Below are 53859 nucleotides of genomic sequence, written 5' to 3' on the forward strand. Positions count from 1 at the left end.
CCACGACGTCACCGCCGAGGCGATGCGGGGCGCCATCGATGAAGGCCGGCCGATCCCTGTCCGTGCGGTGTGCGGGCTGCGCCGCCGGTGGTGGCTGCCGGGCCTCTTCTCCCGCCTCGGCCGCCGCCGCTGCGTCCCCTGCTGCCGAGCCCTCGTCTTCGAGCCCGGCTACGGCACCCCCGCCAACGAAGCATCACTGAAGGAGAACACCGATGGACGCTGAGAAGCGCGTCGTCACGATCGACCGGCACGAGTGGACGCTCAAGAGCCCGGCCCACCACACCGAGGTGGAGAAGGCCGTCCGCGTTGCGGAGCACGAGCGATCGGCCCTCGCCTCCAAGGGGACACGCACCGGTGACGTCGAGATCTCCGGCGGCGACGACACCGTGATCGTCTCGTTCGAGGCCGAGCGCCCGAAGAACCCCAAGCGGGGCGGCGTCGCATTCCCGAACTCGGAGCCCGCCGATGCCTGAGAACCGTCTTACGGCCGACACCGTCCAAGGCCACTGCCCTGCCTGCGGGTGGGCGTCGCTCTTCGTCGGCGAGGGCGGCTACCTCACGTGCTCGCGGCTGGAGTGCCCGCAGCCCGACGCCGCGCACAGGATCCTCGACGACCGCGAGACCGAGCACATCGTGCAGTTCGACGCTGGCGGCTTCACCGTCCGCCACCCGCTGCGCGAACGGCTCGACGACGCGCTGATGCAGTGCGACCTTCACCGGCACTGCGCCCGCCTGCCCGGCCCACCGTCGGTGCTCGGCCGGTACAGGGCCGTCGCAGACGGCATCTGGCAGTTCGAGCGACTCGACGAGCAGGAGGACTCTGATGTCTGAGCGCCCCGCCGACGAACGCCACACCCCCCGGCCCCCGGGCCGCGTCGAGTGCGGGATGTCCAGCGGGATGGACTGGTGGTGGGTGCTCCAGCCCGGCCACTCCGGGCAGTGCGTGCCCCGTCGCGGCATTGCCCCCGATGCCGCTCGGGCGATCAGCGGGGGTGCCGATGCAGACGCTTGACGAGCTGGTGGCCGACCTGGTCGACCGCTACACCGGGGATAGGGACCACCCGGGCGACGGCGGCCCGGGCCTTATCCACCGGCTCGACACCCTCGGCCTGCGCACCCGGCAGCCGGCCGACGGCGGGCATGCTCCGCCCGGCTCCAGGCCGCCGACGTCGCTGGAGGCCGTGAACTGGTCGCAGCGCATCAAGGTCGACGCGATCGGCCTGGACATGCAGCTGCGGCAGTCGGCGCGCACGCAGTCCTGGCATCGGGCGCTCAAGGCGATCCCGCCCGGCGCCGAAGCCGCGGACCGCGTCCCCGAGGTGGCGCGGATCGTCGGGCGGTGGCACGGCACCGTCCTCACGGTCCTCGGCCTGCGCGGACCGTCGGTGCACTTCCGGATGTGCCTGTGCCTGGCGTGCGGGGAGCGCACCGTGTACGGCCGCGCCGACGATGACCGGCCGCGTGCCTGGTGCATCAACGACGCGTGCGAGGACGGCGACTCGGGCGCCCCGGCCCGCTACGAGGGGACGCGCTTGTACCTGCTGACGACGTACCGGGCCAGTGATCGGGAGCCGGTGCCGGAGTGATCACCAACGGGTGATGAAGGGCCGAGAGTTGTCAAAGAAAGTACGACTAGAGGGTTGTGGCAACTAGTACTTTCTCGTACTCTGTTTAACAGAGGTCGGGGCACAAGGCCCCGGGTGACACCCGTGGGGAGGCGGCCATGGACATCACGCTCTTCCGCTCCATCGACCTGATCGAGCCGGGCGACCTGGTCGTCTACCACGGGTCCCTCACCGCCCTGCACGGCCTGTGGCTCGCCGTCCCGTGCGGCTGCGCGATCTGCGCCCGGCTCGACCGCTTCGGCATCGCCGACGTCCGGTTCGCGCTGGCCGACCCGTGGGGCGAGGTGCCCGGCCCGTTCCACGTGCGCCGCGCGTCCATCACCCGTTCCGCCGCCTGCGCCTGACACCTGATCAACCCTGAAGGGGGAACCATCGTGACTCTCTCCGACGTCAACACCCAGTTCGCCAACGAGAAGACCGCCCAGCTCGACGCCGCGCGCGCCGTCGAGGCCCGCTTCCAGGCCCGCATCGACCGGGGCGAGATCCGCATGATCAGCGGCGACCGATACGAGGTCCTCACCGGCTGGGACCGGGGCGAGGTCTTCACTGTCTCCCGCAACACCCAGGGGCAGATCGAGCAGATCATCGCCAACCACGGCCTCGACGAGCGGGCGGACGGCACGATCGCCCTGTACGCGTCGTCCCCCGCCTGGCACGGCCTCGGCCAGATCATCCCCGGCGGCACCACGGACATCGACGAGGTCCTCGGCCTGTCTGGCCTCAACTTCGAGGTCGACACCGTGCCCGCCCTGTACCGGTGGGGTGGCGAGCTGCGCGAGCACGCCGACCAGCGGCACACCGTCCGCACGGACACCGGGGCCGCGCTCGGCGCCGTCGGCAAGAAGTACACGCCGATCCAGAACCGGCAGGGCTTCGAGTTCCTCCAGGAACTCGTGGGCCGCTACGACGTGGTGTGGGAGTCGGCCGGGCTGATCCGGGGCGGGAAGCGCGTGTTCATCTCGATCCGCCTGCCGGAGACCGTCACGGTCGACGCTGACGGTATCGGCGACATCGTGGTGCCGTACGTGGCTGTGATGAACGACCACTCCGGCAACGGACAGTTCCAGTGCGTCGTCACCCCCTGGCGGCCCGTCTGCGCCAACACCGAGCGGTTCGCCGTCCGCGACGCCGTGACCCGCTGGGCCGTCCGCCACACCGTCGGGGCCATCGACGAGATCAAGGAAGCTCGTCGCACCCTCGGCCTGTCCGTGAAGTACTTCGAGCAGTTCGCCGACGAAGAGACTGCCCTCGCCCGCACGGACATCGCCGTCGCCGACTTCCACAAGGTCGTCGCGGACCTGTGGCCGCTGGACGACGACGCGAGCGACCAGAAGCGCACCAATTTCGCCGCGCGCCTCGGCGACCTCGATGAGGTGTTCCGCTCTGAGAGCGAGCGCGTCGGCCGGACCGCGTACGCCGCCGAGCGTGCCATCACCGGCTACCTGGACCACGTCGCCCCCCGGCGCCCCGGCAAGTCCATGACCGAGGAGATCGCCCGCGCCACGGCCGCCCTCGAAGGCGCTGACGACGACATGAAGTCCAAGGCCCACCAGCGACTGCTGCTCCTGCGCAAGCGCTGACCCAGACCGGCGGCCGGGTTCCGTTCCCCCGGCCCGGCCGCCACCCCAGGGCCGCGCCCCGCTCCCTTCCCCCGCCCGGTGGGGCGCGGCCCGCACAACTCAACATCGAAGCGCCGTAGCTCAGTTGGTAGAGCACTGGTCTTATAAGCCACGAGGTCGCGGGTTCGAGTCCCGTCGGCGCCACTCCATCACCGTCCGGCGGCCGGACACGCGACCCTCCCGACTCGCTTCCGCCCGCCGGGCCCAGCCCATGGAGCGAGCCATGCCCTCACCCACGCGCCACCTCTCCGGCGCCGCCGAACTCCTCCAGGAGTTCAACCACGACTCCCAGTTCACCAAGGCGGACTGGGAGTACCCCGCCGCCTCGTACCGCGCCCTCGGCGCCCTCTCCAGCCTCGTCACCAAGCTGGAGCAGGCCATCGATCAGTCCGTCCGCCCGGTCATGCACACCTACGCGCACGGTCGCGTCCGCATCGACGGCGGTGGCGACGCCGACCAGGCCGTGGCCCACATGCGCGCCGCCATCGACAACGCGAAGAAGGCGGCCGGCCTGCTCAGCGCGACCGTCGACCACCTGCACGCAATCACGTCGCCCATGGGCCTGGACACCCGCGGCCTCCCCGGATTCGAGGACTGACCGCCATGAGTGCCACACCCAACCTGCCGTCCGTCGCCGTGGCTTGCCCGGCCTGCGGTTCGCCCGCTGGCCCGCCGTGCACGAGCCACGGCGGGAAGCGCGTGCGTAACCACAATGTGCACCTGGCCCGCAAGACCGCGTATGACGAGCAGCGCATCACCGCCAACCCGGCTGCGAAGCTCATCTTCGACGCGGCCAAGCTGCAGCGGGGCATGCACGGCAAGCACGCCGCCGAACTGCTCGACGCGCACGGCTACACGGCCGAGGCCGAGCAGGTCCGCGACCGCGTCGCTCTGATGCACGGGCACCTGTCCGCCAACCTGGCCGCCATGTGGCTCATCGAGGTAGGTGAGCAGCAGTGACAGAGCCGCTGAGCCCCGAGCGCGAACAGGAGATCCGCGAATCCATCCCGACCGTGTACGGGCTGCCCTGGACCGTGCACCCCGACATGGAGGACGGCACCTGGCGGGTGATGTACGCGACCGATCACCCGCTGGCCGGGCTCGTCGCGGTCGTCCCGGACTACGGGGAGTGGCTCGCCGAGTTCATCGCCACCGCACGGGCTGCCGTCCCCGAGCTGCTCGACGAGATCGACCGGCTCCGCGACGAGCTCGCCGAAGAGAAGGCCGACCGCAACCCGCTGCTGCGCTGCCTGCTCGTCAAGGCCGCCAAGGACCGAGACCAGTACGTCGGCTGGTCCAACGTGGTGGAGGCGCCCACCGGCGTCTGGTCCCGGGAGACGGCGTTGGAGTACGGCTTCCCGCGCTCGCGCCTGGACCGCGCCGACAAGAACGGCAGCAGCGACCTGTGTTGCGGCGACGGCCACTGGGACGACAAGGGATTCATCGCCGAACAGCGCGGCTGGCTGCCCCGGGCGAGGCTCGGGGACTACGCCATCGAGTACCTGCTCGGCGACAGGCAGGCCGCGTTCAACCTGCTGGAGCCCTTCGAGGGTGAGACGGAGGTGCGTCGTGAGCACTCCTGACGAGCTGACGCCGGAGCAGCAGAACAAACTCGCCCAGCAACTCGGCGACGTGCAGCCCGCGCGCAACTCCCTGCTTCTGTCCTTCGGCAAGTCGATCCAGGACCGCCGCGAGCACGACCACGCCTCACAGCGCGAGGACTGGTACTGCCTCAACCTCGCCGCCTACATGGGGGAGAAGGCTGCCCCCGTCCTGCGCCGCCTGCTCGACGCAGAGTTGGAACTCGCCCGCCTGCGCACCCTGCTGCACGCCCCACGTTCGGCCATGCTCCGCGAGATCGCTGGGCAGCAACTGCGCATCGCAGACGGCGACTCCAGCAACGGCCGCACCGTCATCGCGACCGTCCGCCGGGTCATCGCGAAGGAGCTGACCAGCACGGCCGACAAGCCGGAGCAGCCGGCACCGCCCACAAGCCAGTCCGACTCGGGCCGCTCCCTGTCCGTGCAGCACGCCGATGCCCTCTGGGACGCCGTCGCCATCCCCGGCCCGACCACCCCGACCTTCCCGGAGCAGCACGCACGAGTGTGCGCTGCGGTCGCCGAGATCGTCTTCGAGGTCACGGCCGGGCACCCGCTGCACGAGGCCCGGGCAGGCGGATTCCAGCCCGGCCGGGGCTACGTCCTCGGCGAAGTCCTCTTCTGCTGCGACGCGATCCTCCCGCACCCCATGGACGACACCGAGCACGCCGTGGGCTGGTCACGACGGCGAGACGAGCGGGATTGGAAGCCGGACGGCTTCGCTCTGTCCAGTTACGAGCGAGACGGCTGGGAGGACATCACCGTCGACCCCCGTGACCCCAACCCGGACTGGCGCACCAAGGAAGGAAACCCCCAGTGAGCGCCCGTAACACACTCATCGGCATTCTGCGCCAGTGGGCCGAGCAGCACGACGCGGCGCCCCAGACGCCGGAATCCCTCGTGGACGCCACCGATGCCGAGCTGCTCCGCGACCGAGCCGCGAAGATCCGAGAGATCGGCGCTGCGAAGGGCTGGTCGACGTGGGCCGCCGCCTACCTGGACCCCGACGTCGAGTTCATCGACACCGGCATGCCGCCGACCGAGACCATCTTCGCGGAGCTCCGCCGCCTGGACCGGGAGGCCGTTCTCCGCGAGGCCGCGGCCGCGATCCAAGCTGTCATCGAGGCTGACAAGGCTCAGTTCCCGCGACGCAGCAACGACCGAGCCGCCCTCGGGGGAGCCAGAGAGATCGTCCTCGGCCTGATCGACGACCCCGCCGTACCAACTGCGGGCGGTGAGTGATGGCGATCGGCTACGCGCACACACTGTTCTGCGACCGGCGCGGCTGTCGCGCCAAGGTCACCGTCGCCGACACCCGGAACGCGGCGCACGCCCGCCGAGCTGCGCGCCAGGGCCACGGCTGGCGTTGCGACGAGGCTGGCGACTACTGCCCCAACGACCGTACGGCGCGCGCCACGGCGCAGCCTGCCCAGCGCCAGGGGGCGAGCCAGTGAACATGCCTGCGCCACTCACGATCGCCGCGCGCCGCGCCATGGTTGAGGAACTGATGCGCCAGGAGCCGGGCATCAGCCAGCGCTCCATCGCAGGTCGGCTCGGCGTAGGCAAGGACACGATCCGCCGCGACGTCGACGCCATCGAGGCGGCGCAGCGCCAGGCGGCGCCGGATCCGGAGCCCGCCGAGCCTGAGCCCGCGCCGGATCCGCCTCCCGGCGCGGAGGACGATGCGCCGGATGCGTCACCGGCGGAGCCGGGCGGGGCGCCGGATGCGCCGCCCGCCGAGGACCTCCTCACCGTGGCGTACGACGACCAGCTGCGCGCCGGGCTCGCCACCCTCGCCCGCGCCGGGCACCCGCCGGACTCCGCGGTCCGCTTCGCCGTCGCCTTCCTCGCGCACGGGCTGGAGCGACTGTGGGCATCCGGCGCCTACCCGCCGGGCGCGGTCCCCGACCGCCTCGCCGTCATCGCCCCCAACAGCGCGCGCCAGCAGCAACCCCAGGGAGGAACCCGACCGTGATCGCACCGACGACCGTAGAAGCGATCAAGAGCGCGCTCGCCGCAGAGCTACGCTCGCGCACCGAATGGGACGAGCAGCCCGACCTGTTCACTATCCACGAGCAGGACACGACGGGTGTGCGCCTGGTGTCTGTGCCGATCCCGAGAGAGGTGTGGACCACCATCGGTCACCCGCCCACAGCGGTCGTTGCGGTGGCCGGGCTGGCGCTTCGGTTGCCCCGGCACTCTGACGGGACACACATGCTCGTCATGCCGGGCGTTGGGCCGCTCATTGGCGCCGCCTTCCGGTACGAGGCGTACGCGCTCACCTCCGACTCGCCGCACCCCGCCGTCCAGGAAGCCGCCCGACGCCGAGACGCCGGCGGATCCGTGCCGGCCTTCAAGGACATCCCCGGCCGCATCGAGGAACGATGCATCACCGCGGTCGATCTCGATGGCGGCCGCTACATGGCCACCGCCGTGCGTCTCGATGAGTCGCAGCCCGACGCTACCGAGCCGAAGGCCGCCTACGTCGCCTTCGCCGATCCGAAGGGCGACCAGCTGACCGGCAAGGTCGTCGACGCCACCCTCCGCTTCCTCAACGCGATCAAGCCGGTTCCGACGAAAGGCCCTGCCCGGTGAGCCCACGACCCGAAGCTGTCGCCGCCGCTGCCTGGTGGGCCGACAAGCTGGCCACCCTCGCCCGGCACGACGTCGGCCGCGGTGCCGAGGAATCGACTGCCCTGGCCAACTCGGTGTCCGCCCTCGTGCAACGGCAGCGCAGCCAGGCCCAGATCGAGGCCTTCCGCGAGGCCTTGGCCGAGGAGATCGAACGGCACGTCGCGCAGTACAGCTGGCGGCCGGAAGAGCCGGACTTCGGCTCGTACATGCGTGCCGTCATGGTCGACTACGGCCCGGACGACGTGCTCGCCGACGCCGCCGAGCGCGCCGGGTTCGAGTTGAAGATGCTCGACCTGCCCATGAAAACCGTCATGTGGATCAACCCCGGCATCGTGAAGGTCGCCGAGGGGCACTCTGCGCAGCCGGTCGTCATCTGGAGGGCTGAGGCGTGAACTACCGTCCGTACCCCGACGTCGATCGCGCCCTGCACCAGGTGGAACGTGGACGGCTCCCGGAGCCCGGCTCTTCACTGCTCGCGTGGATCGATGAGGCCGTGGCACCGCTCCGGCTGGCCGACTGGCAGAGGGCATGGATCAGCGCATGGGCAGGGCTGACCCACCCGAAGCTCACAGGCCGCAGCACCATCACCGCGGCGCTCGTCGACCAGGTGGTGAAGGCCGGCGGGCACGTCCACGTCGCAGGGCGGGACGGCGTGCGCTGCGCCGGGGGAGACGAAGCTTGCTCGCTGCCGAGCAAGGAGCCGAACTGGTGTCCCGGCTGTGGCCACGCCCAGCACGCGCCCGGTGTCGAGTGCGAGGCCGGCGTCGACCACGGCCCGAATCGCTTCCACGGCTGCCTGTGCCTGGCCACCCCCGGTGCGTCGACGGCCTGCCCGCCGCAGATGGACTGCCAGGGCGGCACCCTCAGCTACGCGGACATCTGGCACCTCCGCCAGGGCCGCAGCCTGCGCGGCAAGGACGGCGAGACCATCACCCCCGATGTCCTCGCCGAGCCACCGGCGCCGTTGTCCAAGGACGTCTGCCCTGGCTTCCCCGACCGGTGTCCCAACTTGCGCAGCGTCGAGCCAGACCCGCCCCGGCACTTCGGCGGTGTGCGGTGTGGCTGTGCCGATCGCGTCGAGACGGCTGGCGAGTGAGCAAGCCGATACCCCGGCCGCAGCGCCAGATGACCGACGCGGAGTGGAACGTCGTACGCCGCACGAAGCTGCTCAACCTGCACGCCGCGCTCATCATGGGCATCGTCGACCCGGTGCCGAACCCTTCCCCGATGACCGAGGACGAGGGCGCCTGGGTACGCGAGCACGTCTGGACCGAGTGGCACCACGAGATCGAGCGGAAGTATCCGTTCGGCTTCTGGCGCTGGTCGATGTGCGAGCGCGGAACCTGCTGGAACTGCCTCAATGGCCGGTGCGACATCTGCATCCACCGGCAGCGTGGCGGCCCCCACATCGACGACAACCGCGAGTCTGTGCACAGTCACCGCGGCCGCCACACCGCCACGCTCATCGAGCGGCCCGGAGGCGAACTGTGCGTGTGGTTGTGCCGCTGCCCCTGCGCCAAGACCGGCGACGCCCCGGCCAGGCCCGAACGCGTACGGGCCGAGCCGGAACCCGCCCCGGCCGCGCAGCCGCCGCCCCGGCCCGCGCCCCCTCTCAGAAGCCAGATAGCCCTGTTCGAACCGGAGTTGATATCCGAGTGAGCGCGCCCCTCCAGGTCCGGCCCGCTACCTTTCCGCCCGTCGGCTTCAGCACGGCGCCGCCCGGCCGCGCATGGAGCGCCGCCTGCCGGCCCTGCGGCAGCAACGGCGTGCCCATGCTCATCGCCCGCTCGTCGACCCTGGACGCCGCGGGCTGGCAGGCCTGCATGACCGCAGCCCACGCCCACATCGCCAAGCACAAGGAAGGCGGACGCTTGTGACCCACCGACCCGCGCGCAGCGCCAGCAGCAAGGGCGGGCCCTCGCCGGTCGACGTACGGCTGATGGGTGATGACGCGGCCGTACGCCAGCTGGTCGCCGCACTCCGACAGGCTGCGAACTGCGGCCCGGCCTCCTACCGGCCGATGCGCGACAGCGACGGCACCCGCGCCTACCTGACGGTCGTCGTCCCGCCGGATCCTGCGGGAGGATGAGTCCATGAGCGCGTCTATGTACTGGCGCCCGGCGCCCAAGGAAGAGCCGCCAGCCAGCGACCTCCCGTACGCACTGAAGCGAGCCGTCGCGCAGCGGTTCTGGGGGCACGACGGCACGCTGCACGGCGCGGAGTACGAGCTGAGCGGGGACGACGTTCCGTACCTTGAAGGGCTCGCAGACGCAGGCGTCGACGGCGCTACGGAGCTGATCGCAGCGATCCGGCAGCACGGCCGCGTGCTCGTCTGGATCGGCGGCTGACGGCGTACGCTGACGGGGAGCCCTTGAGAGGGGCAGGCGTCCCAGGTGGCCGTACACCGCCTGCGTCATGGGTGGGCCGCGCGACCCCGTGCGCCCGGGAGGGGTAGAACCCCGGCCCACCCAACAAGCGCTGGGCAAACTCCCGAGCAAAGATGAGTTGTTGCCCGTATCGTCCTCCCATGGCGAGCACGATCTGCGGCTGGTGCGGTGACCGCGCCCACATGACCATGGTGTTGGACCCGTACGAACTACCCTCCGTCCTTTCGAGGCGGTACGCACACGGGCATGCACCCCTGTACATGGCGGCGTTTCGGTGCCCGAACGAGAACTGCCGACGGCTCTCGATCGGGTGGACGGATCTCAGGAACGTGAGAGCTTCCGAAGTGAAAGGGGCACTGGCCACTTCGGAACTCGAATGGGAGCCCACACGCATCCGACGACCGGATTTCCCGGATGTACCGGCCGAGATTGCAGCGACGGCTACCGAGGCGCACGCCTGCCTGAGCATCGGCGCTGCCCGAGGGGCGGTCGCTTTGGCTCGCTCAGTGGTGGAGGCAACCGCGAAGGCGAAGGGGATCACAGTAAACGGCATCGTCGCTAAGATCGACGAACTGCGGGACAGTGGGTTCATCAGTACGCTCACGGCAGAGGCGAGCCACCAGATTCGCCGCGATGGCAACAGCATCGCGCACGGGGACATCGGCGATGAACCGATCTCGCAGGATGACGGCGAGGCAATCCTGGAGTTCATGGATGCACTGATGGACGAGGTCTTCCAGCGCCCCGCCAAGCTCCAGCGCCTCAAGGACCGGCACGACGAACGGAAGCAGGGCAACGGGGGGTAACGGCGCACCTGCTACGGAGGCCAGGCAGGACCACCGAGAAGAGCCCCCTCGCCGTCCAGCGACGGGGCAACCTTCTCAGGCAGGCTTGTGCCGGCGCCACCGCCGGGCGGTCCACCAGGCCTTCCGGTAGATCTGCCACCGCTTGGGCAGGTACCAGAGGTCATCGCGGCACACGTCTGTGAACTCCCGCTGAGCATTGAAGACTTGGTTGGCCGCCGCGATCACCTTCGTGTGCTTGGTGGCAAGGTGCAGGTTCTGCACCTCTTCGAGCCGTTCGATGATGGCGTCGGCCGCCCGGAGCGGCTCAGGGTTCGCCACAAGCCGCAGATCAAGGTACGACTGGATCAGTTCGCTCTCTGCGTGGCGCAGCGAGGCGGTGGCCTCGCTGGCTGCCGCGTATGCAGCTGAAGGCCTGAAGGAAATGGACACATGCTTCCCTAGCCACACAGTGTGCAGGTGGTGCTCCACCCGCACGGCCACGTGAACAGTGACCGCTTCCGTCACAGCCCCCTGGAAGCGCTCATACACCTGCCGCCGCTCGTCCCGGCTTCCGAGACGGAGACCGGCCTTGGACTGGAGCCGCTTCGTCAAGACGGAGGTCAGAGCCTTCGCCGCCGACGGGCCGGCCACGCTGATCGGATCAACCACCGCGCCAGTCTGCCCGCGAGCAACCGTCTCCGTCAGCCGCACCGCGTCACAACACCGTCACGAGCCTGCACAGTTGACGCACATCACGTCACAATGCCTCCATCGTCACAACCGTTGGGGGACGCAGTGTCCGAGTACAGGGACGTACAGACGGCCGTAAGAGTCGAGAAGCTCCGCATCTGGTTCGCGTGGATCTGCGGCAACTTCATCCTGCTGATGATCGCCGTGGCCACCCAGGACATCCGCATCGTCAGCGTCATCACGCAGGTGATGCTGGCCGCCGGCTTCCTCGCCCTCACCGTCGCCCTCTTCCGCATGACCGGCGCCCTCAACCGGAAGGCCGCAGCCGCCCGCCGCGAGGTCCTCGGAGACATGTGAGGCCACTCACTGCTACGAGGGGACGTCGTGAGAACTCTGAGGTGGATTCGCCAAGAGTTCACGTTCGTGGGGCTGCTGCTCATCCCCGCGACGCTGGTGGCCGTGGCTGCGTTCGCAGGGCTCGTCATGCTGTTCACATCAGATGACGGAGAACAACGACCGGCAGACTCCGTGACCCCGACTGGGTCTACCACTCCATGGGAGTGCGCCAGGGATCCTGAGACCGGGGACGTCGCTGACTGCTGGGTGCTGCACGAGCCGTAACCCCACCGCGGCGCGGGCACACTGGGAGCGTGAGCACCACGCGCACCGGCCGTGACGGCCGGCCCCTCGTCACCACCACGCAGGCCGCCTACTCCCTCGGCCTCACGCCCAAGCAGTACCGGGACTGGGCGCGCCGCCGTCACATCACCCCGGCCGACTCCATACCCAACCCCTCACGAGGCCAGCGCCTCGCCCTGTGGGACCTCGCCGACGTAGCCGACGCCGTAACCCAGCAGGAGGCCAAGCGCCCCACCTGTCAAGGGGTCTGACCTGCGACTGCTTGACAGAGATCGGGACGCCGTTCATTCTTTGAGACGGTGGCACCGATGTCGGCAAGGTCTCAACACCCCGCCAGCCACCCACCGAGCAGCATCCCGAGCCCGGCCGCAGAGCCGGGCTCCCGCACGTCGGGGGTGCGCATGGTCCAGCCCCTCGCCTTCAACCCCCGCCAGTCCAGGGCCGAACTGCGCCGCATGCGCGTCGACGCCCAAGTCCTGACCGAAGAGACCCACTGCGCGTAGTGCGGCAACGAGGTCGATACCCGTGGAGCGCCGTGGTCGACCAGGTCCAACCCCAACCCCTCTGGCTCGGCGGTAACCCGTACGACCGCTCGAACAGCCACCTCGCACACCGAGCCCGCCGGACCACCCGGACCGCCCGGTCCGGGCAGACGGGTAGCCCATCCCCGGCCCCGGCAGGGCATGCCGGCGCCCCACCCGTGCATACCCGCCATGCATAGCCCTGCATAGTGGATCACCCATGGATAGACCAACGCATACTCATGCATTGCATATCCCTGCATCGCCATGCACTCACCGACTCCGATCAACGCGGGAATCTGGCGAAACGGACATAGTGGTGCATGGGTCAGCAGGGGAGGGGGGTCAACCCCTCGCGAGACAGCCCACGCCTCCGGCGACCCCGCTCCGCTGGCTGCCGCTCTCGCGTACGGGTCTGGCTGATCCGGCGAAGTGAACGCTAGCGGATCAGTCGCATACCTATGCAGTGCATATCCATGCATCGCTATTCACTGCGAACGTGGCTCGACGATTTTTTCCCGGGCGGTGATCATGCAGCCGCCGAAGATCTGCCCTGGCTGCCGACTGCCCGTCCGAGGCCAGTGCCCCCGCTGCGACCAGGGCGGACGCCGCCGCGTCGTCGCCGGGCCCCGGTCGCGCCAGGGGTACACGCGGCGGGAGCGGATCCGCCGCGCGGACGCTGTACGGGCCCACGTGGAACAGCACGGCTGGGTGTGCCCCGGCTGGCAGCGCGACCCCCACCCGGCGGAGAACCTGACTGCCGACCACATCGTCCCGACCGGCCTCGGCGGAGAGCAGTCCGGCGAACTGCGCGTGCTGTGCCGGTCGTGCAACTCGGCCCGCGGCTCATCAATGGCGGACAAGCGGGCGCCCGGCCTGGAAGTCGTCCTCGTCGCCGGGCCGCCGTGCGCGGGCAAGAACCGGTACATCAGCGAGCACGCCGACCATGACGATCTGGTCCTGGACCTGGACGCCCTGTCGGAGGCCATGAGCCTGGCCGGGACGTACGAGTTCATCGAGGCGCACCTGCCGATCGTCACGGAGGCCCGGGACGCCGCGCTGGAGCGGCTGCTGCTCGGTAACCACAAGGTGCGCCGCTGCTGGGTCATCTCGACGGCGCCGGAGCGCAAGCGGCGGGCGTACTACCGGCAGCGGTACGGGGCCCGGTCGGTGGTGCTGTGGTGGCCGGAGGAGACGTGCTTGCTGCGGGCCATGAATGAGCGGCCTCCGCAGTGGCAGGAGTACGTGCGCCGCTGGTTCGACCGATACGAGCCGGACCCGGCCGACGAGGTGCTGCGTAGCTGGCAGGCTGCGGAAGAGGAGCGCACGAGATGAGCGACGAGTTCGGCGTGAAGCGCATGTCCGTTCATGTGCCGGTCTCGGTGCAACAGCTGCTCGACGCCGGCGTGCCGCTGCCTCCGGGCGTGGAGCCTCCGCTGGCGACTCCACGCCCGTCGCTGTACCGGCGTTGGCGATGGGCCTACCTGGGCGCCGTGCGGCGTCTGCGCGAGCGTGTCGGGTTCTGGATCGCTGGCTACGAGCCCGACGAGGCCGACTGGTGAGCGAGCAGGTGGACGTGCGGATCGTCGAGGCGGAGCTGAGCGTCATCCGGCCTGGCGACAAGGTGCTGGTCAGGTTGCCGGGCGACATCAGGCCAATGCAGGCGCAGTACATCGCGGAGCGGCTGCGTGAGCGGATGCCGGACGTTGAGTGGCTGGTCGTCTTGGGTGTCGACGGGATCGACGTGTACCGGCCGGGTGAGGCGGGAGGTCCTGATGGCGGGGAGAGGACCAGCCCGCAAGGACCCGGAGAAGCGGCAGCGCCGTAACGCCGCGAAGGACATGGCGGTCGTCGCGGAGGCCGCTATGGATGTTCCGGAGCCGCCGTCACCTCCTGCCGGGCTGCTGAAAGCGACGCGGGACCGGTGGGCGGACTACTGGTCGTCACCGGTGGCCAAACTGGCCGACCCCGTATCCGATCTGACCGCGCTGGAGCGGCTGTTCCGCCTGTACGACGACTTGGAGCGCACCAACCGTACGGTTCGCGAGCAGGGCCACATGGTGCGCGGCTCCAAGGGGCAGATGGTGCTGCACCCGCTGCTGCGGCACACGCAGGTCACGCAGGCGGAAATCCGGCAGTTGGAAGACCGGTTCGGGCTGTCGCCGCGTGCCCGGCTGTCGCTGAATGTCACCCTCGGTGAGGCGGCCAAGAGCCTCGCCGACCTGAACAGCGAGTTCACGGGCGGGGGCGATGATGATGACGACCCCCGCTTCGACGTCATCGACGGCGAGGTCCTCGACGACAGCGAGACCGCTTAGCGCCCCTCGCTCGCTGGGCTGGCCGACGCACGGACCGATCGTCTGCCGCTGGATCGAAAAGCACTGCGTGTACGGCGAGGGCGACTACTTCGGGCAGCCCGTACGGCTGCTCCGCTTCCAGAAGCAGTTCCTGTACTGGCTGTACGAGTACAGTCCGGTCACCGGGGAGCGCCGCTTCCGTGAGGCGATGCTCGAAGTGCCCAAGGGCAACGGTAAGACGCCGTTGTCCGGGTGGGTGATGCTGTTCGAGCTGCTGGGGCCGCCGCTGTTCGGGCCGAAGGGCTCGCCGATCATCCCCGTCGGCGCTGCCTCGTTCGAGCAGGCCGACCTGCTGTTCGGCGACATGAAGCACTGCTGCCGCGAGTCGCCGACCCTGAAGCACCATGTTGACGTGTACGAGGCGGAGATTCTCGTCAGGAACGGCCCCGGCCGCGCCTACAAGATCGCCGCGGTGGCGGGCACCAACGACGGCCCCCGCCCGTCGATGTTCGCGGCCGACGAGATCCATGAGTGGACCGGCGGTAAGGAGCGCGTCCACCTGGTCATCGCGAATGGTCTGGTCAAGCGCGCCAACTCCCTCGTGCTGAACACCACCACGCCGGGCGCCGACCTCGACTCGCTGGCCGGCCGCAAGCACCTCTACGGCTACCAGGTCAACGCCGGGAAGATCGCCGACGACCGGTTCCTGTTCGTCCACTACGGCGTCAAGGACGGCCAGTTTGACCTTCTGGACCCTGACCAGCTGCGGGACGCGGTCATGGCCGCGAATCCGGCGGCCGGCGCCTTCGTGCGGGTCGACGACACGGTGCGTCGGTACTACCAGGTCCCCGAGTTCGAGTACCGCCGCTACAACCTCGGCCAGTGGACCCGGGCGGAGGAGTCCTGGCTGCCGCCCGGCGCGTGGGAGGCCTGCGCCGGCGAGGTGGAGTTCGACACCGAGGCGCCCGCGTACGCGGCCGTCGACATGGCGTACAAGCACGACTCGGTGGCCGTCGTTGTCGCCCAACTCGGCGAGGACGGCAAGGTCCGTGTGCAGGCGAGGGTGTGGACGCCGAAGAAGGGCGTCACGACGATCGACGTCGCGGCGGTGGAGAACCACCTGCGCAAGAGGCACCGGGAGTTGAACCTCGTCACGGTCGCCTACGACCCGGCGTACTTCCAGCGCAGCGCCGAAGTCCTGCTGGACGAAGGCCTGCCGATGGCGGAGTTTCCGCAGTCCGCCAGCCACATGGTGCCCGCCTGCCAGGACGCCTACCGGACCATCACCGACCGCGCCTTGGTGCACGCCGACGACCCGGTCCTCACTGACCACGTACTCGCTGCTGCGACCCGCGACACCGATCGCGGCTGGCGGCTGTCCAAGGGCAAGTCCAAGCGCCACATCGACGCCTGCATCGCCATGGTCATGGCGGTCTTCCTCGCCCTGCCGCGTATTGACAACGAGGAGGAGATCGAGCCGTGGGTCGCCTACGCCTGAAGCGTCCGCAGCTACCTAAGCGACGGACGCTCCGCCTGCCGAAGGTCAGCCGCCTCGCGCGCAGCCGGATCGGCATCTGGACCGGCGGCGGGCTGGTGTCCGCCGGGGTGGGGCTGCGGTGGGGGCTGCCGCTCGCCTTCATCGTTGCCGGGACCCTGCTCGCCGCCTACTGCCTGCTCGTCGCGGATGTCGCCGAGCCCGACACGGGTGACGGGAGGCCGTAGACGTGGTGACCCTGTGGCGGGCGGCCCGCCGCTCGATCTCGACGATCGACGACTACATCCAGGCCGTCCAGTACGCGGGTAACACCTACACCGTCCCGCAGCTGGCCGTGCAGCAGACGATGCCTGGCCAGGCCCGCGAGAAGGCGCCCGCTGACTTCACCGGCTACGCGATCCAGGCCGCCACCAATGGGGTCCTGTTCGCCTGCCTCGCCGTGCGCCAGGACGTGTTCTCCGCAGCCCGCTTCCAGTGGCAGCGCCTCAACAACGGTCGGCCCTCGGAGATGTTCGGGAACACGGACCTGCTGCCGCTGGAAGAACCGTGGGTTGGTGGCACGACGCAGGACCTGCTCGTACGGATGATCCAGGACGCTGATCTGGTCGGCAACAGCTACTGGACCGGGGTGGACGGCGACCTCGTACGGCTGCGCCCGGACTGGGTGGACATCGTCCTCGAACCCCGCCAGTTCCGGGGCGGCGTGCTCGGCTGGAGGCGGCTCGGCTACCTCTACAGCGAGCCCGGTGCTGACCCGGTGCCGCTGCTCACCGACGAGGTGTGCCACTTCGCGCCGCGCGCCGACCCCCTCGCCACCTTCCGCGGCATGTCGTGGATGACGCCGCTCATGCGCGAGATCCGCAACGACAACCTCATGTCGGCGCACAAGGAAGCCCACTTCGAGAACCGGGCCACCCCCAACGTGATCGTTGCGTTCGACCGCGAGGTCAGGCCCGACGCGCTGGCCAAGTTCCAGACCCGCCTGGACGCCGAGCACAAGGGGCCCCGCAACGCCGGCAAGACGATGTACATCGGCGGCGGCGCCGACGTCACCGTCGTCGGCTCCAGCATGAAGGAGCTCGACTTCGCGACGGTGCAGGGAGCCGGGGAGACGAGGATCGCCGCGGCGGCTGGCGTGCCTCCGGTCATCGTGGGCCTGTCCGAGGGCCTGGCGGCGGCCACCTACTCGAACTACTCGCAGGCCCGCAGGCGTTTCGCTGACGGAACGATTCACCCCTTGTGGCAGAACGCGGCGGGCTCGTTGGCCCGGTTGGTGCGTGCCCAGTCCACCTCCGGGGCGGTGCGGCTCTGGTACGACGCCCGCGACGTCCCCTTCTTGCGGGAGGACCGCAAGGACGCCGCAGAGATCAGCTTCCGGCAGGCGCAGACCATCCGCACCCTCGTCGACGCCGGGTTCACCCCCGAGTCCGTGCAGCGCGCCGTGGACGCCGAGGACTGGTCGCTGCTGTCCCACACGGGTCTCTTCAGCGTCCAGCTCCAGCCGCCCGGCACCACCCAGCCCGACGCAGGAGCGCTTCGCGCCCTGGCCATGGCCCTTGCCCCCCACCTGCACCCCCGCCAGGGCATCGACCTGCCCGCTTCCACCCCCGCCGTAGAGAGCTAGGAGACGACCCCATGGACCCGATGGACGCCATGCGGCGGCAGGCCCTGGAACGCTCCGTCCCGTTCAGTTTCCGCGCGGAGCAGGACGGCGACCAGGGCGACGGGCTGACGCTGGAGGGCTACGCGGCGGTCTGGGACCAGCCCACCCAGATCGACTCGTGGGAAGGCGAGTTCACCGAGCAGATCCGCAAGGGCGCCTTCAGGAAGTCGATCCGTGAGAAGACTCCGGTCCTCCAGTTCGACCACGGCTACCACCGGCTCATCGGCTCGATCCCCATCGGCGCAATCGAGGAACTCAGCGAGGACGACCAGGGCCTCTACGTGCGCGCCCGGCTCTCGGACAACTGGCTCATCGAGCCGGTCCGGGACGCAATCCGCGAGCGGTCCATCACGGGGATGAGCTTCCGGTTCAACGTCCTGCGAGACGAGTGGCGCGACAAGGACGGCAAGGTCCTCAGCCCCGTCGAGGTCTCCAAGTTGCTGTGGAAGCCAGGCGACCGTGGCCCCCTCCAGCGGACCCTCGTCGAGGTCCGTGTCCACGAACTCGGCCCCGTCGTCTTCCCCGCCTACGCAGGCACGTCGGTCGACGTGCGGGCCGCAGGCCTCGCCCACGAGATCGCAGCCGACCGGGAGATGACCCGCGAGCTGCGCCACAGCCTCGCCCAGAACCTGACCGTTCAGCAGGGCCTCGAAGACCCTGCCATGCGCCGCGAGGTCGCGCGCGCCCTGCTGTTCGGCGAACCAGACCACGGGGAGGAGCAGCCGCCCGCTGGCGTCCCGTCCCGTCCTAAGCCGAGCACGCCGCCCCCTGGGCACCTGCCCGCACGTACCACCGCAACACCCAGCGCGCCGGCCGAAGAAGGCCACCCGCTGATCACCTCCGACGCGCCGCTCGCCCCAGAGCACCCGTCACCGTCTGCGCGCACCACTCGCCTGAAGGACCAGATCCGCGAGATCACCGGCCTGATGGACGAGCGGCTCGCGCACATCACCACCAAGGACGAGTGATGCAGCTCAGCCACTCGCAGGCAGTCATCCGCCTGCGCGACATCAAGGAAGAACTGGAGCGCCTCGGCCAGAAGGACGAGCTCACGGCGGAGGACGAGCAGTCCTTCGACGAACTCACCAGGGAGTTCGCCGAGGTCGACCAGCACCGCCGCCAGCTGGAGCGCAAGGCCTCGCTGGAGCGGGTGCGTTCCGCGACATCGACCATCGACCGCGGCCCGGCCGCAGTGAAGGTGGAGGGCGGCACACCGCTCAACTCCCGCGACTCCTACGACCTGGACCCGATCCTCCACCCCGACAGCGTGGAGAACCACCGGTTCCGCAACCCCTGGGACCTCTCCGAGATCCGCACCTTCGGCCGGTCCAAGGAGGACATCGGCACCGAGCTCCGCTCGCGCGCCCTCTCCGCAATCGAGAAGATGCGGGGCTGCAACGACCGCATCCGCTCCACCGCAACCGACATCCTGGAGCGCTGGGACGACGAAGAGGCCACGATCGCCAAGCTGTGCCTGGCGACGTCCTCGCCGGAGTACCTGCGCGCCTGGTCGAAGATGGCCCGCGGCCACTCCCACCTGATCACGGGGGACGAGCAGCGCGCCCTGGAGCGGGCCATGTCCCTCACGGACACCCAGGGTGGCTACCTGGTCCCGTTCCAGCTGGACCCGACGATCATCCTCACGAGCGACGGGTCCAAGTCGGACATCCGCATGGCCGCCCGCAAGGTCGTCGCGACCGGCGACGTCTGGAACGGCGTCAGCGCCGGTGCCGTGTCGTGGCGGTGGGCGGCGGAAGGCTCGGAGGCCGGAGACAACGCGCCGACGTTCGACCAGCCGTCGGTGCCTGTCCACAAGGCGGACGGGTTCGTGCCGATCAGCATCGAGGCCTTGATGGACGAGGCCAACGTCACCACCGAAGTCGGCCGACTCCTGGCGGAGGGCAAGGACATCCTGGAGGCCGAGGCCTTCGCCGTCGGCACCGGTTCCGGCCAGCCGACCGGCCTCGTCACCGCCCTCGCCGGCACGTCCAGCGAGGTGGCTCCGACCACGGCCGAGACCTTCGCCGCGGCGGACATCTACAAGATGGAGGAGAGCCTGCCGGCTCGGTACCGGCGCAACGGCTCGTGGATGGCGAACAAGGCCATCTACAACCTCGTGCGCCAGTTCGACACCTCCGGCGGCGCCGACCTGTGGGAGCGCATCGGTAACGGGCAGCCCAACGAGCTGCTCGGCTACCCGGCGCGCGAGTCCGAGGACATGGACGGCGCGTTCAGCGCGGCCGCGACCGCGGACAACTACATCCTCGCCTTCGGTGACCTCACGAACTACGTGATCGCCGACAGGCTGGGGATGACGATCGAGTTCATCCCGCACCTCGTCGGCTCGAACCGGCGGCCGACCGGTCAGCGCGGCTGGTACGCGTACTACCGCGTCGGCGCCGACAGCGTGAACAACGCTGGCATGCGGCTGCTGAACGTCGAGACCGCCGCCTGATTCAACGATGTGACACGGGCCCCGGCCGTTGCTGGGGCCCGTGCTCCGGAAGGGAGCCAGCAATGGCGATCAAGCGGTGCAAGGCGTCGTTCGCGGCGTCGGTGGGCGGTCTGCCTCGCGTCATGCGGACCGGCACCCTCGTCAGCGAAGACGACCCCATCATCAAGGGCCGGGAGCACCTCTTCGAGGACGCCGAGACGCACGTACAGGAACGCGCCCGCGTTGAGGACACCTCGGCCGCGCCCGGCCGCCGGCGTTCGCTGTCGCGGCCTGCACGCAAGACGACAGCCGCCAAGCCGAAGCCTGCCAAGCGGACGACCGCCGAGCAGGCGCCCAAGGCGGACACCAAGCAGGAGACCGAGCAGGCCGGTTCGCAGGACGCGGACAAGCAGGAGGGGAACGCGTCATGAGGCAGAGCCTGTACAACACCGCTGTGGCGAAGCCGTCGATCGCCCCGGCCGTGTACGACGCGACCGTCACGGGCGCGGCGGTGGACCGGCTGGTGGATGGCGACGCCGCCCGGACGGCCATGATCGTCGTGCACGTCGGCACGGTTACTGACGGCACGCACACCATCGAGGTGCAGGACTCACCGAACAACTCGGACTGGACGGCGGTCGCCACGGAGTTCCTGCAAGGGGCGGAGCCCGCCATCACGACGGCCAACGATGAACGGGTCCACGAGATCGGCTACACCGGCCATCAGCGGTACCTGCGGGTCGTGTCCACGGTGTCGGGATCCCCGGTGACCGGCGGGGTGTACGGCGCGGTGGTCCTGCTGGGCTGGCCGCGGCACATGCCGCCCGTACGCGCCTGAGACGGGGCTGAGCCGTGATCGATCTCGGTGGCGCCGTACGCCTCGCCGCCAACTGCACCGACGCGGGTGGCACGCTCACAAACGCCGACTCGGTCACGCTCACCATCAGCCTGCCGGACGGCACTACCGCCAGTCCCGCCGTGACCAACCCCCCGGCCACGGTGGGCAAGTACACCGTCGACTACGTCACCGTGCAGGCCGGACGGCACGTGGTGCGCTGGCAGTTCACCGACCCGGCGTCGTCCTACACCGACATCTTCGATGTGCGGCCGGCCGACCCGGGGTTCATGTTCTCGCTGGCGGACGCGAAGGCACAGCTGAACATCCGGGACTCCGCGACGGACGACGCCGAGATCCGCGACTGGATGGCGGCCACCACGATGGTCGTTGAGCACTTCGTCGGACCAGTCGCGCCGCGCACAGTGACGGAGCGCCACACGTTCGGCGTTGCGACGGTGCGCGTGCTTAGGCAGACGCCCGCGCTCGCGCTTACCTCCCTGGTGCCCATCCTAACGAGCGGCACCTCCTACGACCCGGATGACCTCGACCTTGACGAGGACACCGGCGTCGTCCAGCGCAAGGACGGCGGAATGCTGACCGGACCCTTGCGCATCACCTACACCGTCGGCCGGACCGTGATCCGCGCGAACATCGCACAGGCGGGCCGGATCATCCTCCAGCACCTGTGGCGCACGCAGCGTCCGAGCCGCGGCGGCCTCGCCGGAGGCGGCGACGACTACTCAGTAACCGAGCCCATCCCCGGTCTCGGTTACGCCGTACCCAACCGGGCCCTGGAACTCCTGGAGCCCGACAGGCTGCCCCCAGGGAGTGCGTAAATGGGTTCGAGAGTCCCCGAGTTGATCGATGCGCTGGTGGCAGCGGCGAAGACGGACAGCGAACTGGAAGGTGTTCGGATCGCCGACGGGCCGGAAGTCACCGACGACGCCGCATCGGACTGGTTGATCGTCGGCTTTGACGGCGATCCCGAAGGGGACTTCGAGGCGGCACGTACCGTCGGCGGCTGGTCGGATCTGGGCACCGGCCGTGAGGAAACGTTCGAGGTCACGGTCGCCGCGATCAGCAACCGGGGCGCCACCGACGTGAAGGCCGCACGCGACCGCGTCTACGAGATCGCCGCGCGCCTGGAGGCGCTGTTGCGCGCGGACCCGAGTGTCGGCCTGCGGTCGCTGGAGGCCGCGATCGAAGGCACCCGGCTGCAACCGGATCAGACGGACCAGGGCGCGGTGGCCCGGCTGCTGCTGACAGTGGCCGGCCGCGCCTTCACCTAAGGAGAGACATGGCTGCACTGAGTACCACCGTGGTGCCGCTGACCGGCGCCGCCGTGACCTACACCGCGGCGGCGGGCGGCGGGGACACCTGCCAGGTCGGGGCCGGTGTGCTGCTGCTGGTCAAGAACGACGACGCCTCCAGCCACACCGTGACGCTCGCGACGCCGGGCACCGTCAACGGGCTGGCGATCGCCGACCGGGCAATCGCCGTCGCCGCTGGCACCGAGATGGCGATCCCCATCACGAACGACTACCGCGACCCGGCCACCGGGCGGGCAGCGATCTCCTACGACGATGTCACCTCCGTGACGGTGGCGGTCGTCCGGGTGCCCGTGTCATGAGCCGCGTGACGATGCGCCACCCCGACCTGCCGGACCAGCCGATCGTGGTGAACGAGGCATCGGTGCCGCACTACCAGGCATCGGGCTGGCAGCTGGACGACAGCCCGCAGACGAAGACCGAAACCGCGCCGACGCCCAAGCGGCGCCGACGGGCCCCGGAAGGGAACGAGAGCTGATGTCCACTCCGATCAATGCGTCGATCCGCTACTACCGGCGCGGCACCACGAAGGTGCTGTGGGTGCCGACGATCGCGAACAAGGCGGCGCCCTCTCGCGCCGAGCTGAACGCGGGCACGGCGCTGGAGGCCGAGACCGGCGCCATGTCGGGCTGGCAGACCACGTCCGGCACGGTGGCCACTCCTGCGCTCGGCTCGCGGTTCACGCCCGTGGTCGGGGGCGAGATCACCGCCGCTGACTCGTCGCTGACGTTCTGGGCATCCAAGGACGGCGACGACGTGCGCACGCTCCTGAACCGCGAAGACACCGGCTTCATCGTGTGGATGGACGAGGGCGACGTCGAGGCCCAGACCATGGACGTCTATCCGGTCACCGTGACCTCGCAGGCCAAGATCCGCGAACTGGACACCGCGGCTCAGATCATGGCGCAGTTCGCCATCACGTCCGAGCCGGCCGAGAACGTCACGATCCCGGCTGCCTGATGCCCCGCTCAGTCGAGATCCTCGGCACCGCGCAGCTGGGGCAGCTCAGCCGCCGACTGCGCTCCGCAGGGGGGCCACGGTTGCAGCGCAACCTGGCGCGACGAGTGCGAAGAGCAGCTGAACCTTTGCACCGGGATCTTCAGAAGGCGATCGTTTCCGTGCGGCTATCCAGCACCGGCCGCAAGTCGCGCGGCGGCCCCTCGCCGACCACGAGGCCGCTACGGAAGAACATCGCCGGCGCTGTACGGATCAGTGTCCGGCAGGCGGGCAGGGCGAGCGCCCGCGTGTGGCTGGACCGCTCCCGTCTACCGGCGGACATCACGATGGGCGTGGTCGCCCGCATCGACGAAGGCCGGCTCAGGCATCCGGTGTTCGGTAACCGGAAGCGGTGGGTGACGCAGACCGCCCGGCCCGCCGGTTGGTGGTCCCACACGGTGCAGACCGGCACCCCGCGCATGCAGGCCGAGGTGGAGCGGGTCCTGCGCGATGTCCGCCGGGACCTTGAGTAAGGAGAGCAACACGTGATCATCACCCACCTTCAGGACGACGGCACCGAGAAGTGGCTGTCCACCGACGACCTGTCGGCTCTTGAGGCGGCCGCGATCGAGGAGGCCATGGGGGACGTCCCCTGGCGGGTTATCGAGGCGCGGCTGCAGGCCCAGGACCCCACCGCGATGCGCGCGGTCGTGTGGGCGTTCCGCCGGCGCGACGACTCCGCCCTGAAGTTCGCCGAGTTCGACGTGCCTGGCTGGCGCCGTCGCCTCAAGGCGCGCATCACCCGCGCCGAGATCGACGAGGCCCTGACCCACCTCATGCGCGAGGCCCTCGCCAAGAGCGAGGACAGCATGATCGATGCCGTCACTCCGCATTTGCGGAAGCTGGCCCAGAACCCGGATGACGTCGACGCTGCTCTCGACGCCCTGGGAAAAGACCACTTGATGCGCCAGCCGAAGGCCTCCGAGGACTGATCACCGAGTACCGGTGGCTGCTCGCGCACTACCTGCACATCCGGCCCTGGGAGATCGGCCAGCTCACCCGCGAGGAACTGGAATCGGCCGTGACCTGGGTACGGCACCACGTCGCAACACGGTGAGGAGGTGACCGATGGCGGAGCGCCTCACCTTCACCCTCGCCGGACGGGACGAACTGACCCGGGTCATGAACGGCACCGCCGACTCGGCGGACCGGCTGCGGCTGCGCCTGGCCGGCATCACGGCCGACGCCGACGGCAACCTGCGCAACCTGCAAGGACAGTTCCTGTCCCTGGCCGACGCACAGCGCATCGTCGACGACCGGGCGTCCATCGTCCGGCGCAGCATGACCAATCTGTCCGACTCGGCCGACAAGCTCGGCGAGTCCCTCAAGGCCAACCTGATCAGCCTGCTGCCCGCCGCGATCCCGGCAGCCGCGGGCCTGGCGTCCTCGGCGGCCGCGGTCGCCGGACAGCTCGGCGCCGCCGGGGTCGCGGCCGGCGCCTACGCTCTCGCGCTCGGACCGCAGGTCGCCGCGCTCGGCGAGGCCGTCGACGCGCAGCAGAAGTACGACGAGGCCGTCGAGAAGTCCGGCGCCCACTCGCAGGAGGCCGTCAAGGCGCAGATCGAGTACGAGCGGCAGCTGGCCAAGCTGCCACCGGCGACGCGTGAAGCGGCGGTAGCGGTCGGCCTCCTCAAGGACAACTACAAGGACTTCTCGGACGCGCTGGCCGAAGACACCATGGCCCCGTTCACCAAGGGCGTCGCGGTCGCCAACGCACTGCTGCCCAAGACCACGGGCCTGGTCAAGGGCGCCAGCACGCAGTTCGACCGGCTGATCACCTTGGTTGGCGGTGCGATCAGCACGCCGGGGTTCGACGCGCTCACCGGGAAGTTCACCGACTTCACGAACAACACCCTCGACCGCGGCATCGACCGGCTGACCGTGTACCTGGCCAAGCTGCAATCCGGTGACTTCGACGGCGGCCAGTTGCAGCAGTGGTGGGACTACGCCCAGAGTGCGGGCCCGATCGTGTTCGACACGCTGGAGAACGTCGCCGAGGCGCTGCTCAACGTCCTCGAAGCCGGATCCGGTGTCGGCATCGGCATGCTCGAAGTCATCAACGTCCTGTCCGGCATCGTCTCCGCGGTGCCGCCGGAGGCCATCGCCACGGTCTTGCAGCTGGCGATTGCCATCAAGGCGGTGAACCTCGCCGCGGCCGGCGGTACTGTGGCGAGCGCCGCTGTGGCTGCGCTCGGTGTGCAGATCGGCGCCATGCGGGCCGCCGCGCAGGGCGCACCCGGCGTTCTCGCCGGAACGTCGGCGGCAATCGGAGCCCTGTCGAAGACCGCGAAGCTCGCCATCGCCGGGACCGGCATCGGGCTGCTGCTCATCGGCCTCGACGCGCTGTCGTCGGGCAGCCGGAAGCCGAAGCCGGACGTCGACAAACTGGCGGTGTCGCTGAAGGAGCTGGGGGACTCCGGCAAGGTCAGCGGTGAAGCCGCCCGCGTGTTCGGCAAAGACCTTGGCGGGCTGGCTGACAGCCTGCAGAAGGTCACCGACCCGCAGGGCGTCGACGCGGTGCAGCAGTGGATCGTGACCCTGGGAGGTCTGGGCGACTGGGACAGCACCCCGGTCAAGAACGCCAAGGAGGACATCGACGGGCTCGATCAGGCCCTGGCCTCGATGGTGTCTGGTGGCAATGCGGAGCTGGCGGCTGCCGCCCTGAACGAGACCATCAAGCAGCTTGAGGCGCAGGGCAAGGACACCAGCAAGCTCCGTGACCAGCTCAACGACTACAACGACGCGCTGGCCGGGCAGGCCCTGGAGAACAGGCTCGCCGCAGAGTCGATGGGCCTGTTCGGCGCGCAGGCGCAGAGGGTGCAGGAGGAACTCGACGCGCAGAAGGCGAGCGCCGACGGGCTGCGGCAGGCGATCCAGGCGCTCAACGACGTGAACCGGCAAGGGCTGTCGGGCATGATCGGGTTCGAGGCTGCCCTCGACGCAGCGACCAAGGCGGCCGTCGAGAACGCGGGCGTGCTCGACATGCAGGGCGGCAAGCTCGTCCTCAACACGGAGAAGCAGCGCGCGGCGGCGACTTCCCTCAACGATCTCGCCGCGAAGACCGACGAGGCGGCCGGCGCGGCCCGCGAGTCGGGCGCGTCGTGGGAGACGGTCTCCGGCATCTACGAGCGTGGCCGTCAGCAGCTGATCAAGAACGCCATGCAGATGGGTCTGACCCGTCAGGAGGCCAAGGCGCTGGCTGACCAGATCCTCAAGACGCCCGACAAGACGGCCAGACTGAAGGGCAACCTTGATGATCTCAAGGCCAAGCTGGCCGAAGCCAAGGAACGGCTGCGGCGAGCGCCGAGCGAGAAGAGGGCGCACATCCGCGGTGAGATCGAAGACCTGAAGCGGAAGATCCGCCAAGCCAGGAACGAACTGGCCACGGTCAAAAGCAAGACGGTCACCATCACGGCGCACTACCGCAGCGACGGCGCCAGTTTCCTCGGTGCGTCCGGCCGCTACGCCACCGGCGGCCTGGTCGGCTATCCCGGGGGCGGGCTCATCGGGGGTGAGGGAACCGATACGTCCGACTCGAACCTGATCCTGGCGTCCCGCAACGAGTACATCGTCCGGGCCGCCGCCGTGCGCGAGTACGGCGTCGACTTCATGGACGCCATCAACAGCATGACTCTGCCCACGGGGCGGGGGGCGCCCAGGGCAGGACTGCCGGCCGCACCGGCGGCCACGAAGGTGACCGCATCCAGCGGGCACGCGGGGGTGACGTACAACGTGTACCCGCGCAAGTCGGTGATCAGTGTGGAGGACCTGCGGCTGCTTCAGCGGCAGGAGGAGGCGCGGCAGCGCGTGGGGAGGCCCCGATAGATGCCCCTGATCACAGCGCCAGCCGTTGTCACTCCGGAGCCGGAGACCCCACCGCCAGTCGATCTGCCGGAGGTCGGCTACGCCTCGGTCACGTACATCGATCCGGCGGGTACTCGCTGGCCGATGACCGACCTGGCCGCCGACTGGTACACCCTGGCTGAGGGCGTGTCCGGGCTGGGGGCGGCACCGTATGCGCTGACGTCGGATCCGCATCCGCGTGGGGGTGCCCGGTTGCGGCATGTGCAGCCGCAGCCGCGCACCATCGTGTGGCCGGTGCTGGTGAAGGGCGCCGACCACATGGCGTTCACGGCGAACTGGCGGGCTCTGGGCAAGGCCTTCACCCGCACCTTGCGCGATGGCCCGGGCACGCTTGAGGTGGCGCGTCCGGACGGCACCCGGCGCACGATCGCCGTCCACTACCAGGACGGGTGGGACGGGCGGGGGCAGGTCGCGACCGGCATCACCTGGGACTCGGCCGTGGCCACGCTGTGGTGCGAGGACCCGTACTGGGTGGATACAGCGTCGGTGATGGTGCACCGCGAGCAGGGAGTTGGCGAGGACTTCCTGGAGCCGTACCCGTCGGTGTCCTCCTCGCAGGTCCTGGGCGCCACGGTGGTGACCAACCCCGGCGATGTGATGGTGTGGCCGACCTGGACGATCACTGGCCCGGCGAGCTTGGTGACCTTCACCCGCACCGACACGAATGAGTCCTTCGTGCTGGATCCCGACGCCGCGGCGATCGGACACGGCAGCCTCCTCGCCGGTGAGCAGGTCACCGTCCGCACCGATCCCGTGCAGGTCCGCTTCGAGAACGGCGACAACTGGGTCGGCGCCCTGAACTGGCCGGCCGCCACCCTGTGGGGCCTTGATCCCGGGGACAACCCCGTCACCTTCCAGCTCGACGGCGCAGGCACCGGCTCGGCCGTGGACTTGACGTTCAATCCCCGCTACGAGACCGCTTGACCGCGGCCAAGGAGGTGGACTGTTGGCGATCCAGCTCCTCGTCACGGACGAGAACCTCGCCGTGCAGGGCGACCCGCTCGCCGACTGGACGAATCTGGACGCCACGCTGCGCTTCAACGAGCCCGCCTCCGGCTCGGTGGATCTGGTCGCGCACCCCTATGTGATGGCCCAGCTGCAGCCCGGTAACCGGCTCATGGTCGTCCGGGACGGCGACATCTGGATGGCCGGCCCGCTGGAGATCCCGACCGACTTTGCGTGGGGCATCGGCCAGGGCGGCGAGGCACCCCCGGGCAAGGTCACCGTCAACTTCGCCGACGACCTCGCCCGTCCGGCCGGATATCTGACGTGGCCCGATCCGGCGTCCGCCTGGTCGGCGCAGCCGGACACCGCCCGGCAGATCCTCGCCGCGAACGCCGAGGTCATCATCCGGACTCTGGTGGACGAGAACTGCGGGCCCGGCGCCCTGGCCGCGCGGCAGATCCCGAACTTCGCTCTCGCCGCTCTCGCCGGGGTGGGAACGACGACGAGCGTGAACACGCGCTTCGAGGGACTGCTCACGACCTGCCGCAGGGTGGCGATCGACGGCGGTGGGCTGGGCTTTCGCACCCGGCAGACGGCCACTCAGATCGAGTTCGAGGTGTACGCGCCGGCGGACCTCACCGCGACGGCCCGCTTCTCCGAGGGCCTCGGCAACCTTCGCGCGGTCACTTTCAAGCGGTCGGCGCCGACGGTGACGCACGCGCTCGTCACCGGCTCCGACCAGGCCACCCCGCGCGCCTACGTCGAGGTCGCCGATGCTGCGGCGGCCACCGCCTGGTGGCGGGTGGAGCAGCTCGTCAACGGCACCGCCGACAACGACACCAACGGCGAGCTCACGCAGGACGGCACCGAGGCCCTCGCCGGCGGCGCGGAACCGGTGGAACTCGCCACGGTCACCGTCGACACCGAAGACCTCAAGGCCGGCCGCGACTACAGCCTCGGCGACAAGGTCACCGTCGTCCTGCCGACCGGCCTGGAGGTGGCCGACCTGGTGCGGTCCATCCATTTGCAGGCCACCCCGGACAGCGGCGAGTACGTCACATCACTGGTCGGCTCGCCCGAGGCAACGAGTGATCCGCAGATGGTGCGGCTGATACGAGAGCTCGGCCGACGGCTGGGCCGACTGGAAGCGAGGTAGAGATGGCACAGGGGTCCTGGCCGTCCCCGGCACACAACAGCCGCAACGTCACGGACGCGGAGTACGAGCGGATCGCCCAGCGTTTCAGCGACGACGGCGTCTACGGATCGCCGTCGAGCGCAGCGGTGGTCACCGCGGGCGCGGGGCTGTCGGTGGACGTGCGCGCGGACGTGTATGCGTCGCTGCGCGGCCACGCCTGGACGTCCGGCACGACCGCGGTGAACCTCGCGGTCAGCGCCAACGCGTCCGGCTCGACACGGATCGACCGGGTGGTGCTGCGCCTGGACCGCTCGGACTGGTCGGTAAGCGCGGTGGTCCGCGAGGGAACCCCGGGGGCGGGCGCCCCGGCTCTGGTGCAGGACGACGGCGACTCGGGTGTGTATGAGATTCCCCTCGCCCAGGTCAGCATCCTGTCCGGGGCCCTGTCGGTCACCGTGACCCGGGAGGAGCTGTACGTCGGGGGCCGTATCCGTCCGGCGTTGTCCACTCAGCGCAACCCGATGCCGGTCATCGGCGAGATGGTCCACGAGACGGACACCGGGCGCCTGCGGGTCTGGTCCGGTACCTCCTGGGGGCTGGTCTACAGCGCCTCGGACCAGATCATCGTCAACTCGCCGCTGGCCGCCTGGTCCAGCGGCGGTGACTCGGTCCTGCAACAGCGCTCCGGCAGCGTGCACCTGCGCACCGGCACGTTCACCCGCACCGGGGGGTCGCTGTCCGGCGCCACGGAGAGCCGGCTGCCGATTCTCATCCCCGCGGACTACCGGCACCCCAACCGCGACCAGTACCTGGCCGTCTACATCTCCGGGCTGAACATCGGCCGCATCGCGATCTACCCGAAGAACCATGTCCGGGCCGGTCAGGTCTGGCTGATTCAGCACCCGACCATGGCCAACGGCGACGGCGTAGGCGCCACGAGCATCAGCTGGGCGGTGGACTGACATGGCACGCAGCACGTTCGGCGCGGGCGTCGCCGACTTCATCGTGCAGCCGTCCGACGGCCTGTGGGGCGTCGCCCCCCTGGCCACGGTCACTTTCTGGGACGAGGCCGACGCAGGCACCCAGTACACCGACCTGCTCGACGCCGGCGGCGTGCCCGTCACCGAGGTGACCGCCGACGAGTACGGACAGATCCCCGAATTCCAGGGCCCGGACTCCGTGACCGGGATGTGGGCGGATGCCGGAGGCACCAGCCGTGCGTGGATCGAGGCCCGCAGTACCGGCAGTGAGTCCGCCCTCGCCGGGTCGGTGAGGGACTGGCTGAACGTCAAGGACTTCGGCGCCAGCGGCGACAACGCCACCGACGACACCGCGGCGATCCAGGCCGCGCTCGCCGCGTGCCCGATGGGCGGCATCGTCTACCTGCCCGCCGGCGCCTACCGCACCTCGGCACCCCTGACGATCCCGCCCGCCGTGACGCTGATGGGCACGCACACCAACCTCATGACTGTGGTCGACCTCGTCGATCCGCCCTGCTACATCAAGCCGCTGGCCTCGTTCGTGGGGGACGCGGTCATCAAGTTCCTCGACGCTGCGACGGGCGGCTACTCGACGATTTCCGCCGAGCACCGGATCCTGAACATCATGATCGACGGGTCGGACTACACCGACCCGGGCATGGACGGGATCCGGGCCGCCGGCAACATTCAGAACGTCGGCCTGCGAGACGTCACGATCCGCCGGGTCACCGGCGCGGGCATCAACACCGCGGAGAACGCCGGGTTCTTCCCCTACAGCTGGCGCCTGCACCGCGTGATGATCGACAACTGCGGCTGGCACGGCTTCGCCGTGCAGGTGATGACCGACATCACCATGGTCGACTGCCAGGCCATCGGCAACGGCGCCAACGGCTTCGAGATCAACAACGCCGCGAACTCCCAGATGATCGGCTGCCGCGCCGAGTGGAACGACAACAACGGCATCCACATCACCGGGGACTGGGCCACCGGCACCGGCTCCGGCGGCATGCTCCTCGGCGACTGCTCGACGGACCGCAACGGCTTCAACGGTGTTCTCGTCGATGCGACCGGGAACCCGCCGATCCAGATCGAGAACCTCCACACCCGCCGCGACGGCCGCAACAACGGCGCGGGCGGAGGCGGATACGCCGGCCTCAAATGCGACGCCGCCACCGTGCCCGTCCTGGTCGGCAACGTCACCTGCTATCCCGGCGTCGACGACGACGGCACCCAGACCAACTCCCCGCAGTACGGCGTGCGCGTGGAGGACTGCACCTACGTGTCCGTCGCCTCCGGCTTCCTGCACGCGGCCACCGCAGGATGGTCCGATGGCGGCGGCAACACCATCCTGCGCCGCGGCCCCAACATCGGAGAGCGCACCGGCACCACCGCCGCCCCCGTCGACGCCTTCGCCCAGCCGTGGGGAGCAGCGGGCAACGCGACCTTCTCCGGGTACACCGTCACCGACGCCGGCCAGTCCAACGGCCAGTGGCAGATCTTCGGCAACACCGCCAACGCCCTCAACCTCGGCAGCGCCGGCGGTGGCGTCGCCATCGCTGAAGGGGCCAACGCCCGCATGGGGCGTCGCGACGTTGACGGCCGGGACCGTCGTAGTGGCCAACACCTCGGTCACCGCCACCAGCCGTATCGTCCTCACCCGCCAGGCCCCCGGCGGCACCCTGGGCCACCTGTCCTACACCCGCAACGCGGGGGTCGGCTTCACCATCAACAGCTCCGACGCGGGCGACACCTCCACTGTGGAATACGTGATCTTCGAACCCGCGTAACGTCCCTGCCCCGCGCCGCCCGGCCGGGGCCTTCGCATGTCTGGAGGTCGCCATGGCCGCACCACCCACGGCAGCGACGCTCACCGCGCTTCTGTCCGCCGAAGGCGTGGACTTCCCCCTGTGGCTGTGGGCCATTCCCGCGGGCTCGTTCGCGGTCCTCGAAGGCCTCTCTATCGCCAACAAGCGCAAGGGCGACACCGCCTCCGAGCTGCTGCGCCGCGTAGCCGGGATCAAGCCCGCCCGGCCGTGGCGCCCGGTCGGCGTCGCCGTCATCGCCGGGTTCTGTGCCTGGCTCGCCAACCACCTGATCGCGGGCTGACCAGCCCACAAGAGAGGAGCCTTCATGGCGACCGTACGAGCGAAGTTCACGTGTCGCAGCGTCGAGCAGTCCACTCCCGAGCCGGTCGAGGTGATGCGCTACGGCAGCGGTGAGCCGGAGCCCACCGGCGAGAAGACATGGCCACGTACCTTCCGGTTCAACGCCGTGTACGACACGACGGTCCCCGAGGACCAGCGGTACGCCAAGTACACGCCGTCCGGTGAGCTGAAGATCCAGGTGGACAACCCGGCCGTTTCCTTCGAGCCCGGCAAGCAGTACTACCTCGACTTCACACCGGTCGACTGATGGCCCGCCACGACCCCACCGAGCTCGCCAAGACCGCGTACGCCGCGTACGGCGACGCGACCGGCCGCACGAACTACCGGGGTGAGCCGATGCCCAACTGGGATGACCTCGGCTACGCGATCCAGCAAGCGTGGACGGCTGCCGCGACCGCCGTCTTCAAGGCCATCACGAGCTCGCCGCGAACGGAGGACTGACGTGGCCACACCGATGACGCCGGCGGAGCTTGTCGCCATCCTGCGTGCCGAGGGTCTCACCGTCGTTGAAGTCGGCGACTGGGAGCACCACAACCGCAACAGCAGGGGCCCGTGGGGCCCGGTCCACGGCGTGATGATCCACCACACGGTGACCCGCGGCCACGAGTACACGGTGGACCTGTGCCGCCGGGGGTACGAGGGTCTGCCCGGCCCGCTGTGCCACGGAGTGATCTGCAAGCAGGGCCACGTTCACCTCGTCGGCCACGGCCGCGCCAACCACGCCGGCCTCGGCGACGACGACGTGCTGCGCGCCGTCATCGACGAGAAGACGCTGCCCCCGGACAACGAGGCCAACACCGACGGCAACCGGCACTTCTACGGCTTCGAGTGCGAGAACCTCGGCGACGGCCGCGACCCGTGGCCTGAGGCGCAGTTGGAGGCGATCGAGCGGGTGTCGGCAGCCATCTGCCACCACCACGGCTGGTCCGAACGCTCCGTGATCGGCCACCTGGAATGGCAGCCCGGCAAGACCGACCCGCGCGGCTTCACGATGGCATCGATGCGCAGCCGGGTCGCCATCCGCCTCACCACGACCCAGCAGGAGCAGGAGGACGACATGCCCAGCGCACAGGAGATCGCCGACGCCGTCTGGCGACGCCGCATCTCCAACCAGTTCCGCCTGGACGGCGAAGGCAACCCGCGGCAGATCGCGGCGGAGGACTACCTCGAACACGGGGACGCGCACTACGACACCCTCAGAGCTCAACTGGACGCGCTGACCCGAGCCGTCGCCGACCTCACGGCCCTGGTGAAGGGAGCCCAGAGGTGAAGGTATCCCGCTACGCCAAGGCGGTCGTCGCCGCAGTCATGGCCGGCGCCGGATCCCTCGGGACCGCGATGCAGGACGGCGTCGTCACCCAGGCAGAGGGCGTCACCGCAGCGCTGCTCACGCTCGGCGCTCTCGGGGTCGTCTGGAAGGTGCCGAACCGGCAGGAGCCGAAGGACTCGGCGTGACGACCGTCCCGGACCCCCAGACCAATGTGGCGGTCGAACTCGCGCAGCTACGAGGGGAGCTGAACACGGGGCTGGAGAGCATCAAGGGCACCCTGAACATCCTTGTCGAGAGAACCACCCGGACCGATGCCGACCTCCGCCAGCTGAAGGCCGACATGGAAAAGGAGCTCGACGAGCTCCGCACCGAGGTCAACGAGCTGAAGAAGGGCCGCTGGCCCCTCGCGCAGATCGGAGCCCTCGCCACCGTGGCGGGTGTCGTCGCTGCGGTGATCGCACTGTTCCTCAACTGATCCGGTCCGCCTTCTTCAGACGCCGACAGGTCCACTACTGATCCCCCGCCGCCTTCGGGTGGCGGGGGGTCTTTCGGCATGCCTGGACACGCCGGCCTCGCTAGTTCCATACCTCAGAGCCTGCGCCGCGCCACTCGATGAGGTCTGAGGTGGCCACATCCACCTGGTCCCAGTCCTCCAGTCCGGCGCGGCGGAGGAACTCGGTGACATCCCGAGGGCTGAAGGCCCGGCCGAAGATCTCGCCGTCGATCCGCACGCGGCGGCCGCCGTCCTCGTCGGGCGGATACACGATCACGGGTCGTGGCGCGGGCATGGCCCCAGGATCACCCGAACCGGTCGGACCCGCATCCGCGAGGCCGTCGCAGACAGATGGCATCCGGGGTATTGCCGACTCCGGTCAGAGTGGCGCATTGTGGTCGTCCCATCGCCTCACCGGTGCCCCCCTCACGGGACCGGCATCTCCCGGGGGCGGTGGGCTGCCCCTGCTGGCTCCCGAGCAGCAGGGGCTCAACCTTGCTCAGGCCCGGCGCGCAGCCCCGTCCGGCCAGACGACATCGACAGGCAGACCGGCCTCACGCGCTTCCAGGACGGTGTCGGCCGTACCGCCGCCCTTGGGGCTTGGGGGCGAGCCGTTCCACACTGCGACCAGCCGCTCAGCGCGCTTCAGCAGCGTCCCGTTGGCGTCCTCGTAGGCCGACCTGTTCGCCGTCTCGTGGTCCAGGACCACGACTTCGGCCGCGGCAGCCAAGAGCCGGTCGAAGGTCTCTACGTGGTCGGGCTTCACCTTGGCCTGCCGGTAGTCCTTCGACGGGAGTACGACGACGAGCCGGCCGCCCAGTTCCAGCACGGCTTCGGCGAAGAGGGAGTCAGATCCCTTCGCGATGCACGAGACACCGGTCAGGTCGTCGGCGTACGGCCTCAGCATCTCCCGCAGGGCGTCGCGGACAAGGGGGACGCTGTCCTCCGTCAGGTCCATGTGCCCGGTGACGGCGATCGTGGTCACTGCGCTCCTTCAACTCGACAGCAAATCGCGGATCATCGCCCGCGCTTCGCTGACCGTACGCGACGCCGACCGTCCCACCGTGTACGGGTAGAGCTGCCCCAGCTGGGCTCGCACCCGGTTGGACTGGGTGCGAGCGGCTGCGCCGACGGCACGGTGTGTCTGCTCGACGGCGCCGGTCACGTCGCCCATGAGGAAGTGGCACTCGGCGAGGCCGATGAGGTCTAGGGCGTGGCTGCGGCCTGCCTCGGTGCCTCGGGTGGCCAGGGCACCGCGGATGCTCTCGGCCGCAGGCTCGGCGTGTTGCTGCGGGTCGGTGCGGGCCAAGTCGAGCAGGCGGCCGCCGGTGACGCCGGCGAGCTCGGCCTCGTCGAAGTAGGCAATCCAGTAGGGGTCTTCACCAGGGGTCGCGTCGGCGAGAGCGTCGGTGGCCTCGTTCGTGGCCCGGCGGAATGCGGCGCCCCGGCCCATGGCCGCGTACGCCCAGGCCTCGCGAGTGTGGAGCATGGCACGTACTCGCGCCCCTGCCGCCTTGCCCACACCCTTCTGCGCCAGGTGCACGAGTTCGAGGGCGTCCTGAGGGCGGTCGGTGTACAGCATCTGGCGAGCCATCCCAGCCAGTACGTTCGCTCCGAAGGCCGCGTCGCCGCCGGCGTGAGCCGCACGAAGGGCCAGCAGGTAGTAAGACTGGGCCTTCTTCTGGAGCCCGGAGTCCCAGGCCATCGTTGCGGCGGTGCCGCTGAGATGGGCCATCACCTGGAAGAGGCCTCGCTCGACGGCGGGTGCCTGATGCTCTTCGAGATGGCCGGCCACCTCGTTGAGCTGTCCTACGACGGCCTTGCGTCGCAGGCCTCCGCCGAACTTGTGGTCCCAGGCGCGAAAGGCGCGCGCTGTCGTCTCCAGCTCGCCGACTTCCCGCTGACCGACGCGGCCGCGGCGGCGCGCGGTGCCGGCGGCTGGGCTGGGCTGGAGCCAGCCTTCGAGTGAGTCAAGCAGGGCGCCCCCGGTCAGGGCTGCGCTGGCGAGAGCGCGCGTGGCTGCGCGGCGGTCCATCACGAGATCGCTCCGGGTTAAGTTCGCAGCCAGACCTACGGTTGCGACGGGTTCCCAGGAGGCGTCATCGTCAGGCGTCCGTGAAGCTGGCGGAGCTGGTGGATCGGGGGCGTCGGGCTGTCTCTCCCAGGGCCGGTCGGCGAGACCGACCATGCGTCCGGGGATACGCAGCCCGTCGGCGATACGGCAGATCACCTCGAAGGACGTGACCTGCTGCTGGCCGCTGATGATCGTGGAGACTTTACCGGGGGTGAGCTGGCAGGCCGCCGCGATGCGGTTCTGCGACAGGCCGCCCCACTTCTTGATCAGTGAGAAGGCAGCAGAGAAGTCGTGCTCCGCCAAGGCTCGCGTGACGTCCTCGCGTACGAGGACATCGGGAGCGAGCGGGCCGGGGGTGGTGGCATCCATGGGGCCAACTCCGGTGTGATCGTATGCGCTTCATCGCGCCGTTCGAACCGACAACGAGTGTATTACCGCCTCGGTAACACCGGACGGTCATCCCCGGAATGCACGCAAGCGACGACCCTCGATGCATGACGATCAAACCCGGCGACCGCGCGAACGGCCCCGGGAGTGGTCAACGCTCAAACCCATCAGGGAGCGTCGACATGATGAACGGTACAGCCCCGCCACCGGCTGACGAAGAGGACACCAGGGAGCAAGGTCCCTACGAGCCCCGACTCAGGGACACCGTCGAGGACACTGCGACGAAGAAGTTCGGCAAGGTGCTGGGGTTCATCGGCCCGTACGTCCAGCTCCGCCCCATTGGTGGTGGCGTCGAGTGGGACGCCAAGCCGGGCAGCCTGCGCCGAGCTACCGACGAAGAGGCGCTCAGAGCGGGTGTGGCTCTGGCCAACGCCCGCTCCAGAGGTGAGTGCTGATGGCGGTGACAACGTCCGCGACCGAGGCGCCCCTGTCCGCGGAGTGCAGGCTCGCGCAGCGCCCCGACTACGCGGATCTGCACGGCCACTGCCGCCGGATCAAGGACATCCCGCTCCCTCACTCGCGCGGCATCCTGCTCCAACGCCGCTGTGGCTGCACCTGCCACCGATGGAACAGGCCCGCGTCGTGACCGCAGCCGTCGGTCTCCTGCTGTACGTGGCGGCCGTGACCGCGCCCGTCCTCGCCCTGGTCCTGGCGCGGACGCCTTCCTGACACACCACCGCGGCGACCACCGGGGCAGCGTCGCATCCCAAACGCCCGCCTCGTCGGAGGACCGCAAGCCTCCGGCGGGGCGGGTTCCAGAACTCCCGCCCCCGGTGCCCGATCAGTCCAGGTGAGCACCGGGCGGCGCTCTCCCAACGAAGGAGAAACATGACCACTCCGACAGCCGTAGCAGGGATCCGCTCAGTAGAGCTGGAAATCACTGGCCGCTGCCAGCTGAAGTGCGGGCACTGTTGCACGAGCTCCGGCCCGAAGGCGTCTGCCGGGACCATGAGGTCCGCGGACTGGCTGACAGTCATTACGGACATTGCCGAACTCGGCATCCCTGCTGTGCAGTTCATCGGTGGTGAGCCGACGCTCACGCCGTACCTGCCGTTGTACATCGACCACGCCCTCGCCCTCGGCCTGAAGGTGGAGGTGTACTCCAACCTCACGCACATCCGGCCCCAGCTGTGGGATGCCTTCCAGAAGCCCGGCGTGTGCCTGGCCACCAGCTACTACAGCGACCAGGCCGAGCAGCACGAACAGATCACCAACGGGCCAGGCAGCTACCGGCGCACCCGCGAGAACATCGCCGAGGCAGTGCGGCTGGGCATCCCGCTACGGGTTGGCATCGTCGAAGTCCTAGAGAACCAGCGCGTCGCCCAGGCGCAGGACGAGCTGCGGCGCCTGGGCGTGAAGAGCATCAAGGTCGACCGGGTCAGGAAGGTCGGCCGCGCCGCCGACCCCGGCACGCCCGCCCCGAGCACCTCCGAGCTGTGCGGCAACTGCTTCCGCTACCGCGTGTCCGTCGACCCGGACGGGCAGGTGTCCGGCTGCATCCTGTCGCGGTTCCTGGTCGCGGGGAACGTCCGCGAGCGCCCCCTCGCCGACATCCTGAACAGCGGCCGGTGGCAGCAGCTCACCGACGCCGTGCCGCTGCCCCGTATGGCCTGCGGTCCGGACGACTCCAACGACTGCGACCCGGCCAGTACCGAGGCATGCGATCCTGCGTACTACGCCCCGGCCCCCACCCTGAGCCTCGGAGTGACCGCGTGAAGTGGGAAGACCACGCCACACAACTGGCCGACCGCGTCACGCACCGCACCTCCCGCTGGCGCGGGCCCGTGACGCGTACACCCCGGCATCTCTTCGTGCCGCAGTGGTGGGAGACTGACGACGGCCAGTGGACGCTGCGCGAACCGCTCACCGACACCGACTGGTTCGCTGCCGCCTACGACGATCGCTCAATGATCACCCGGGTCGGGGGCATGCACGCGGACCTCGCCAAGCCCGACGACCACCCGACAGGGAGGCCGACGTCCTCGGCGACGCTGCCCAGCCTCGTGGTGCGCATGCTCGAACATGCCCAGATCGACGACGGCGACGAGCTGCTGGACGTCGGCACCGGCAGCGGGTACGGGGCAGCGCTCGCCGCACAGGAGCTCGGCGACGCCGCAGTGACGAGCGTGGACGTTGACCCCTACCTCGTGGAGGCCGCCCGCGATCGCCTCGAACTGGTCGGCCTGCGCCCGACCGTTGAGACGGTCGACGCGACCGGGCCGCTCCCGGCCCGCGCGGGCAAGTTTGATCGCATCGTCGCCACCGTCGCCGTGCGGAGCGTCCCGGAGAGCTGGCTGACCGCCCTATGTGTCGGAGGGCGCCTGGTCACCACGGTTGCAGGTACGTCGCTGCTCGTGACCGCCGAGAAGCGGCCGGACGGCAGCGCCGTGGGCCGTGTGGAATGGGACCGTGCCGCCTTCATGCACGCCCGGCACGGCGACGACTACCCACCCGCTGCCTCCGGGCTGCTCGCGACCGCGCACGACATGGACGGCGAGGACGTGACCACCAGCCCGTACCCGGCCGTCGACGTCGCCAACGCATGGGATCTCGACTCCATGCTCGGCATCACGGCACCGGGCATCGAGCACGCCTACCACGAGCACGGGGAGCAGCGCACCGCAGTCATGGCACACGCCGACGGCTCATGGGCGCGCGCCACGACCACCGACCACGGGAGCACGACGGTCCACCAGGGCGGCCCGCGCCGCCTGTGGGAGATCCTCGATGGTGTCCGCTCCTACTGGCTCCATCACGGCGAACTGCCGGTCCGCGGCGCACGCGTGCTCATCACTCCCGAGGGGCAGACCCGACTGGCTCGCGGACAGTGGCGTGCCGTGCTCTGAGGGCCCCTGATCGGCCCCGCTCGTCTGGGTCCCCCGTGGCCGATGGGCGGGGCCTCCCTCGTGGGCTAGTTGCCCTGTGCGACGAAGCTTCCGAGGCCGGGCTCGGTGTAGATCAAGCCGTCCTCCCGCAGCTGGCGGTGAACCTTCTGCCCGGTCGCCCCGGCGATCCCGAACTCCTGCTGCAACTGGACTACTGAGGGGACGCGGGAGCGCGGCGGGTAGGTGCCGTCGGCGATGCGCTGACGGATCACCTCGTACACCTGGCGCCAGCGCGGCACATCGGGGGCGAAGTCGATCACCGGGAGAGGCTAGGCGCGCCACGGCACATCAGGCGAGATACAGGGTACCTAGTACGCCATAGCACGCTATGTGTAAGGTGAAGGCAAGCCAGTCCCGACGAGATCCAGCCAAGTCGGGGAAGGCTCCCATAGACGCCCGCCCCGTCGGAGGTCCGCAAGCCTCTGACGGGGCGGGTCTTTGCGTGTGCTCCAGCCGACCGGAGGCCCGCCGCGCAGCAGGCTTGCGGACTTGCCGCGCGGCGGGGGTTCACCGGCCGCCGGTGCGGCTCGCTGTCCGGTCTCGCAGCAGCAGCCACGGCGCTACGGCGATTCCGGCGGGGCCTGCTTCGGCGCCTTGGAGCAGCGCTCTGTAGGCGGCGTTCCCGGCCTGGCTCGGCGTAGGGGGCGCATCATCTGTCTCGGCGGGGATCGACCTCGCCATGCCCTTCCAGGCCCCGTGGGCGTGCGGTGTGCTGATCATCGAACCTCCCCGGATGAATAGAGTCATCGAATGAAGTACACGCACGCGTGCGAGCAGCCCCGGTAGGGGTTGACGGTCCACTCGAAGGGCATGCGCGAGGCGCCCGGCACCCGGTTGACGATCGAGCGGGCCCGGATCTCATGGAACGTGATCCCGGCGAACTCGGGCGTGTCGAAGGTGCGGGTGACCACGGCGTCCGCGCCGAACAGCGCGGAGTCGGCCCGGCTGTGATCGGACTCCAGGGTGAGGTTCTCCCAGCGCATGGTGCCTCCTCGGTAGCACTGAGCCTCAGAATAGAACACATGTTCCCTTGATCGTGCGACCTATCTCCCCGCTTCGTTTTCGATCACTGTGCGACCGCTTCCGTGAGCTGATAGGGACCCCGATTTGGGCGCTGTGGCGGCGGGGTGGTTGGCTTGCTCCAACCCCCGAGAAATCAGGTCCTGGAGGAAGTCAATGGCGCAGGTCGAGGCCACTACGGAGCGGGTCGTCGCGGCGGACGCGGAGAAGGTGTTCGACGCCCTCGCCGACTACAGCGGCACGCGGCAGAAGGTCCTGCCCGAGCACTTCAGCGAGTACGAGGTGCGCGAGGGCGGCGACGGCGAGGGCACCCTCGTGCACTGGAAGCTCCAGGCCACCAGCAAGCGCGTGCGCGACTGCCTCCTGGAGGTCAGCGAGCCCACCGACGGCGAGCTCGTCGAGAAGGACCGCAACTCCTCCATGGTCACCACCTGGCGGGTCACCCCGGCCGGCGAGGGCAAGTCCCGGGTCGTCGTCACCTCCACCTGGCAGGGCGCCGGCGGCATCGGCGGCTTCTTCGAGAAGACTTTCGCCCCCAAGGGCCTCGGCCGTATCTACGACGCGCTGCTCGCCAACCTCGCCGCCGAGGTCGAGAAGTAAGTCCCCCGTGTGCGGGGGCTCTTGGCCTTCTCACCGGTTCGGGTGGATCTCGGTCGTGTCCGGGACGGCACCGTAACTCGCCGTGCTTGCTCGTAGTTGTCGCCTAATGCGGGAAATGTGAGCAGGTACGGCGAGGGGAGCGGTCCGTGGGCGGCGCGACTTTGGTGCAGGACGAGACCGTCACCGCACCTCCTCCACCGGCTCCGCCCCAGGACGCCGAGCCCCGACTGAGCCCGCGCCGGGTGCGTCTGGTCTTCTGCGGGCTGATGCTCGCGCTGCTGCTGGCCGCGCTGGAGCAGATGATCGTCGCCACCGCGCTGCCGAAGATCGTCGGCGAGCTGCACGGCCTGGACAGGATGTCCTGGGCGATCACCGCCTACCTGCTCACCGCCACCGTCGGACTGCCGGTCTACGGCAAGCTCGGCGACCTCCTCGGCCGCAAGGGCGTCTTCCAGTTCGCGATCGTCGTGTTCGTCATCGGCTCCGCGCTCGCCGGCCGGGCCGAGACCATGGACCAGCTGATCGCCTACCGCGCGGTCCAGGGCGTCGGCGCCGGTGGGCTCATGATCGGCGTCCAGGCGATCATCGCGGACATCGTGCCGGCCCGGGAGCGCGGCCGCTTCATGGGGCTGATCGGCGCCGCGTTCGGCCTCGCCTCGGTCGCCGGGCCCCTGCTGGGCGGCTACTTCACGGACCACCTCTCCTGGCGCTGGTGCTTCTACATCAACGTCCCCTTCGGCCTGGTCACCCTGGCCGTCGTCGCCGTCGTACTGAAGCTGCCCAAGCCGAAGGCGAAGGCCAGGCTCGACGTCGTCGGCGCCCTGCTGCTCGCCGCCGCCTCCACCTGCCTGGTCCTGCTGACCAGTTGGGGCGGCACCGAGTACGCCTGGGACTCCCGCGTCATCCTCGGCCTCGGCGCCGGAGCGGCCCTCGCCGCCGTCCTCTTCCTCGTCGCCGAGCACCACGCCGCCGAACCCCTCATCCCGCTCAGGCTGTTCAGGGACTCCGTCTTCAACGTCACCGGACTCGTCGGCCTGGTGATCGGCGTCGCTCTGTTCGGCGCCGCCAGCTATCTGCCGACCTACCTCCAGATGGTCGACGGCGCCACGGCCACCGAGTCGGGCCTGCTGATGCTGCCCATGATGGGCGGCATCGTCGGCGCCTCCATCGTCTGCGGCCAACTCATCAGCCTCACCGGCCGCTACAAGATCTACACCGTGCTAGGCAGCGCGCTCTCGGCCGTGGGCATGTGGCTGCTGTCCCGCCTCGAAGTGGACACGCCCCGGCTGCACTACAGCCTCTGGATGGCCGTACTCGGCGCCGGAATCGGCATGGTGATGCCGGTCCTGATCCTCGCCGTGCAGAACTCCGTGCGCCCCACCGACCTCGGCACCGCCACCAGCGCCAACAACTACTTCCGGCAGATCGGCGGCAGCGTCGGCGCCGCGATCTTCGGCACCCTCTTCGCCGACCGGCTCGCCGACGCACTGGCCGAACGGCTGCCCACGCGCGCGGGCGCCGAGCTGCCCGACCCCGAGTCCATCACCCCGCAGCTCGTCCACACCTTGCCCTCCGCGCTGCGCGACGACTACATCCAGGCCTACGCCGACGCCATGCCGAGGATCTTCCTCCACCTCGTGCCGGTACTCGTCCTCGGTCTGCTCATCGCCTTCTTCCTCAAGGAGAAACCCCTGGTGTCCCACAACGCCCCGGCCCCGGAGACGGACGCGGCGCCGGTGAACCCCTCGATTCCGCAGGCCCGTTCGCAGTACGCCGCCGAAGTCCCCGTCCGTGGCACGGTGCAGCACCCCGACGGGACGTTCGTCCGCCACGCGGCGCTCACCCTCATCGACATCACCGGGCAGCAGGTCGGGCGCGGCGCGAGCGGCGAGGACGGGCGGTACGCGCTGGCGACGCCGGGTCCGGGGTCGTACGTCATGATCGCGGCGGCGGGCGGCCACCAGCCGCAGGCCGTCTCCGTGACCGTCGGGGACGGCCCCGTCGAACTGGACATCGTCCTCGGTGGCGCGGGGCGTCTCGCCGGCCGGGTGCTCACCCCGGACGGCACTCCCGTGGACGCCACCGTCACCCTCACCAACGTGCACGGCGAGGTCGTCGCCACCACCCGCAGCGGGAGCGAGGGCGGCTACGTCATCACCGAACTCGTCGCCGGCGAGTACACCCTCGCCGCGAGCGCGTCCGCGTTGCGCCCGGCAGCCGTCCCCGTCACCGTCAAGGCGGCACGGGAGACCCGACAGGACATCGAACTCGCCGGCGGCGCCCTGCTGCGCGGCACCGTGCGGGCGGGCGGCGGGCGCCCCGTCGAGGACGCGCGCGTGACCCTCCTCGACGCCGCCGGCAACGTCATGGACACCCTCACCACCGGACCGGACGGCACCTTCCGGTTCGTCGACCTGGCCACCGGCGAGTACACGGTCATCGCCACGGGTTACCCGCCGGTCGCCACCGTCCTCCAGGTCGCCGGAGGGGGCCGTACGGAACGTGATCTTCAGCTCGGGCACGAGGACTGAGCCGACGACCGGGACCCGGGCCTGTCCTGCACGGATGCCGCGCGGACAGGCCCGTCGCACGAGGCGCGGACCGACGTGAACCCGTCTCATCAATTCCCGTATTGCGGCACATCGCCTCGACCGGGAGCCGTACGGTGGTGTGGGCGCGCAGATCTTGCGGAGCCTTGGGGAGAGAGGGCCTTGGCCATGAACCGTGGCACCGAGACGGACGGCACGGTGGCGGAACAAGCCGCGTCCGGACGCATCCCGCTGGCCGTGGTCGTGGTCGACCGCCAAGGCCTCGTCTCGCACTGGAGCTCCGGCGCACGCCGTCTGTTCGGCGCCGCCAAGGAAGAGGCGATCGGACACCCGGCCGTCGACCTGCTGCCCGTCTCCGGAGCCCTGCCCGAGGACGACGACGTCTCGCCGTACGGCGCCTACGCGGCCTACGACGGTCTCGGCCACGATCTCGAATCGTCCCTCGACGGGCGGCTGTACTACCCGGCGGCCGGCCGCGCCCGGCTCACCGTGCCCGAGAGGGATCGCGTCGACGTGCTGTGGTGGGCCTACCCGCTGGTGGGGCCCGGTCCGGAGCGGCTGCTCGTGCTCGGCGCCGACGTCGGCCGGCTGCAGCAGGACGACCGGGAGCGGCACGGGGAGGACCGCCACGGGGACACCGGCTACGAGCGCGTCGCCCCCGGGTTCGCCCTGCACACCGACTTCCCAGGCGCCGAGGAACTCGCCGGCAGGCTCCCCGAGATCCTGCCCAGCATGAGCGTCGACGAAAGCGCCCGCATCGTCGGCCAGATCCTCGAACTCGGCTATCCGGTCCTGGAGTTCAGCCAGTACGACCGGGTGCCCGTCACGCCCGACTGGGGCGTGCCCCGGCGCGTGGAGCGCAGGGCACGCCGGGAGCGGGCCGCCAGAGCCGCCGCGCAGGGCCTTCCGTCGGCGCCGGACGACCCCGACGAAGCAGAGGACCTCGAATACGCGGCCGTACGCGAACGGCTGGAGTTCCTCAACGAGGTCAGCGGCCGCATCGGCACCTCCCTCGATCTGTCGCGGACCATCATCGAGGTCAGCAAGGCCGTCGTGCCCCGCTTCACCGACGTCGCCGGCACCTATCTGCGCGAACAGGTCGTCGCCGGTGAGGGGTTCCCCGAGGGCGTGCCGGACACGACCACCATGTGGCACCGGGTCGCCGTCGAGCACACCGACGAACCCGGCCGCTGGGACGACGTCGTGCCGGTCGGCGAGGCCATGCCCTTTCCGGCGCACACGCCGTTCTTCCAGTGCATGACCACCGGCGATCCCGTGCTCGTGCCACGCATCAGCGAGGAGATGGGCCATGCCATCGCCTCCCAGTTCGAGAAGCGTGACATCCGGCCGCTCATCACCGGCCGTTCCATGCTGGTCGTGCCGCTCAAGGCCCGTGACGTCGTCCTCGGTTTCATGATCCTGCTGCGCCACCCCGAACGGCCCGTCTTCAACGACATGGACCGTGTGACCGGCGCCGAACTCGCCGCCCGCGCGGGCCTCGTGCTCGACAACGCGCGCATGTACACGTACCAGGAGAGCGTCGCCGAGACCCTCCAGGACAGCATGCTGCCGCACATCCCGCCGCGCATGGCGGGCTGCGACATCGCCACCCGCTATCTGCCCGGCACTCTCCTCGGCCGCGTCGGCGGCGACTGGTTCGACTCCGTCAAACTGCCCGGCGCCCGCACCGCCCTCGTCGTCGGCGACGTCATGGGCCACGGCCTGAACTCGGCCGCCATGATGGGCCAGTTGCGTACGGCCGTGCAGACCATGGCCGCCCTGGACCTGCCGCCCGCCCGGCTGCTGCGCAACCTCGACGACCTCGCCCAGCGCCTCGGCGACACCTACCTGGCGACCTGCCTCTACGCCGTCTACGACCCCATCGCCGGCGAACTCCACATCGCCAACGCCGGTCATATCCCGCCCGTCCTGGTCCGCGCCGACGGCGGGCACAGCGAGCTGCTCGACCTGCCCACGGGAGCGCCGATCGGCGTCGGCGGAGTGCCGTTCGAGGCGGTACGCGTGCGCGTGGAGCCCGGCGACCGGCTCGTGATGTGCACCGACGGACTGGTCGAGGTGCGCGGCGAGGACATCGGTGTCGGCCTCGCGACCCTCTGCGAGTCCGCGGCCCACCCGGCCGCCTCCATGGACGACGCCTGCGACACCATCATCCGCGCCCTCAACACTCGCGGTGGCCGCAAGGACGACGTCGCCCTGCTCATGGCCCGGCTCAACGGCATCGCACCGCAGGACGTCGCCGAGTGGCGGCTCGCCCTCGACCCGGTGGAGGTCGGCCGGGCCCGTGCCGTCGTCCGGGAACAGCTGCACGACTGGGGCCTGGAGAGGCTGGCAGACAGTGCCGAGCTGATGGTCAGCGAACTCGTCACCAACGCCCTGCGGCACTCCCACAGCCGCCCCGTCGAACTGCGCCTCGTCCGCGGTGACACGCTGCTGTGCGAGGTGGACGACGACGACCACGACCTGCCGACCCTGCTCAACGCCGGACCCGCCGACGAGTCCGGGCGCGGGCTGCGCGTCGTGAGCGTGCTCGCCCGCGAGTGGGGCACGAGCCGTACGAGCACCGGCAAGGCCGTCTGGTTCGAACTCACGCTCCCGCGCCGCTGAGACGACGCCCCTGAGGGCGTACGACGGCGTAAGGGGTCTCGAATGCGGAGTGAAGGTATGCGCCGTGCGCTTGTGGCCGAAACCAGGCCGCGATAAACCGTACTCGCCCGTCACTTCACGGCGGGTCGGCATCGCAACCTGGGGAGTCGGACATGAGCGTGACGAGTCGATACCGGGAGGCCTGGGAGGGCTTCTGGCGTGAAGCCCCCGAGGAGCGGGGGGCGGTGTTCTGGGACGCGGAGCCGGCGCTGACCGCGGGCCGCCATGTGGCCCTCTTCGAGGCACACCTCATCGATCCGGGCCTCGCGATGGTGGACCTGGGCTGCGGCAACGGCACCCAGACCCGTTTCCTCGCCGAACGCTTCCCCCGCCTGGTCGGCGCCGACCTGTCCGCCGCGGCGCTCGACCACGCCCGCCGGGCCGACCCCGCGGGACAGGCCACGTACCGGCTGTTCGACGCCGTGGAGAAGACCGAGGCCGAGACGCTGCACGCCGAACTCGGCGACGCCAACGTCTATATGCGGGGCGTCCTGCACCAGGCCGAGCCCGACGACCGGCAGTCGATGGTGGACGGGATCGCCACGCTGGTCGGCGAGCGCGGCCGGGCCTTCCTCGTCGAACTCTCCGAGGCCGCCAAGCCCGTCCTCATGGGCCTGGCGCAGAGCCCGTCGGGTCCGCCACCCAAGCTCGCCCCCATCTTCCGGCACGGCATCGCCCCGGGCGAGGTGGCCGACGAGTCGGTGCCCGAGTATCTGCGCGCCGCCGGGCTCACCGTCCTCGCGAGCGGCGAACTCCCGCTGATCACCACGGAGTACGGGCCCGACGGCACGCGGATCGAACTGCCGTCGAAGTGGGTGGTGGCCGGCCGGGCGGTCAACCGGCCGCCTGGGCGGATCAGTTGACCGTACGCCCCTTTCGGTACGCCGCCCAGCCCGCGGCGAGCAGCAGGGCCGAGACGGCGGCGACGGAGAGCACCGTGACGCCGGTGGAGGCGAGGCTGCCGCCCGCGGTTGAGGTGCCGGTGCCGCCCGTGGAGGAAGCCGTGCCGCCGTCGCCGGTGCCGCCGTCGGTCGAGCCCGTGCCGGTGCCGCCGGTGCCGGCCGTGCCACCGGTGCCGCTGTCGTCGTCGGTGTCCACGGGGTCCTGCCCGACGAAGCTGACCGGGACCTTGACGTCCTGGGAGCGGTCGCCGGAGAGGGTGTGGTCGTTGCGGGTGGCCAGGACGCAGGTGGCCTTGAAGCAGTCCGTGTAGTCGTCCTTGGCGTCCACGGTCAGCTCGACCTCGAAGGTGCCGCCCGTGCCGTAAGGGACCGCCAAATCCTCGCCGTAGTCGGGTGGGTCGGAGGAGATCCACGCCGAGGAGTGGGAGCCGCCGGTCATGTCGACGCCGCCGACGCAGGGCGTGGGCAGTTCGCCGGCGCCGTTGTCGACGCACAGGGCGACGTAGATGCCCTTCTTCGTGTCGTAGCCGGAGCCGGTGACCTTGAGGATCTGGTTCTCGGTGGCCAGGTGGTTGACCGGGGTGACAGTGAGCTTCTGGCCGTCGGGGCCCGTGACGGTCTTGCTGCCGGACGGCTCGGCGTCCTGGCCGTCGTCGCCTCCGTCGCTGCCGCCGTCGTCGCCGTCCCCGGAGTCCGGCACGGTGAGGGTGATCGGCGAAGTGCGGGTCGTGCCGGCCGAGTTGGTGAACTCGGCGCGGTAGCGGTAGCCGTCCTGCGCCGCCTTCACGGTGAAGGAGTAGGCGTTCTGCGTCGCGCCCTCGACCGCGGTCCAGGTCTGGCCGTCGTCGGGGCTGATCTGCCAGCGCACGGTGGGCTCGGGTGAGCCCTCGGCGGAGGCGACGAGGGTGACCTTGTCGCCGGGCGCGGCGGACTGGTCGGTGGGGGACTGGACGATCTTCGGGGAGACCCGGCGGTCGAGCTTGACGACCTTGCTCTCGGCCTGGTTGGTGACGTAGACGGAGCCGGCGCCGGGGGCCACGGCGACGCCCGCGTAGGCGCCGGCGCGGTTGCCGGGCAGCGCGACGGGCTCGGCCGCACGCTCGGCCGTGGCGCTGTCGTAGACCTCCAGGGCGCCGACGTTGTCCGCGCCGTCGTCGGCGGTGCCCCAGTCCTCGCGCAGGACGAACGCCTCGCCGGTGGCCCTGTCGAAGGCCATCGCCGTGGCCCGGTCCTTGCCGGTCAGCTCGGCCAGCTGCTTGCCGTCCTTGTCGAGGACGAGCACGTCGTAGGAGCTGCCCACCCACACGTTGCCGGTGGCCGGGTCCGGCTCCACGAAGTAGACGGCCGACGCCGGGAGTTCGACGGCGGCGGTGACGGTGAGGGAGGCGGTGTCGACGCGGTACAGCTTGCCGCCCGCGGGGTCCGCCGACCAGGCGGTGCCGCGCGCGGCGTCCACGCCGAGGACGCCTCCGCCCTCCAGAGCGGCGGTCCTTTTGACCGTGCCCGTGGCGGTCTCGACCTCGGAGAGTACGGCGCCCTGGGCGACCAGCGTGGTGGACGCGTCGCTGCCGGGGCGGACGCCGGTGACCGAGCCGCCGCCCAGCCACACGCCCTTCGCGGCCGTGTCCCCGTCCTTCGCGGTGCCCAGACCGCGCAGGGGGTAATGGAAGGCGACGCCGTCGCCGGTCAGCGGGGCGGCGATCCAGCGGACGACGCGGTTGGCGAGCGCGCCGTTGGCGCCCGGGGCCTGCTGGATGTGGCTGAGGAGCCTGCCGTCCTTCGGGTCCAGGGCGTAGAGGCCCTGCTCGGAGACGTCCGCGGTGTCGGGGATGTTGTCCGAACCGACGTACAGTTTCCCGGAGTCAGGGTGCAGCAACAGGTCCAGCGGGCGGCCCGCGGTGGTGAACTCGGCGCCCTTGGCATAGCCGACCGTGCCCGGCGGCACGTCCACGCCGTCTCCGCCGTCGCCCCCGTCGCCGGGATCCTGGCCCTCGAAGGTGACGGGGATGCGGACGTCCTGGGAGCGGTCGCCGGGGTTGCGGTGGTCGACGCGGGTGACGACCGAGCAGGTGACCTTGGTGCAGTCGAGGCTGTTGTCCCTGGCCTTGACGTCGATCCGGACGTCGAAGGTGCCGTCCTGGCCCCAGTGCACGGCCAGGTCGCCCGCGTACTCGTCGCCCTCGGGGACGATCCACTGCGACGAGCTGCCCGTGCCGCTCTCGTCGGCGCCGCCGAGGCACGGGGTGGGGACGCGGTTGTCGCCGTTGTCCTTGCACAGGGCGACGTAGACGGCCTTGGCCGCGTCGTAGCCGGAACCGGTGACGCGGAGTTCCTCACCGGCCGGGTCGAGGCCCGCGGAGGCGGAGACGGTGAGTTTCTGGCCGTCCTTGCCGAGGGCGGTCCTCGGTGTGTCGGAGGCCTGCGCTGCCGTACCGAGGGCCGTGGAGGCGGCCACGAGCGCGGCGGCGCCGAGGAGCGCCGCCGGTCGTCTGTGCTGCATGGGGTTTCCTCCCGTCACACCGTCACTGGAAGGTGATCGGGACGTGGACGTCGTACTTGCGGTCCTCGCTGTCGAAGTGGTCCGCGCGCGTCACGACGGCGCACTCGACGTCCTGGCCGCAGACGCTGCCGTCGTCGAGGGTGGCCTTGACGTAGATCTGCACGCTGAAGGTGCCGCCCGTGCCGAACTTGGAGCTGTTGGCGAACAAGCCGCCGAAGGTGTTGTTGACCCAGTGCGAGGCACCGGTGGAGCCGTCCTCGTCCTGGCCGCCCAGACACGGGGTGGGCTTGTTGGCGCCCTGCGCCCCGTCGACCACGCACAGGCTGACGTAGACGCCCTGGCTCGTGTTGTAGCCCGACCCGGAGACGGTGATGACCTGGCCCGCGGCGGCGGCCGTGCCGGGCGAGGTGAGCGACAGGTTGTACGTCGTGCCGCCGTCGGTGACCGTGCGGGTCGAGGTGGCGGCGGAGGCCGAGGTGGCCATTCCCAGGGTCAGGGCGGCGGAGGCGGCCACGGCGAGCGCGGCGCGGGCGGCGGTGCGGGGGGAGGGGATGGATCTCATGGTCGGCTTCGGGCCTTTCTCATCGGATGTTAGGTAAGGCAAACCTAAGTATGGGGCGCGGGTGTTTGTCAACGGATGGCAATCGGGTTCAACTGCCCTGTATCTATTGGGAGTTGGGCATGCCGAGTGGCGGGCCGTGTCGCCCGCTACTCGGTGATGCATGCGCTAGTCCGACGCCCGTACGTCGAAGTCCGCGACGGCCCCGCGTTCCCCGGTCACCGTGGCGAGTTCGACCGTGTGCACACCCTCGGTGGCGGTTGCGTACACCGGGAAGGTCCGGGAGAGCCGCCCCGTCTCGTCGGCCACCGCCTGGTACCGGGTGTCGTCGTCGATCGCGACGAGTACGACCTCGCCGGGGTCGAACCCCGTGCCGTTGACGGTCTGTTCGCCGCCCGCGGTCAGTTCGTCGACCGTCACGGCGGCTGCGGGGCCGGGCGTCGCTTTCGGGGCTCCGGCGTCCGGCGACGGCGAAGGTGGCGCTGTTTCGGCGGGGGGTTTCCCGGGGGCGGTGGGGCCGGGGGAGGGCGGGGTGTCCGTTCCGACCGTCAGGTCGAGCAGGCCGAGGGCGTCGCCGCGCGCGAAGGCTTCCCCGCTCCACCGCGTCAGCAGCTTCGCGCCCGCGTCCGTGAGTGACGCCCGCAGCCCGGTCCACGTGACCCCGCCCGTCCGTACGACGGGACCGTCGCCGCCCGCCGTGACGTCCGCCAGCGCCAGTTCCCGTGCCCTGCCGTCAACGGCCGTACGGGCGCGCAAAATGCCCTCGGCGCCGTCCAGCCGCAGTCGCAGGCCGGCGAGCGTCAACGGCTGGGCCGGGCCGGCGGCCCTGACGAGGCGGGCGGCGCCTCCCAACTCGACGTCTACGGCGCCGGTTTCGGGGTCGCTGCTGCCGCCGGTGGCCGGGAACGAGGTGCGGTCACCGGATCCTCGTTGGGCGGGTTCGGTGACGTCGATCGACAGGTCGTGGCCGACCGTGGTGGTCCAGGTCGCGTGCCCGTCGGACACCGTGCGCTCGAACACCTCCGTGTCCTGCGCGACCGCCGACCCCGCGGCCGGGCACAGCAACGCGAGCAGGGCGGCGCCTGTCACGGTGGCGGCACCGGGTCTCTTCGTCATCTTCGCGTCTCCTTGAGGAGTCTGAGGGCGGTGCGGATCAGCCGGTGGCTGCCGTGCGGCGCCTGCGTGCCCACAGCCACGTCCCGGTGCCGGCCGCGACCAGGACCGCCGCCGTGATCCCGGCCGTCAGGGCGACGGAACCGGTGCTCGCGAGCGGGCCGTCGGACGCCTGCTCGCCGGTGTCGGCCGCACCGCCACCACCGGTCGCGCTCGCACCGGCCGTCGCGGTCGGCGTCGCCCCAAAGTCGCCGCCCGTGGCCGCGCTCCCGCCGCCGAAGGTCACCGGGACCCGGACGGTCTGGCTCTGGTCGCCGCCCCGCGTGTGGTCGTTGCGCGTGATGACCGCGCATTTCACGCCGGACTTGGTGCAGTCGGTGTTCGCGTCCTTGGCGCGGACCTTGAGCCGCACGCTGAACGAGCCCTTGTGGCCGCTGCCTTCGTACGGTTTCGCCAGGCCCTCGCCGTACGAGGGCGGGTTGGAGGAGATCCAGGAGGACGCCCCGGACTCACCGGACATGTCCACGCCGCCCACGCAGGGCGTCGGGGTCTTCCCTGCTCCGTTGTCCACGCAGAAGGCGACGTAGATGCCCTTGGCGGTGTTGTAGCCGGAGCCGGTCACGGTGATCGTCTCGCCGTCCGCGGCCAGTCCCGAGGACTTGGAGACGGTGAGTCTCTGGCCCTCGGGACCCGTCGCCGAGCCGCTCGCCGCGGAGGCCGGTACGGCGCCCGACAGCAGGAGGGCGGCAGCGCCCGCGATCCCGAGGGGCGGCGCAACTCTCTTACGGTGCAGGCCACTTGCCCACGCCATGGAACACCCCCAACAGTGAAAACTAAGGGAAGCCTAACCTAAACTATCGCTCAGTTGTGTGTCAGGAGAGAGGACAGGAAACCCATGCGCGTATCCCGGAGACCCGTGCGGATGTCCCGGCGGCCCCTCGCCGTCCTCGGGTTGGCGCTCGCGCTGCTCACGGGCGCCTGTGGCGGCGGGGGTGACGGGGCCTCGACGGCCGACGCGTCGCCCGCGTCCGCGAGTGCGCGCGCCGCGGCGGCCGAGAAGCAACTCGCCCGGAACACCCTGGTCCCGCTCGAAGGCGCCCCGCCCGCCCCGAAGTTGCCGGTCACCGTCGACTCATCCGACGGCCGGAAGGTGACGGTGAAGGACGCCTCGCGCATCCTGCCGCTCAACGGCGGTGTCGCGGAGATCGTGTTCACGCTGGGCCTCGGTGACCGGGTCGTCGGCCGGGACATCACCGCCACCTTCGCGGAGGCGAAGAAGCTTCCGCAGGTCACCAAGGCGCACGACGTGAGCGCGGAGAGCGTGCTGTCGCTGCGGCCCACGGTCGTGCTGGCCGACACCGACACCGGCCCTCCGGAGGCCATCGACCAGATCCGCGACGCCGGCGTCCCCGTCGTCGTCCTCGACCCGGCCACCGAACTCGCCGACGTCACCACGCGCACCACCCGCGTCGCCGAGGCCCTCGGCGTCCCCGCGGCCGGCAAGGCCCTGAACCGGCGCATGGGCGATGAACTCGCCGCGGCCCGCGCCGCCGTGCCCGAGGGCAGCAAGCCCAAGGTCGCCTTCCTGTACATGCGCGGCAGCGCGGCCGTCTACCTGATCGGCGGCAAGGGTTCGGGCGCCGACTCGCTCATCGAGGCCGCGGGGGCCGTGGACGCGGGCGAGGAGGCAGGCCTGGACAAGCCGTTCACGCCGATCACCAGCGAGGCCCTGGTGCGGGCCCGGCCGGACGTGATCCTGATGATGACCAAAGGGCTGGAGTCGGTCGGCGGTGTCGACGGCCTCGTGAAGATCCCCGGGATCGGAGAGACGCCGGCCGGGATGGACCGCCGGGTGGTCGACATGGAGGACGGGGTGCTGCTCGGATACGGGCCGCGTACGCCGCTGGTGATCGACATCCTGGTGGACCGCCTCCACCGGACATGAGGAAAGTTCACAGTTGCCGCATCTGGTGGCCCCTCAGCCCTCTGGGCTGCCCTGGGTAAAGACCGGAGGCTGATGGGCGTCAAGGACTCCGGTGACCTGGCCTGGCAGGACTGGCTGGGCACGGCCGGCTTCGACCGGGGGATCGACGACCCCGAGGGACAGGACCACTGGGCCTGCAAGTGGGCCGAGGGCCGAGCGCT

At 70.2% G+C, this 53859-nt stretch carries 69 protein-coding genes, 1 tRNA gene and 3 pseudogenes (2 of these 73 only partly in view); 62 read left to right on the forward strand and 11 right to left on the reverse strand.

Going from position 1 to position 53859, the window contains the following annotated elements; all coding sequences use genetic code 11:
• The 21 genes from ACZ4UU_RS16360 to ACZ4UU_RS16460 all read left to right on the forward strand — a co-directional run.
• Positions 1 to 223 carry the 3' portion of a hypothetical protein gene (locus tag ACZ4UU_RS16360; RefSeq protein WP_468040395.1) on the forward strand. The gene continues 83 nt to the left of window position 1, outside the view, so the window shows 223 of its 306 coding nt (coding positions 84-306); the start codon falls outside the window, past its left edge; its stop codon occupies positions 221 to 223.
• Positions 213 to 473 (forward strand): hypothetical protein, encoded by a 261-nt coding sequence (locus ACZ4UU_RS16365; protein ID WP_468040396.1) that lies wholly within the window; start codon positions 213 to 215, stop codon positions 471 to 473. Before ACZ4UU_RS16360 ends, ACZ4UU_RS16365 begins: the two co-directional genes overlap by 11 nt.
• Positions 466 to 831, forward strand: coding sequence for a DUF6085 family protein (locus tag ACZ4UU_RS16370; RefSeq protein ID WP_468040398.1), 366 nt, complete (start codon positions 466 to 468; stop codon positions 829 to 831). Before ACZ4UU_RS16365 ends, ACZ4UU_RS16370 begins: the two co-directional genes overlap by 8 nt.
• Positions 824 to 1012, forward strand: a complete 189-nt coding sequence (locus ACZ4UU_RS16375) for a hypothetical protein (protein ID WP_468040399.1) — start codon at positions 824 to 826, stop codon at positions 1010 to 1012. Before ACZ4UU_RS16370 ends, ACZ4UU_RS16375 begins: the two co-directional genes overlap by 8 nt.
• Positions 999 to 1586: a hypothetical protein gene (locus ACZ4UU_RS16380; protein ID WP_468040400.1), complete on the forward strand. Its 588-nt coding sequence runs from the start codon at positions 999 to 1001 to the stop codon at positions 1584 to 1586. The genes ACZ4UU_RS16375 and ACZ4UU_RS16380 overlap by 14 nt, the downstream gene beginning before the upstream one ends.
• 137 nt (positions 1587 to 1723) lie before the next feature.
• Entirely contained in the window at positions 1724 to 1969 is a 246-nt protein-coding gene (locus ACZ4UU_RS16385) for a hypothetical protein (RefSeq protein ID WP_468040402.1), read from the forward strand.
• A 30-nt stretch (positions 1970 to 1999) separates the two neighbouring features.
• The gene (locus tag ACZ4UU_RS16390; protein WP_468040403.1) at positions 2000 to 3205 is read left to right on the forward strand and encodes a DUF932 domain-containing protein; all 1206 of its coding nucleotides are present in this window, start codon (positions 2000 to 2002) and stop codon (positions 3203 to 3205) included.
• Positions 3206 to 3315: 110 nt separating this feature from the next.
• Positions 3316 to 3388 (forward strand) — tRNA-Ile (locus tag ACZ4UU_RS16395).
• A 79-nt stretch (positions 3389 to 3467) separates the two neighbouring features.
• Entirely contained in the window at positions 3468 to 3842 is a 375-nt protein-coding gene (locus tag ACZ4UU_RS16400; protein ID WP_468040405.1) for a hypothetical protein, read from the forward strand.
• A 101-nt stretch (positions 3843 to 3943) separates the two neighbouring features.
• Positions 3944 to 4204, forward strand: coding sequence for a hypothetical protein (locus tag ACZ4UU_RS16405; RefSeq protein ID WP_468040407.1), 261 nt, complete (start codon positions 3944 to 3946; stop codon positions 4202 to 4204).
• Positions 4201 to 4827 (forward strand): hypothetical protein, encoded by a 627-nt coding sequence (locus ACZ4UU_RS16410; protein ID WP_468040408.1) that lies wholly within the window; start codon positions 4201 to 4203, stop codon positions 4825 to 4827. Before ACZ4UU_RS16405 ends, ACZ4UU_RS16410 begins: the two co-directional genes overlap by 4 nt.
• The gene (locus tag ACZ4UU_RS16415) at positions 4814 to 5662 is read left to right on the forward strand and encodes a hypothetical protein (protein ID WP_468040409.1); all 849 of its coding nucleotides are present in this window, start codon (positions 4814 to 4816) and stop codon (positions 5660 to 5662) included. Before ACZ4UU_RS16410 ends, ACZ4UU_RS16415 begins: the two co-directional genes overlap by 14 nt.
• Positions 5659 to 6084, forward strand: coding sequence for a hypothetical protein (locus ACZ4UU_RS16420; protein ID WP_468040411.1), 426 nt, complete (start codon positions 5659 to 5661; stop codon positions 6082 to 6084). Before ACZ4UU_RS16415 ends, ACZ4UU_RS16420 begins: the two co-directional genes overlap by 4 nt.
• 214 nt (positions 6085 to 6298) lie before the next feature.
• Positions 6299 to 6817 (forward strand): helix-turn-helix domain-containing protein, encoded by a 519-nt coding sequence (locus tag ACZ4UU_RS16425; RefSeq protein ID WP_468040412.1) that lies wholly within the window; start codon positions 6299 to 6301, stop codon positions 6815 to 6817.
• Positions 6814 to 7437, forward strand: a complete 624-nt coding sequence (locus ACZ4UU_RS16430) for a hypothetical protein (protein ID WP_468040413.1) — start codon at positions 6814 to 6816, stop codon at positions 7435 to 7437. The genes ACZ4UU_RS16425 and ACZ4UU_RS16430 overlap by 4 nt, the downstream gene beginning before the upstream one ends.
• Complete coding sequence (locus ACZ4UU_RS16435) at positions 7434 to 7868, forward strand: hypothetical protein (RefSeq protein ID WP_468040414.1); 435 nt, start codon at positions 7434 to 7436, stop codon at positions 7866 to 7868. Before ACZ4UU_RS16430 ends, ACZ4UU_RS16435 begins: the two co-directional genes overlap by 4 nt.
• Positions 7865 to 8572 (forward strand): hypothetical protein, encoded by a 708-nt coding sequence (locus tag ACZ4UU_RS16440; protein WP_468040416.1) that lies wholly within the window; start codon positions 7865 to 7867, stop codon positions 8570 to 8572. Before ACZ4UU_RS16435 ends, ACZ4UU_RS16440 begins: the two co-directional genes overlap by 4 nt.
• On the forward strand, positions 8569 to 9135 hold the full coding sequence (locus tag ACZ4UU_RS16445; protein WP_468040417.1) for a DUF6248 family natural product biosynthesis protein: 567 nt from the start codon (positions 8569 to 8571) through the stop codon (positions 9133 to 9135). Before ACZ4UU_RS16440 ends, ACZ4UU_RS16445 begins: the two co-directional genes overlap by 4 nt.
• A gap of 214 nt (positions 9136 to 9349) precedes the next feature.
• Positions 9350 to 9565, forward strand: a complete 216-nt coding sequence (locus ACZ4UU_RS16450) for a hypothetical protein (RefSeq protein ID WP_468040418.1) — start codon at positions 9350 to 9352, stop codon at positions 9563 to 9565.
• 4 nt (positions 9566 to 9569) lie between these two features.
• The gene (locus ACZ4UU_RS16455) at positions 9570 to 9824 is read left to right on the forward strand and encodes a hypothetical protein (RefSeq protein ID WP_468040420.1); all 255 of its coding nucleotides are present in this window, start codon (positions 9570 to 9572) and stop codon (positions 9822 to 9824) included.
• 179 nt (positions 9825 to 10003) lie between these two features.
• Complete coding sequence (locus ACZ4UU_RS16460) at positions 10004 to 10669, forward strand: DUF4145 domain-containing protein (RefSeq protein ID WP_468040422.1); 666 nt, start codon at positions 10004 to 10006, stop codon at positions 10667 to 10669.
• 75 nt (positions 10670 to 10744) lie between these two features.
• On the opposite strand, the gene ACZ4UU_RS16465 is transcribed toward ACZ4UU_RS16460, so the two are convergent.
• Entirely contained in the window at positions 10745 to 11317 is a 573-nt protein-coding gene (locus ACZ4UU_RS16465) for a hypothetical protein (protein WP_468040423.1), read from the reverse strand.
• Between the two features lie 126 nt (positions 11318 to 11443).
• Here ACZ4UU_RS16465 and ACZ4UU_RS16470 point away from each other — a divergent pair, with 126 nt between their 5' ends.
• From ACZ4UU_RS16470 to ACZ4UU_RS16620, 31 genes and pseudogenes are all read left to right on the forward strand, one after another.
• Positions 11444 to 11695: a hypothetical protein gene (locus ACZ4UU_RS16470; RefSeq protein WP_468040425.1), complete on the forward strand. Its 252-nt coding sequence runs from the start codon at positions 11444 to 11446 to the stop codon at positions 11693 to 11695.
• A 293-nt stretch (positions 11696 to 11988) separates the two neighbouring features.
• A complete protein-coding gene (locus ACZ4UU_RS16475; protein ID WP_468040427.1) occupies positions 11989 to 12228 on the forward strand; it encodes a hypothetical protein in 240 nt (79 codons plus the stop codon).
• Between the two features lie 801 nt (positions 12229 to 13029).
• On the forward strand, positions 13030 to 13833 hold the full coding sequence (locus ACZ4UU_RS16480) for an HNH endonuclease (RefSeq protein WP_468040428.1): 804 nt from the start codon (positions 13030 to 13032) through the stop codon (positions 13831 to 13833).
• Positions 13830 to 14060 carry a hypothetical protein gene (locus ACZ4UU_RS16485; protein ID WP_468040430.1) on the forward strand — a complete coding sequence of 77 codons (231 nt, stop codon included), beginning with the start codon at positions 13830 to 13832 and terminating at the stop codon, positions 14058 to 14060. The genes ACZ4UU_RS16480 and ACZ4UU_RS16485 overlap by 4 nt, the downstream gene beginning before the upstream one ends.
• Complete coding sequence (locus ACZ4UU_RS16490) at positions 14057 to 14326, forward strand: hypothetical protein (protein ID WP_468040432.1); 270 nt, start codon at positions 14057 to 14059, stop codon at positions 14324 to 14326. The genes ACZ4UU_RS16485 and ACZ4UU_RS16490 overlap by 4 nt, the downstream gene beginning before the upstream one ends.
• Positions 14274 to 14816, forward strand: a complete 543-nt coding sequence (locus tag ACZ4UU_RS16495; protein ID WP_468040434.1) for a phage terminase small subunit — start codon at positions 14274 to 14276, stop codon at positions 14814 to 14816. Before ACZ4UU_RS16490 ends, ACZ4UU_RS16495 begins: the two co-directional genes overlap by 53 nt.
• 67 nt (positions 14817 to 14883) lie before the next feature.
• Positions 14884 to 16293, forward strand: a complete 1410-nt coding sequence (locus ACZ4UU_RS16500; RefSeq protein WP_468040435.1) for a terminase large subunit domain-containing protein — start codon at positions 14884 to 14886, stop codon at positions 16291 to 16293.
• Positions 16275 to 16517 carry a hypothetical protein gene (locus ACZ4UU_RS16505; RefSeq protein ID WP_468040437.1) on the forward strand — a complete coding sequence of 81 codons (243 nt, stop codon included), beginning with the start codon at positions 16275 to 16277 and terminating at the stop codon, positions 16515 to 16517. The genes ACZ4UU_RS16500 and ACZ4UU_RS16505 overlap by 19 nt, the downstream gene beginning before the upstream one ends.
• A 2-nt stretch (positions 16518 to 16519) precedes the next feature.
• Positions 16520 to 17914: a phage portal protein gene (locus tag ACZ4UU_RS16510; RefSeq protein ID WP_468040439.1), complete on the forward strand. Its 1395-nt coding sequence runs from the start codon at positions 16520 to 16522 to the stop codon at positions 17912 to 17914.
• An 11-nt stretch (positions 17915 to 17925) separates the two neighbouring features.
• Positions 17926 to 18921: an HK97 family phage prohead protease gene (locus ACZ4UU_RS16515; RefSeq protein WP_468040440.1), complete on the forward strand. Its 996-nt coding sequence runs from the start codon at positions 17926 to 17928 to the stop codon at positions 18919 to 18921.
• On the forward strand, positions 18921 to 20408 hold the full coding sequence (locus tag ACZ4UU_RS16520) for a phage major capsid protein (RefSeq protein WP_468040442.1): 1488 nt from the start codon (positions 18921 to 18923) through the stop codon (positions 20406 to 20408). The genes ACZ4UU_RS16515 and ACZ4UU_RS16520 overlap by 1 nt, the downstream gene beginning before the upstream one ends.
• A gap of 62 nt (positions 20409 to 20470) precedes the next feature.
• Positions 20471 to 20818 carry a hypothetical protein gene (locus ACZ4UU_RS16525; RefSeq protein WP_468040443.1) on the forward strand — a complete coding sequence of 116 codons (348 nt, stop codon included), beginning with the start codon at positions 20471 to 20473 and terminating at the stop codon, positions 20816 to 20818.
• On the forward strand, positions 20815 to 21225 hold the full coding sequence (locus tag ACZ4UU_RS16530; protein ID WP_468040444.1) for a hypothetical protein: 411 nt from the start codon (positions 20815 to 20817) through the stop codon (positions 21223 to 21225). Before ACZ4UU_RS16525 ends, ACZ4UU_RS16530 begins: the two co-directional genes overlap by 4 nt.
• Positions 21226 to 21239: 14 nt before the next feature.
• Positions 21240 to 22061: a hypothetical protein gene (locus ACZ4UU_RS16535; RefSeq protein WP_468040446.1), complete on the forward strand. Its 822-nt coding sequence runs from the start codon at positions 21240 to 21242 to the stop codon at positions 22059 to 22061.
• A 21-nt stretch (positions 22062 to 22082) separates the two neighbouring features.
• On the forward strand, positions 22083 to 22514 hold the full coding sequence (locus tag ACZ4UU_RS16540; RefSeq protein ID WP_468040447.1) for a hypothetical protein: 432 nt from the start codon (positions 22083 to 22085) through the stop codon (positions 22512 to 22514).
• Between the two features lie 8 nt (positions 22515 to 22522).
• On the forward strand, positions 22523 to 22855 hold the full coding sequence (locus ACZ4UU_RS16545; protein ID WP_468040449.1) for a hypothetical protein: 333 nt from the start codon (positions 22523 to 22525) through the stop codon (positions 22853 to 22855).
• Positions 22852 to 23031, forward strand: coding sequence for a hypothetical protein (locus tag ACZ4UU_RS16550; protein ID WP_468040450.1), 180 nt, complete (start codon positions 22852 to 22854; stop codon positions 23029 to 23031). Before ACZ4UU_RS16545 ends, ACZ4UU_RS16550 begins: the two co-directional genes overlap by 4 nt.
• Positions 23031 to 23513 carry a phage tail tube protein gene (locus ACZ4UU_RS16555; RefSeq protein ID WP_468040452.1) on the forward strand — a complete coding sequence of 161 codons (483 nt, stop codon included), beginning with the start codon at positions 23031 to 23033 and terminating at the stop codon, positions 23511 to 23513. Before ACZ4UU_RS16550 ends, ACZ4UU_RS16555 begins: the two co-directional genes overlap by 1 nt.
• A 158-nt stretch (positions 23514 to 23671) precedes the next feature.
• Complete coding sequence (locus ACZ4UU_RS16560; RefSeq protein ID WP_468040454.1) at positions 23672 to 24022, forward strand: hypothetical protein; 351 nt, start codon at positions 23672 to 23674, stop codon at positions 24020 to 24022.
• 12 nt (positions 24023 to 24034) lie between these two features.
• Complete coding sequence (locus tag ACZ4UU_RS16565) at positions 24035 to 24481, forward strand: hypothetical protein (protein WP_468040455.1); 447 nt, start codon at positions 24035 to 24037, stop codon at positions 24479 to 24481.
• Between the two features lie 136 nt (positions 24482 to 24617).
• Positions 24618 to 27374, forward strand: a complete 2757-nt coding sequence (locus tag ACZ4UU_RS16570; RefSeq protein ID WP_468040457.1) for a hypothetical protein — start codon at positions 24618 to 24620, stop codon at positions 27372 to 27374.
• On the forward strand, positions 27375 to 28337 hold the full coding sequence (locus ACZ4UU_RS16575) for a phage tail family protein (RefSeq protein WP_468040459.1): 963 nt from the start codon (positions 27375 to 27377) through the stop codon (positions 28335 to 28337).
• Between the two features lie 22 nt (positions 28338 to 28359).
• Positions 28360 to 29514 (forward strand): siphovirus ReqiPepy6 Gp37-like family protein, encoded by a 1155-nt coding sequence (locus tag ACZ4UU_RS16580; RefSeq protein WP_468040461.1) that lies wholly within the window; start codon positions 28360 to 28362, stop codon positions 29512 to 29514.
• 2 nt (positions 29515 to 29516) lie between these two features.
• The gene (locus ACZ4UU_RS16585; protein WP_468040463.1) at positions 29517 to 30455 is read left to right on the forward strand and encodes a hypothetical protein; all 939 of its coding nucleotides are present in this window, start codon (positions 29517 to 29519) and stop codon (positions 30453 to 30455) included.
• A 226-nt stretch (positions 30456 to 30681) separates the two neighbouring features.
• A pseudogene (locus ACZ4UU_RS16590) lies at positions 30682 to 31506 on the forward strand (glycosyl hydrolase family 28-related protein); the annotation flags it as partial.
• Positions 31507 to 31801: 295 nt separating this feature from the next.
• On the forward strand, positions 31802 to 32260 hold the full coding sequence (locus tag ACZ4UU_RS16595) for a hypothetical protein (RefSeq protein WP_468041112.1): 459 nt from the start codon (positions 31802 to 31804) through the stop codon (positions 32258 to 32260).
• Positions 32261 to 32603: 343 nt separating this feature from the next.
• Positions 32604 to 32885 carry a hypothetical protein gene (locus ACZ4UU_RS16600; RefSeq protein ID WP_468040464.1) on the forward strand — a complete coding sequence of 94 codons (282 nt, stop codon included), beginning with the start codon at positions 32604 to 32606 and terminating at the stop codon, positions 32883 to 32885.
• Entirely contained in the window at positions 32885 to 33079 is a 195-nt protein-coding gene (locus tag ACZ4UU_RS16605; RefSeq protein WP_468040466.1) for a hypothetical protein, read from the forward strand. Before ACZ4UU_RS16600 ends, ACZ4UU_RS16605 begins: the two co-directional genes overlap by 1 nt.
• A gap of 1 nt (position 33080) precedes the next feature.
• On the forward strand, positions 33081 to 33908 hold the full coding sequence (locus tag ACZ4UU_RS16610) for an N-acetylmuramoyl-L-alanine amidase (RefSeq protein WP_468040468.1): 828 nt from the start codon (positions 33081 to 33083) through the stop codon (positions 33906 to 33908).
• Positions 33905 to 34093 (forward strand): hypothetical protein, encoded by a 189-nt coding sequence (locus ACZ4UU_RS16615; protein ID WP_468040470.1) that lies wholly within the window; start codon positions 33905 to 33907, stop codon positions 34091 to 34093. Before ACZ4UU_RS16610 ends, ACZ4UU_RS16615 begins: the two co-directional genes overlap by 4 nt.
• A complete protein-coding gene (locus ACZ4UU_RS16620; RefSeq protein ID WP_468040472.1) occupies positions 34090 to 34383 on the forward strand; it encodes a hypothetical protein in 294 nt (97 codons plus the stop codon). Before ACZ4UU_RS16615 ends, ACZ4UU_RS16620 begins: the two co-directional genes overlap by 4 nt.
• A 100-nt stretch (positions 34384 to 34483) precedes the next feature.
• Here the strand turns inward: ACZ4UU_RS16620 and ACZ4UU_RS16625 are convergent, their stop codons facing one another.
• The 3 genes from ACZ4UU_RS16625 to ACZ4UU_RS16635 form a co-directional block, all read right to left on the reverse strand.
• Entirely contained in the window at positions 34484 to 34696 is a 213-nt protein-coding gene (locus ACZ4UU_RS16625) for a hypothetical protein (RefSeq protein WP_468040474.1), read from the reverse strand.
• A gap of 204 nt (positions 34697 to 34900) precedes the next feature.
• Positions 34901 to 35386, reverse strand: coding sequence for a hypothetical protein (locus ACZ4UU_RS16630; RefSeq protein WP_468040475.1), 486 nt, complete (start codon positions 35384 to 35386; stop codon positions 34901 to 34903).
• A gap of 9 nt (positions 35387 to 35395) precedes the next feature.
• On the reverse strand, positions 35396 to 36844 hold the full coding sequence (locus tag ACZ4UU_RS16635; protein ID WP_468040476.1) for a helix-turn-helix domain-containing protein: 1449 nt from the start codon (positions 36842 to 36844) through the stop codon (positions 35396 to 35398).
• Positions 36845 to 37044: 200 nt separating this feature from the next.
• On the opposite strand from ACZ4UU_RS16635, the gene ACZ4UU_RS16640 reads away from it, so the two are divergent.
• The 4 genes from ACZ4UU_RS16640 to ACZ4UU_RS16655 all read left to right on the forward strand — a co-directional run bounded on the left by ACZ4UU_RS16640 (position 37045) and on the right by ACZ4UU_RS16655 (position 39768).
• A complete protein-coding gene (locus ACZ4UU_RS16640; RefSeq protein WP_468040477.1) occupies positions 37045 to 37317 on the forward strand; it encodes a hypothetical protein in 273 nt (90 codons plus the stop codon).
• Positions 37317 to 37508 carry a hypothetical protein gene (locus ACZ4UU_RS16645; protein WP_468040478.1) on the forward strand — a complete coding sequence of 64 codons (192 nt, stop codon included), beginning with the start codon at positions 37317 to 37319 and terminating at the stop codon, positions 37506 to 37508. Before ACZ4UU_RS16640 ends, ACZ4UU_RS16645 begins: the two co-directional genes overlap by 1 nt.
• Positions 37509 to 37750: 242 nt before the next feature.
• The gene (locus tag ACZ4UU_RS16650; RefSeq protein WP_468040480.1) at positions 37751 to 38638 is read left to right on the forward strand and encodes a radical SAM/SPASM domain-containing protein; all 888 of its coding nucleotides are present in this window, start codon (positions 37751 to 37753) and stop codon (positions 38636 to 38638) included.
• On the forward strand, positions 38635 to 39768 hold the full coding sequence (locus tag ACZ4UU_RS16655; protein ID WP_468040481.1) for a methyltransferase domain-containing protein: 1134 nt from the start codon (positions 38635 to 38637) through the stop codon (positions 39766 to 39768). Before ACZ4UU_RS16650 ends, ACZ4UU_RS16655 begins: the two co-directional genes overlap by 4 nt.
• Positions 39769 to 39833: 65 nt before the next feature.
• Here the strand turns inward: ACZ4UU_RS16655 and ACZ4UU_RS16660 are convergent, their stop codons facing one another.
• From ACZ4UU_RS16660 to ACZ4UU_RS16670, 3 genes and pseudogenes are all read right to left on the reverse strand, one after another.
• On the reverse strand, positions 39834 to 40067 hold the full coding sequence (locus ACZ4UU_RS16660) for a GntR family transcriptional regulator (RefSeq protein ID WP_468040483.1): 234 nt from the start codon (positions 40065 to 40067) through the stop codon (positions 39834 to 39836).
• Between the two features lie 247 nt (positions 40068 to 40314).
• Positions 40315 to 40527, reverse strand: a complete 213-nt coding sequence (locus ACZ4UU_RS16665) for a hypothetical protein (RefSeq protein WP_468040484.1) — start codon at positions 40525 to 40527, stop codon at positions 40315 to 40317.
• 35 nt (positions 40528 to 40562) lie between these two features.
• Positions 40563 to 40790 (reverse strand): annotated as a pseudogene (locus ACZ4UU_RS16670) (Rv2578c family radical SAM protein); the annotation flags it as partial.
• Between the two features lie 193 nt (positions 40791 to 40983).
• Between ACZ4UU_RS16670 and ACZ4UU_RS16675 the strand changes: the two are divergent.
• The 4 genes from ACZ4UU_RS16675 to ACZ4UU_RS16690 all read left to right on the forward strand — a co-directional run bounded on the left by ACZ4UU_RS16675 (position 40984) and on the right by ACZ4UU_RS16690 (position 47503).
• Positions 40984 to 41427, forward strand: a complete 444-nt coding sequence (locus ACZ4UU_RS16675; RefSeq protein WP_468040486.1) for an SRPBCC family protein — start codon at positions 40984 to 40986, stop codon at positions 41425 to 41427.
• 146 nt (positions 41428 to 41573) lie between these two features.
• Positions 41574 to 43958 (forward strand): MFS transporter, encoded by a 2385-nt coding sequence (locus ACZ4UU_RS16680; protein ID WP_468040487.1) that lies wholly within the window; start codon positions 41574 to 41576, stop codon positions 43956 to 43958.
• A 186-nt stretch (positions 43959 to 44144) separates the two neighbouring features.
• Positions 44145 to 46601, forward strand: coding sequence for an ATP-binding SpoIIE family protein phosphatase (locus tag ACZ4UU_RS16685; RefSeq protein ID WP_468040489.1), 2457 nt, complete (start codon positions 44145 to 44147; stop codon positions 46599 to 46601).
• Positions 46602 to 46753: 152 nt separating this feature from the next.
• Entirely contained in the window at positions 46754 to 47503 is a 750-nt protein-coding gene (locus ACZ4UU_RS16690) for a class I SAM-dependent methyltransferase (protein WP_468040491.1), read from the forward strand.
• Here ACZ4UU_RS16690 and ACZ4UU_RS16695 read toward each other — a convergent pair.
• From ACZ4UU_RS16695 to ACZ4UU_RS16710, 4 genes are all read right to left on the reverse strand, one after another.
• The gene (locus ACZ4UU_RS16695) at positions 47496 to 50042 is read right to left on the reverse strand and encodes an immunoglobulin I-set domain protein (protein ID WP_468040493.1); all 2547 of its coding nucleotides are present in this window, start codon (positions 50040 to 50042) and stop codon (positions 47496 to 47498) included. The genes ACZ4UU_RS16690 and ACZ4UU_RS16695 overlap by 8 nt on opposite strands.
• 22 nt (positions 50043 to 50064) lie before the next feature.
• Positions 50065 to 50604 (reverse strand): hypothetical protein, encoded by a 540-nt coding sequence (locus ACZ4UU_RS16700; RefSeq protein ID WP_468040494.1) that lies wholly within the window; start codon positions 50602 to 50604, stop codon positions 50065 to 50067.
• Positions 50605 to 50769: 165 nt separating this feature from the next.
• The gene (locus tag ACZ4UU_RS16705; RefSeq protein WP_468040496.1) at positions 50770 to 51717 is read right to left on the reverse strand and encodes an HtaA domain-containing protein; all 948 of its coding nucleotides are present in this window, start codon (positions 51715 to 51717) and stop codon (positions 50770 to 50772) included.
• A gap of 37 nt (positions 51718 to 51754) precedes the next feature.
• Entirely contained in the window at positions 51755 to 52525 is a 771-nt protein-coding gene (locus tag ACZ4UU_RS16710; RefSeq protein ID WP_468040498.1) for a hypothetical protein, read from the reverse strand.
• A gap of 84 nt (positions 52526 to 52609) precedes the next feature.
• Here ACZ4UU_RS16710 and ACZ4UU_RS16715 point away from each other — a divergent pair, with 84 nt between their 5' ends.
• Together ACZ4UU_RS16715 and ACZ4UU_RS16720 are read left to right on the forward strand one after the other, a co-directional pair.
• On the forward strand, positions 52610 to 53659 hold the full coding sequence (locus ACZ4UU_RS16715; protein ID WP_468040500.1) for a heme/hemin ABC transporter substrate-binding protein: 1050 nt from the start codon (positions 52610 to 52612) through the stop codon (positions 53657 to 53659).
• A 27-nt stretch (positions 53660 to 53686) separates the two neighbouring features.
• Positions 53687 to 53859: pseudogene (locus tag ACZ4UU_RS16720) on the forward strand (FAD-binding dehydrogenase) (its annotated part continues 56 nt past the right edge of the window); the annotation flags it as partial.

The organism is Streptomyces sp. NPDC028907 (genome assembly GCF_055564995.1).

What these genes read in the sequence shown, in the direction of transcription:
- ACZ4UU_RS16685 (WP_468040489.1), top strand. Translation starts at nt 44,145, where the DNA reads ATGAACCGTGGCACCGAGACGGACGGCACGGTGGCGGAACAAGCCGCG.
- ACZ4UU_RS16515 (WP_468040440.1), top strand. Translation starts at nt 17,926, where the DNA reads ATGGACCCGATGGACGCCATGCGGCGGCAGGCCCTGGAACGCTCCGTC.
- ACZ4UU_RS16710 (WP_468040498.1), bottom strand. Translation starts at nt 52,525, where the DNA reads ATGGCGTGGGCAAGTGGCCTGCACCGTAAGAGAGTTGCGCCGCCCCTC.
- ACZ4UU_RS16380 (WP_468040400.1), top strand. Translation starts at nt 999, where the DNA reads ATGCAGACGCTTGACGAGCTGGTGGCCGACCTGGTCGACCGCTACACC.
- ACZ4UU_RS16650 (WP_468040480.1), top strand. Translation starts at nt 37,751, where the DNA reads ATGACCACTCCGACAGCCGTAGCAGGGATCCGCTCAGTAGAGCTGGAA.
- ACZ4UU_RS16585 (WP_468040463.1), top strand. Translation starts at nt 29,517, where the DNA reads ATGGCACAGGGGTCCTGGCCGTCCCCGGCACACAACAGCCGCAACGTC.
- ACZ4UU_RS16600 (WP_468040464.1), top strand. Translation starts at nt 32,604, where the DNA reads ATGGCGACCGTACGAGCGAAGTTCACGTGTCGCAGCGTCGAGCAGTCC.
- ACZ4UU_RS16625 (WP_468040474.1), bottom strand. Translation starts at nt 34,696, where the DNA reads ATGCCCGCGCCACGACCCGTGATCGTGTATCCGCCCGACGAGGACGGC.
- ACZ4UU_RS16485 (WP_468040430.1), top strand. Translation starts at nt 13,830, where the DNA reads ATGAGCGACGAGTTCGGCGTGAAGCGCATGTCCGTTCATGTGCCGGTC.
- ACZ4UU_RS16605 (WP_468040466.1), top strand. Translation starts at nt 32,885, where the DNA reads ATGGCCCGCCACGACCCCACCGAGCTCGCCAAGACCGCGTACGCCGCG.
- ACZ4UU_RS16595 (WP_468041112.1), top strand. Translation starts at nt 31,802, where the DNA reads ATGGCGGCGGCAACACCATCCTGCGCCGCGGCCCCAACATCGGAGAGC.
- ACZ4UU_RS16545 (WP_468040449.1), top strand. Translation starts at nt 22,523, where the DNA reads ATGGCTGCACTGAGTACCACCGTGGTGCCGCTGACCGGCGCCGCCGTG.
- ACZ4UU_RS16665 (WP_468040484.1), bottom strand. Translation starts at nt 40,527, where the DNA reads ATGATCAGCACACCGCACGCCCACGGGGCCTGGAAGGGCATGGCGAGG.
- ACZ4UU_RS16375 (WP_468040399.1), top strand. Translation starts at nt 824, where the DNA reads ATGTCTGAGCGCCCCGCCGACGAACGCCACACCCCCCGGCCCCCGGGC.
- ACZ4UU_RS16645 (WP_468040478.1), top strand. Translation starts at nt 37,317, where the DNA reads ATGGCGGTGACAACGTCCGCGACCGAGGCGCCCCTGTCCGCGGAGTGC.
- ACZ4UU_RS16675 (WP_468040486.1), top strand. Translation starts at nt 40,984, where the DNA reads ATGGCGCAGGTCGAGGCCACTACGGAGCGGGTCGTCGCGGCGGACGCG.
- ACZ4UU_RS16640 (WP_468040477.1), top strand. Translation starts at nt 37,045, where the DNA reads ATGATGAACGGTACAGCCCCGCCACCGGCTGACGAAGAGGACACCAGG.
- ACZ4UU_RS16425 (WP_468040412.1), top strand. Translation starts at nt 6,299, where the DNA reads ATGCCTGCGCCACTCACGATCGCCGCGCGCCGCGCCATGGTTGAGGAA.
- ACZ4UU_RS16570 (WP_468040457.1), top strand. Translation starts at nt 24,618, where the DNA reads ATGGCGGAGCGCCTCACCTTCACCCTCGCCGGACGGGACGAACTGACC.
- ACZ4UU_RS16520 (WP_468040442.1), top strand. Translation starts at nt 18,921, where the DNA reads ATGCAGCTCAGCCACTCGCAGGCAGTCATCCGCCTGCGCGACATCAAG.
- ACZ4UU_RS16555 (WP_468040452.1), top strand. Translation starts at nt 23,031, where the DNA reads ATGTCCACTCCGATCAATGCGTCGATCCGCTACTACCGGCGCGGCACC.
- ACZ4UU_RS16455 (WP_468040420.1), top strand. Translation starts at nt 9,570, where the DNA reads ATGAGCGCGTCTATGTACTGGCGCCCGGCGCCCAAGGAAGAGCCGCCA.
- ACZ4UU_RS16530 (WP_468040444.1), top strand. Translation starts at nt 20,815, where the DNA reads ATGAGGCAGAGCCTGTACAACACCGCTGTGGCGAAGCCGTCGATCGCC.
- ACZ4UU_RS16690 (WP_468040491.1), top strand. Translation starts at nt 46,754, where the DNA reads ATGAGCGTGACGAGTCGATACCGGGAGGCCTGGGAGGGCTTCTGGCGT.
- ACZ4UU_RS16385 (WP_468040402.1), top strand. Translation starts at nt 1,724, where the DNA reads ATGGACATCACGCTCTTCCGCTCCATCGACCTGATCGAGCCGGGCGAC.
- ACZ4UU_RS16700 (WP_468040494.1), bottom strand. Translation starts at nt 50,604, where the DNA reads ATGAGATCCATCCCCTCCCCCCGCACCGCCGCCCGCGCCGCGCTCGCC.
- ACZ4UU_RS16460 (WP_468040422.1), top strand. Translation starts at nt 10,004, where the DNA reads ATGGCGAGCACGATCTGCGGCTGGTGCGGTGACCGCGCCCACATGACC.
- ACZ4UU_RS16705 (WP_468040496.1), bottom strand. Translation starts at nt 51,717, where the DNA reads ATGACGAAGAGACCCGGTGCCGCCACCGTGACAGGCGCCGCCCTGCTC.
- ACZ4UU_RS16400 (WP_468040405.1), top strand. Translation starts at nt 3,468, where the DNA reads ATGCCCTCACCCACGCGCCACCTCTCCGGCGCCGCCGAACTCCTCCAG.
- ACZ4UU_RS16370 (WP_468040398.1), top strand. Translation starts at nt 466, where the DNA reads ATGCCTGAGAACCGTCTTACGGCCGACACCGTCCAAGGCCACTGCCCT.
- ACZ4UU_RS16715 (WP_468040500.1), top strand. Translation starts at nt 52,610, where the DNA reads ATGCGCGTATCCCGGAGACCCGTGCGGATGTCCCGGCGGCCCCTCGCC.
- ACZ4UU_RS16495 (WP_468040434.1), top strand. Translation starts at nt 14,274, where the DNA reads ATGGCGGGGAGAGGACCAGCCCGCAAGGACCCGGAGAAGCGGCAGCGC.
- ACZ4UU_RS16480 (WP_468040428.1), top strand. Translation starts at nt 13,030, where the DNA reads ATGCAGCCGCCGAAGATCTGCCCTGGCTGCCGACTGCCCGTCCGAGGC.
- ACZ4UU_RS16525 (WP_468040443.1), top strand. Translation starts at nt 20,471, where the DNA reads ATGGCGATCAAGCGGTGCAAGGCGTCGTTCGCGGCGTCGGTGGGCGGT.
- ACZ4UU_RS16365 (WP_468040396.1), top strand. Translation starts at nt 213, where the DNA reads ATGGACGCTGAGAAGCGCGTCGTCACGATCGACCGGCACGAGTGGACG.
- ACZ4UU_RS16695 (WP_468040493.1), bottom strand. Translation starts at nt 50,042, where the DNA reads ATGCAGCACAGACGACCGGCGGCGCTCCTCGGCGCCGCCGCGCTCGTG.
- ACZ4UU_RS16550 (WP_468040450.1), top strand. Translation starts at nt 22,852, where the DNA reads ATGAGCCGCGTGACGATGCGCCACCCCGACCTGCCGGACCAGCCGATC.
- ACZ4UU_RS16635 (WP_468040476.1), bottom strand. Translation starts at nt 36,844, where the DNA reads ATGGATGCCACCACCCCCGGCCCGCTCGCTCCCGATGTCCTCGTACGC.
- ACZ4UU_RS16575 (WP_468040459.1), top strand. Translation starts at nt 27,375, where the DNA reads ATGCCCCTGATCACAGCGCCAGCCGTTGTCACTCCGGAGCCGGAGACC.